This window comes from Rheinheimera texasensis DSM 17496 (genome assembly GCF_000711985.1).
GTDB classification, from domain to species: Bacteria; Pseudomonadota; Gammaproteobacteria; order Enterobacterales; family Alteromonadaceae; genus Pararheinheimera; species Pararheinheimera texasensis.
Window position 1 is genome coordinate 57,672 of sequence record NZ_JONU01000015.1, and the last position, 54,686, is coordinate 112,357.

The window sequence follows — 54,686 nt, forward strand, 5'->3', positions numbered from 1 at the left end:
GTTATCGCTCGATGCCCCCTTTCTGGACGAAGTGGATTTTTATCTGCTGAAGCCCGACGATCAGCTGCAACTGCAGATGCTGACTGGCGACCAGCGACCTTTTGCTAACCGGCTGATCCCGGTCAGCAGCCTGATGTTCCCGGTTGAAGCCAGCTGGCAACAGGACAAAACCGAACTACTACTGCGGCTGAATAATGTCGGCCAGAGTGTGTTGCCACTGCGTTATGTGGCGAAAGACGCAGCGCTGCAACAAGCGTCGCGTCAGCAAATGTTGCATAGTTTTTTCCTCGGTATCTTGTTATTTGCCGCATTGCTCGCGGTATTACTGGCAACTGTGACCCGTCAGCACAGTCTGCATCTGTTTAGTGGTCTGCTGCTGTGTATCACCGCAGTGCAGGCTGAGCTCAACGGCTTGCCTTTTCAGTGGTTGTGGCCAGAGACACCGGGTTGGAACCGTCTGACTGAATGGTGTTTACCGCTTGCAGTATTTAGCTGCAGTGGTTTTGTCCGCAGTTACTTTCAGCTGAAAGCCGGCTGGTTAGCACGGTTGTTTGGCTTGCTGATGGCATCGGCGGTGTTGTTGTTTGCGGCGACGCAAATTAGTGCATTGTTGCAGTCTTATGCCTGGCAGAGTCAGCTGAAACAGCTGGCGGTGTATCTGATGCAGCTGTGTGTGCTTGCGACGTTAATCACGGGGCTGTGGATGCTGAAAACCCAGCGGCGCAAAGCGGTGTTGTTTTTGTTGCCGATGTCGGTGCTGATGCTCAGTGTGGTGCTGGCTGCGTTGCGCGCTTTGGGTTTTATCGCCGAATCGGCACTAACACGCTCAGCACTGGAGCTGGGGACCACTTTGGCTGCTGTGTTGATGACCAGCAGTCTGGTGCTCGGCATTTATCTGGAAAAAGCCTGGCAGGCGCAAGTGCAACAAGCCTTGCTGGAGCGTAACGAGCAGCTCAGTAAACTACAGCAGCTGGAACTGAACCGCTCGAAAATCGCGCCTTTTTATGGCCTGGGGTCGCGGCTGGCGCTGGTGGAACTGCTCAATCATGAGCTGCAGCAGCACAGGTCGCGTTACCGATTGTTATTGCTCGAATTTAAGCAATATAGCCGGATTGAAGCGGTGCTGGGCCGGCGGCAGGCGACTGCGATAGTCAATGCCTACGTCGACTCGTTGCTGGTGTTATGCCAGCGCCACGGCACTGCGGTGGTGAGTCTTGGTGCGGCGCGCCATCAGACCTTATTTTCGTTGGCGACGGACCGTTTCGCGCTGTTAGTCCAGCAAACAGATTTTGTGCCGGTGCTGACCGGCATCCGCAAACTGCTGCATCAGAAATTCACCGTCGATGGCTTTACGCCGGACTTTAAACCGCATTATGCCTCAGTCACAGTCAGCAGCGAGTTTGGTCAGGACGCGGAAGAGCTGATAGCGCATGCAGCGCTGGCAATTACTTTTGTACAAAAGACTGCCGGGCACCTTGGCTATCAACATCAGCTTGGCGCAGACAGCCGGCATCGGCTGGCGTTGGTGGCAGGGCTGGCGCACGCCTGTAATGCCGGCCAGTTCAGTTTGTTGTTTCAGCCGTTGCTGCAGGTGAATACGCAGCAGCCGTTTGGTGCCGAGGCCTTTATCCGCTGGCAACATCCGCAGTTTGGCCCGGTATCGCCGGCCGTGTTTATTCCGCTGGCGGAAGAGGCAGGGTTGATGAGTACTATCACCGCCTGGGTGTATAAAGAAGTGCGTAAAGTGCAGAATCAGTGGCTGGAACTGGGAATCAGATTGCCAATCTCAATGAACCTGTCGGCGCAGGATTTAGAAAATCCGGCGCTGATCAACAGCATCCTGCAGCATGAACAAAAATATCCGCCGGCGCAGCGGGTGAAGTTTGAACTGGCAGAAAGCGCGCTGGCCCCCGATTCCCCCGCCGTGCACAAGTCGCTGCAGTTACTGAAACAGGCTGGCAGCATTCTGGTGATGGACGATTTTGGTGCCGGGCAGTCGATGCTGACCAAACTCGGTAATTTACCGGTCAGCGAACTGAAAATTGATATGGCGCTGCTGACCATGCTGGATACTCACCGCGAGCAGCTGTTGGCTGGTGCTATCAAGCTGGGTAAAGCGCTGGAGATGACAGTGATTTGTGAAGGCGTCGAGCAGCAGCGGCAGCTGGATTTCCTCACCTTAAACGGCATCGACGCCGTACAGGGCTATCTGATTGCCCGGCCAATGCCGGCGGCTGACGTGCCGCGCTGGCTGGCAAAACAGCAAGCCCAGGAAGCTTTGCCGGTGAATCAGACCCAGCAAGCCTTAAGTAACCGGTAGTCCGGGCCGTTGGATCTGTGCCAGCCCTTGAGATGCGCGCTGTGCTGCCCCATTATATGTTTATCTCCGGCCCGGTGTGCGGGCGCTTCGACTTTGCAGGTTCGCTATGAGCAACATCCTTTTAGAATTTACCGGTTTACCTCCTTTTAGTCAGATCACGCCCGATGCGGTCAAGCCGGCGGTTGAACAAGCCTTAGAGCGCTGCCGAGCTGCAGTGGAGCAGGCAGTGGCCACCCGGCCGGTCAGCTGGCAGAGCTTGTGCGCCACTGAAGAAAGCGCTGATCATTTAAGCCGGCTCTGGTCGCCGGTCTCGCATTTAAATTCGGTGCTGTCGTCACCGGAACTGCGGGAAGCGTACGAAAGCTGCCTGCCGCTGTTATCTGATTACAGCACCTGGGTCGGCCAGCATGAAGGCTTGTATCAGGCTTATCAGGAACTGGCACAAAGTGCTGAATACGCCACGCTGACGCCGGCGCAGCAAAAAGTCATTCAGAACGCACTGCGCGATTTCAAATTGTCCGGCATAGGCCTGCCGGAGGCGAAAAAACAACGCTACGGCGAAATTCAGAGCCGCAGTTCGGATTTAGCGTCCACCTTCTCGAATCATTGTCTGGACGCCACCCAAGCCTGGTTTAAGCAAGTCACTGATGTCACAGAATTAACCGGTTTGCCGGAAGATGCCTTGTTGGCAGCACAGGAAGCGGCGCAGGCGCGTGAAGTTGAAGGTTATGTGTTTACGCTGGAATTCCCCAGTTACATTGCGGTGATGACCTATGCCGACAATGCCGCGCTACGGCAGGAAATGTACAGCGCCTACTGCACCCGCGCTTCGGATCAAGGCCCGACCGCCGGTCAGTTTGATAACAGCCCGCTGATTGAAGAAACGCTGGCACTGCGGCACGAACTGGCGCAATTACTTGATTTTAATAACGCCGCGGAAGAATCACTCGCCACCAAAATGGCCGAAAGCCCACAACAAGTGCTGGATTTCCTCGAAGATTTGGCCCGTCGTGCTAAACCGCAGGCGCAGCAGGATTTGGCCGAGCTCACGGCATTTGCCAAAGCTGAATATGGTGTCGGTGAACTGAATGCCTGGGATGTAACCTATTACGCTGAAAAACTGAAAATGGCGAAATATGCCATCAATGACGAACTGCTGCGGCCATATTTCCCACAGCCAAAAGTGCTGGCCGGTTTGTTTACCGTACTGAACAAACTGTTCGGTGTCACAGTCACAGAGCGCGCTGGCGTCGATGTATGGCATCCGGATGTGCAGTTCTTTGATATTCATGATGAAAGCGGTGCGCTGCGCGGTAGTTTTTACCTCGATTTATACGCGCGGGCGAAAAAACGTGGTGGCGCCTGGATGGACGACTGTCAGGGTCGCCGCCATCGCGCCGACGGCAGTCTGCAGCATCCGGTGGCTTATCTGACCTGTAATTTCAACAAACCGGTCGGTGGCAAACCGGCGCTGTTTACCCATGACGAAGTGGTGACGCTGTTCCACGAATTTGGCCATGGTTTGCATCATATGCTGACGCAGGTCGATGCCAGTGCTGTTGCCGGTATTAACGGCGTGCCGTGGGATGCGGTCGAGCTGCCGAGCCAGTTTATGGAAAACTGGTGCTGGTCGCCGGAAGCCTTGGCGATTATTTCCGGTCACTATGAAAGCGGTGAACCGCTGCCACAGGCGCTGTTGGATAAAATGCTGGCGGCAAAGAATTTCCAGAGCGCGATGTTCTTAGTGCGGCAGCTTGAGTTTGCCCTGTTTGATTTCCGTTTACACGCGGAATATGACCCAGCCCAAGGTGGTCGGGTGCAGCAGCTGCTGGACGATGTGCGCAGCCAGGTGTCGGTAATAGTGCCGCCACGCTTTAACCGCTTCCAGCATAGCTTCAGCCATATTTTTGCCGGTGGCTATGGCGCCGGTTATTACAGTTATCTGTGGGCCGAAGTGTTGTCGGCCGATGCGTTCAGCCGTTTTGAAGAAGAGGGTATTTTTAACGCCGCGACCGGCCGGGATTTTCTGCATTGCATTCTGGAGCGTGGCGGCAGCGCCGAGCCTATGGAACTGTTTAAAGCCTTCCGGGGCCGTGAGCCGTCCAATGCCGCCTTATTACGGCATATGGGCATTGCGGCATGACATCGCGCCCGACACTGAGTGCGATGCTGTACGCGGCGGCCTGGCTCAGCAGCGGTTTGTGGCTTGCTGGCTGCAGCCCGGCACCAAACACAGGCGCTGCGGCGCCTGCAACTTCGAAGGAGCCTGTGATGGCGCAACTCCCTCCACAAGAAATTCCACCACAACAAACGCCACCACAAGCAGCGCCGGTCTCGGTGCCGGCCGCAACGGCCAACCATGTCGCCGAATCTGCCGCGTTGTTTGCTGAGATCAAAGCCATGGTCGGCACCGCCGCGGCGAGCGAGCCGGCGCAGTGCAAAAAAGTTGGCTTTGGCCATAAACCCTGCGGCGGGCCGGCGTCTTACCTGATTTATTCCACGCAAGGGCTGGATGAAACGTCATTGCTGCAAAAAGTATCACGTTACAACCAGCTGATGCAGGCTGAACAGCAGCGGCTCGGTCTGGTGTCAGATTGCGCTGTAGTACCTGAGCCTGGCGTGGCTTTAGTCGGTGGTTTTTGTGTGGCGAGCGGCACCGGCGATACTTTTTGAAGGACTGACAGGAACAGAGTCTGATGGTCGAACAATTCAACAGTATTTATCAACGCGCTGCTGAGCGAAAAGGCGGCACAGCGGCGCTGGAAGCCTTATTAGGGCAGCCGCTCAGTCCCGCGCAATTACAGCGTTACAGCAATGCCGACTGGCTTAGCGCCTTTAGCAAAAAAGTATTCCAGAGTGGTTTTGTCTGGCGGGTGGTAGAGCAAAAATGGCCAGGCTTTCGTGAGGTGTTTTTTGACTTTGTGCCGGAAAAAATCCTGCTGTTGTCGGATGAAATGCTGGCAGAAAAAGCCGCAGATCCACGCATTATCCGCAACGCCGGCAAAGTGTTGAGTATTCAGGCCAATGCGCTGATGATCCATGAGCTGGAGCAGGAGCACGGCTCTTTTGTCGAATTGATCGCACAGTGGCCGGGGGAACGCATTATTGAGTTATGGGCGCTGTTGAAAAAACGTGGGGCCCGGCTTGGCGGTAATACCGGCGCTTATAGTTTGAGGGCTATGGGTAAAGACACTTTTTTACTCAGTCAGGATGTGGAAGCTTATCTGCGCGCTTATCAGGTGATTGACGGGGGCCTCAGCAGTCAAAGCAGTCTGAAAAAAATTCAGGCGCAGTTTAACGACTGGCAGCAACAATCCGGCCGGCCTTTGCAGCAAATCAGCCAGATTGTGTCGCTCAGTGTTGGCGACAACCGCGTCGGTTTTAGCCGGGCACAGGCCGACTGATGCAGACTCAGACAACTTTGTATCGAGCCGGGCTCGAAGGCCCGCAGCAAGCAGAACTCGAGGCCTTGCTGGCTCCATTTTTGTTGCCGGAAACAACAGTGCCGCAGGGCTGGTTTCTGACGCTGCAGGACGGTGCTTTGGTGCTAAGAAATGCTGATTTGCCCAAACAAGGCGATATTCTGGTCGATTTTGCCAGCGGTGCCGCGACCTACCGGCGTAAATTCGGCGGCGGCAAAGGTGAGGGCATTGCCAAAGCGGTCGGACTGGGTAAAAAGCCGCAGCTGCACGTCATTGATGCCACCGCCGGCCTTGGCCGCGACGCTTTTGTGCTGGCCAGTTTAGGTGCGCATGTCACGCTGGTAGAACGCAATCCGGCGGTAGCGGCGCTGCTGGCGGATGGCCTGCGCCGGGCGGCACTGGACGCGCAAACGGCCGACTGGTTGCCCGCTCGGATGCAGCTGGTGCATCTGAGTGCGTTACAGGCCCTCAGCACTTTGCCGCCGGCCGATGTGGTGTTTCTTGACCCGATGTTTCCACCACGGGAGAAATCAGCGCTGGTGAAAAAAGAAATGCGGGCCTTTCATGACGTGGTTGGTGCCGACGACGATGCTGATGCGTTGCTGGCACCGGCGCTGGCGCTGGCGACGCACCGGGTGGTCGTGAAAAGGCCGGGTTACGCAGGCTTTCTGGCCGGGCAAAAACCGACCATGAGTATTGAAGGCAAAAACAACAGATTTGATGTGTATGTCAACGCTGGTTTTTAAGGCATGTTGATGTTTGGTGGTTAAGTTTTGTTCGAACTGACGGAGTTTAGATGAGTGACAATCGTATTGAAGTTGGTCAGGCCTTACCTGCGGCCAACTTTCAGCGCCTGACCGATAATGGTTTGGTGACTTTAACCACAGCGCAGCTGTTTGCCGGTGAAACTGTTGCTTTGTTTGCCCTGCCAGGCGCCTTCACACCAACCTGTAGCGCGGCACATTTGCCTGGTTTTATCGCGCTGACTGAACAGTTTTTTCAGGCTGGTGTCGACCGGATCTATTGTACGGCCGTCAATGACGCTTATGTGCTGGACGCCTGGGGCAAACAACAACAGGCCGGCGATGTGCAGTTTATCGCCGATGGCGCCGGAAAATTTGCCAGCGCGATAGGCATGACCACCGACAGTGGTGATTTTGGCGGCATCCGTTCACTGCGCTACAGCATGTTAGTCGTCGATGGAGTGGTGCAATTATTAAATCTGGACGCACCCAAGACTTTTGAAGTCAGCAGCGCTGAAGTACTGTTGGAGCAAATCCGCCAACGCGGGATTTAGCTTTATCACGGGATCTGCAGCCATCAAGGATGTGATCCCGTTCCCTTTTACGCCGGCGTCCACTGTAGCTATACTCGAAGTTTTGACAGCTTCAGCCGGGGATATACTCAGTGCCGTTGTTACCCGCCATGCCTGCTCTATCCTGGTTTAACCAACACCGGTTGCTGACCATGACTTTGGTCTGTGCCTGTCATCTGGCGCTGAGCTGGCTCGGCCTGCAGGTGCCGTTTTTTAATGAACATATCAGCCTGATTTGGCCGGCCACGGGTTTTACTATCGCCGTGATTTGGCGGCTCGGTTACAGCTACAGCATCGCGATTGCCGCGAGCGTCATCATTCTCACATTATTCCAGGGCCTGCCACTGGCCAGCAGTATTGCGCTGGGCCTTGGCAATGCCTTGGGGCCTGCGCTGGCCGTCCGTTGTTTTGCTGCAAAAAAACTGCGTTATCAACTGGATAATGCCCGCGATTTGATTTGGTTTTTACTGTTCTCGATAGGTCTTGGCACACTCATCACCTCGGTCAATGGTGCCAGCCAGCTTTGGATTAGCGGTTATGTCAGCGATGCGCTGTGGTTTTCCACTATGCTGGCCTGGTGGTTTGGTGACAGCTTTGGCGTGCTGGTGTTTGGTATTCCGCTGCTGTGTTTCCAGCGCAGCCAGTGGCAGTTGTTATCCGGCTGGCGGTTCTGGACTGTATTGAGCTGTTCCGCGCTGAGTGCCTTATTAGTGTTCTGGCTGCCGGATGTGGCCGACTGGTCACCGACTTTGTTGTTTGTTCCACTGCTGATGTTGTTATGGACAGTGCTGCGACAGGGGCTGTGGGCAGCCTCAGTGAATGTCGCTGTGATCACCAGCCTTGCGGTGATTGGGACTATTCAGGGCCGTGGGATTTTTGCTGATCCAGAGCCAATGCAGGCTTTGTTCAGCATTAGTAGTTATATCCTGGTGATGAGCCTGTTCAGTTATTTACTGGCGTTTTTACAGCAATCAGGCGCCCGCACCCGCGACCATATCAACAGTGCATTGGAAGGTTCTGGCCTTGGCATCTGGCAGCTGGATTTGCAGCAGAATTCTGTGCAGTTTTTTGGCCAGGCCGAAATGATGCTGGGCTATCAAAGCGCTGAGCTTGGCAAAAATTTCGATAGCTGGGCAGATTTGTTACACCCTGATGATGCTATTGCAGCGCGCACGGCGCTGGTACGGCATTTAAAAGGCGAAGACCCGCTGTATCAGGTTGAGTTTCGCTTAAAACATAAACTTGGGCATTGGCTCTGGGTATTAAGTCAGGGCCGCGTGATCGAACGGGATGCGCAGGGGCGGGCCAGCCGGATGGTGGGTAGTAATACCGATATCAGCGCGCTGAAACAGGCCGATTTGGCGGTCAGCCAGCTGAAGGATTTTTATGCAACTGTGCTCAGCAAAGTCGTCACTGGTGTCTGGGTGGGGGATGCGCGCCATCAGCTGATTTATGTCAATTTGGGCCTGAGCCGGCTGATGTCGATGGCAGAACCTGAGCTGCTGGAAAAAAACATTCTGACCGATTTTCCTGAACAAACGCTGCAGCATTTCCGGCCTTTTTATTACCGCGCTATGCATGGCCTGACGCCGGTGCGGTTTGAAGCTTTACCTATTCAGACGCCAGGTGGCCGCCAACTTTACTTAAGTGGCTGGCTGGTGCCATTGCTTAAAGACGGTCGCTTTGACGGCATGATCGGTACTGTCGACGATATGACCCAGCATCGCCAGTACGAACAACAAATACTGCAGCTGGCCTTTGTCGACCAGCTGACCGGGCTGCCAAACCGGGCGGCTTTGCAGGACAAAGCGCGGGAAATGCTGGCTGGCGCTTTACAGCAACAGCAACAGCTGGCGGTTTATCATATCGATTTGGACCACTTCCAGCATATCAACGATTCTATGGGGCACGACACCGGCGATGCCTTGCTGAAACAAGTGGCCGACCGGCTGAAAATGCTGGCAACGACGCAGGACCTGCTGGGGCGGCCCGGCGGCGATGAATTTATTCTGATAAGACCAAGCCGCACCGAAAACGATGTGCTGCAAACGGCGCATCAACTGATTTTATTAATGGCAGAAGCCTTTGCCGTCGAAGAACGGATGCTGCAGGTCAGCCCCAGTATCGGTATCGCGCTGTTTCCGCAGCATGGCCTCAGTTTTGCTGAGCTGCAGCGGATGGCCGATATTGCCTTGTATGCCGCCAAAGCGTCCGGCCGTAACAGATATAGCCTGTACAATCCGCAGATGTCAGAGTCGTTGCAAGACCGGCTGCAACTGGAGCATGGCATGCGCAGTGGTTTGTATGCCGGCCAGTTCAGCCTGCATTATCAGCCGGTGCAATCACTGGCTGATGAACAAATCATCAGCGTGGAAGCCCTGTTGCGCTGGCAACATCCGCAGCTCGGTTTTGTCAGTCCGGCGCGTTTTATTCCGCTGGCTGAACATTCTGGTTTTATCGTGGAACTGGGTGAGTGGGTGCTGCAACAGGCATTAAAACAACTGGCGCGCTGGCGTCAGCAAGGGCTGGATTTACGGGTTGCGGTGAACATTTCCACGGTTCAGCTGCGCCATCCTGATTTTCTGCGCCAGCTGCAGCAGGCGCTGACACAGCATGGCGTACCACCAGCCTTGCTGGAACTGGAGCTGACTGAATCTGTGCTGGCTGATCAGGTTGAGCAAAGTCGTGTGTTGCTGCAGCAGATCCGCAGTTTAGGTGTCAGTCTGGCACTGGATGATTTTGGCACCGGCTATTCCAGTCTGGCTTATTTAAAAAGCTTTCCGCTGGATAAACTGAAAATCGACCGCTCTTTTGTGCGTGATTTGCTGACTGACCCTGATGACCGCGCCATCGTACATTCGGTGGTGGTGCTCGGCCACAGTCTGGGGTTACGTGTCGTCGCCGAAGGCGTGGAGCTTGCCGGTCAGCTGCATCAGCTGCGTCAGCTTGATGTCGATGATGTGCAGGGTTATTTATTGAGCAAACCGCTACCGGCTGAAGAGCTGGAAAACTGGCTGCGCCGGGTGCATAGCCTTGGGTTGCCGCATTCTCAGCCTGATCCGCTGTGAATGTAGTCGGTCAGCGCCACACGCTCTGGGTATAGTTATGTAAAGCTGCTGCGGCGCCGGGCACCCTTTTCGTTAAAATAGGTCATAGCAGGCAGTTTGCTACAAAAATGGGTGACGATGTGGCGCAATTACTGTTAATCGATGACGACAAAGAACTGACGACTATGCTGGCAACTTACCTGCAACGGGAAGGTTTTCGCGTCGCAGTGGCGAATGACGGTCTGACCGGACTGCAAATGGCGCTGGCACAGCAATATGACTTGCTGGTGCTGGATGTGATGATGCCGCAGTTAGATGGCATCTCGCTATTAAAACGCTTACGGCAGGTCAGTGACAAACCGGTGCTGATGCTGACCGCGCGTGGTGATGATATTGACCGCGTGGTTGGTCTTGAACTCGGCGCCGACGATTATGTGCCCAAACCCTGTCTGCCGCGCGAGCTGGTTGCCCGCATCCGTGCCATCCTACGCCGTGTGCAGTTGCAACAGCAGCCTGATTTGCAGCTGCATGAAGGCCCGTTATTACTGACGCCGGCCAATCGCAGTGCTTCGGTGTATGGCAGAGCGCTGGAATTGACCGGTGCTGAATTCAGCCTACTGTGGCTGCTGGTGAGTCAGGCAGGTCGGATTGTCAGCAAAGCGGATTTGTCGGCACAGGGGCTTGGCAAAACGCTGTCGCAGTATGATCGCAGCATCGACGTACATATCTCCAACATCCGCGCCAAACTTGGGCCGCGGCCAGATCAACAACCCTGGATCGAAGCCGTACGCGGTAAAGGTTACCAGTGGCTCAAATACAGTGCATAAGTACAGTGCATAAGTACGTTTTATAAGGTGTAACTCCGATGGGGCAGTTGTTCTGGAAATTCCTGCTGGCGTTCTGGCTGGCGCTCATCCTGGCTTTTGGTGCTGTGTTCACGCTGAACCAGCTGAGTCAGTCGCCCGAGCAAAACCGGGCGCTATTAAGTCCACAAGGCCGGTTTTTTCTGCAAAATGCCCAGCAACTGATTGATGCCGGCGGTGTGCCGCTATTGCGTACGTTGGTGCAAAACTGGCAGGACGACCCCATGGCGCGGGAACAACTGTTGGTGCTGGATGCGACCGGCGCTGACTTGCTGGGCCGCGAAGTGCCGGCTGATATCGGGCAAAACCCGCGGACCAAACATCTGGTGGTGCAGGCTGCCGGTCAGCCGTTGCAACTGGTGCTGGTGAATAAAGACAATTTCTGGCAGCAGCGCTCTTTTGCCATGAAGGAACGCCTGAGCCCACGAGATACCGGCCCGCGCGAGCGGGGCGCGCCACCGCCGCTGCCGCCGTTCTGGTTTCATCCGTTATTCCTGCTGATGGCGGTGATTGTGACCAGCATCGCGGCAAGTCTGGGCCTTGCCTGGTATTTTGCTGCACCGGTACGGCAGCTTAAAGTGGCACTCAGTGAATTGCCGCAGCGGCAATGGCAGACGCAGCTCAGCAGCGAGATGACCGGCCGGCGCGACGAATTTGGTGCGCTGGCCCGTAGTTTTAACCAGATGGCGCAACAGGTGTATCAGGCCATCGTCTCGCAGCGCCGGCTGCTGCACGATGTGTCGCACGAGCTGCGCTCACCGCTGGCGCGCCTGCAGTTGCTGATTGGTCTGGTACGGCAGCATCCGGCGGATTTGGACAACGCGCTGGACAAAGTCGAAGCGGAGGCGGCGCGACTCGACCAGCTGGTCGGTGAGATCCTGACGTTTTCCCGCTTAGAAAGTGGTGAAGTTCAGCCGCGGCTCGAAGCGGTGCCAGTACATGAACTGCTGGATTCGATTTGCGCCGATGCGACGCTCGAGGCCGAAAACCGGCAGCAACTGCTGGTGTTGGTGCAGAATCCGGTTGCCATAGTACGGGCTGATGCTGAGCTGCTGTATCGTGCGCTAGAAAATGTGGTGCGCAATGCCATTAAGTACGCCGGCACTGGTGCTTTTATCCGGGTCGACAGCCAGTGTCTTGACGGTGAATTGGTGGTGCAGATCAGCGATAACGGCCCCGGTGTTGCGCCTGAATTATTACCGCTGCTGTTTAACCCGTTTTTCCGTGCTGACAAAACGAATGATGGCGTCGGACTTGGTTTGAGTATCGCGTTACGCGCGGTTCATACCTGCGGCGGCCAGATCCGCGCAGAAAATTTGTGGCAACCTAATGGCTCTGCACCGGCCGGATTATTGGTGGAGATCCGCTTGCCTTGTCACGGGGGCAATGAATTGCCGCACTGACGCTGTGCCGGCACTCACTGTCGCTGCCAACGCAGCAGCGAACCGCTATATTGCCGCAAAATGCCTGATGATGGCCATGTTTTGGCTAGGTTTTGGCCGCTGCCGGTCATCGTTGCTGCGTTAACTTTACTTTCGCCTGACACATCTCAACACCTTCCGGCGGCACTATTGCAGGACTTGGCGGCGGACACTGGGTCCGTCGTGACGAAGGAGCAATAAGATGCAAATACAAAGTCAGAGCCTGTGGGCCAACCGGCAGCTGCAGCAGCCGCCGAAGCTCAGTCAGGAACAAATCAAAGCCGATGCCGGCGCTGTGTTTCAAAAACTCGACACGCAGCAAAAAGGTTATTTAGAGCAGGCCGATTTCAGTGCGGCGTTAAGCCAGTTGCAGCAGTCGGCTGACGATGGGCAAAGTGCCGAATGGTTTAGCCAGCTCGATGCCGATCAGGACGGTAAGTTAACCAGTGACGAATTCAGTACTTCAGTCTCTGAGCAGTTGTATAACGCACAGGGTAAATTTGGTATGCCAGGTGGTGGTCCACAAGGGATGCCTCCGATGGGGCCACCGCCGGGCGAAGATGAAGGTAAAACTGTTGATGAACTGAGCGCGATGGTGGAAGAGCTCAGCAGCACCGACAGCAAAGCGGCCGCCGGGTTGCAATCGATCATCGATCAGTTCGACAGCGCTGATGCCAACAAAGATGGCAAAGTGACAATGCAGGAAGCGCAGGCGCTTAAACAACAAAGCCAGTCAAAGACGGATAGCACTACCACCACGGCAAGTACCGAAGACAGCAGTCAGCTGCGCTTGCAACAAACCCTGATGCAGCTGATGAAAACTTATGGCGCAACAGCCAGTCAGTCGGCTGATAACCAGAGTTTATCCTTCAGCGTATGAGGCCGGACAGCAGCAATCAATGTAAATGCGATGTTTGATTGTTGCTGTAAATTTCTGAATTTTGGAGTTTTTTTCTGCAGTCGCACCGGAAAGCACGGAAATAGCAGCGTTCTGACTTGCCAATCGCACGAAAGGGCCAATACTTTGCACAAAGCATTGCTGAAATGCTTCGGTTTGATCCCTGAATGGATTTTGACAAGAGGTTGTTATGCAGAAGAAATTTTTGACCGCCGCAGTTGTTTTATCTGTCGCTGCTTTTACCGCACCACTGACTCAGGCGCAGGAACAATGGGGTGTGTCGTTGTGTGAATACACCAAAGCTGACGATAAAAACCGCATCCGTAAGCTGTTGTCAGATAACAAACTGAATTTACGGAAAATCTATGACGCCGTGCAATGTAACAAAGAGTCGCTGATCAAATTCGCTATGCGCAGCGACGCATACGAAGTGGGTTCATTCTTCGTCAAACAGATGCCAGCCAAGTCGTTACAGGCTGAAGATCTGGAAAACTGGGCCAATGCCAATGGCATGGGCCAGTCCCCGCTGATTAACGATATCAAAGCGCGGATTGGTGCCGATTAACAGACCGGTTCCATCAGTACAATAAAACAACGCCGGCGCATGCCGGCGTTGTTTTATTTGTCGCTATTTTCTTTAATGTCGCTATTGCCGCATGCGGTATTTCCAGCTATGCCTTATAGGTGTCAGAACGAGCCGGAGATTGTGATGCAAGGTGTCGTCTATACCGCATTGGCAGACATGGTGATTGAACAGTTAGGTCTACCTGTCTGGGAGCAAATACTGGATGCGGCAGCATTGCCGAGTCAGGGCGTTTATACCGCAGGGGCACGTTATGACGATGCCGAATTATTACAGTTGGTTAGCTTATTGAGTCAGCACACCGGCATAGCTCCGGCTGATCTGGTGCGAAGTTTCGGCAGCTATTTATTTTCACAACTCTACGCGACTTTGCCACCAGATCTGAAATCCTGCCAAACATTGCGTGAATTTCTGTTAAAAATTGATTCGACTATCCACAAAGAAGTGAAGCGGGTTTATCCGGATTCGTATTTGCCCAGCTTTACTTACGATGACAGTAAACCGGATGAATTAATCATGTATTACCGTTCGCGCCGGAAAATGTGTTTTGCCGCTGAAGGGCTGATTGAGGGCGCTGCCCGCCAGTTCAATACTGATATTCAGCTTAGCCATCCGGTTTGTATGCATCATGGGGCAGATTGCTGTACTTTAATCGTGACCTTTTCGGATAAACCATGAACTCGCCTGTTGATTATTCGCGCGCCTGGCAGCGGGAAAAGCTGGCGCGGCAACAAGCTGAACTGCTGTTACAAGACAAGACCCGTGATCTCTATGACAAAATATTGGAGTTGGAAGCCAGTAAAAAGGAATTGGAACAGGCTCACGAACAATTGCTGCAAACGCAAAAATTGCAGGCAATTGGCCAGTTGATGGCCGGGCTGGCACATGAAATCAATAATCCGTTGGCATTTTGCATTGCAGACATCCGGACTTTAGCCGGATACCAACAGCGTTTGTCTGAGTTGCTGGCGCAGATTGTTCAGCAGTTTCCGGCATCGCAGACTCTACTCCGGCAGGCGAATGCAGATTGGTTACAAGCAGACTCTGCAGATATTGTCGCTCAGTTGGAAACTGGCATGGGACGTATCCAACAGATCGTTGCGCAATTACATCATTACAGTGCACTGGGGCAGTCTGCCACCATGCGCATGCCGATGACACAATTGTTATCTCACGTCGTACACAATTATCAGGTTGGGCAGCTTGCCGGCATTGGGATCGAGCAACGAATCTGTGATGCGGTAGTTGAAGTCCACTGTACTGAAATGGTCACGGCAATCAGCCATATTTTTGATAATGCAGTGAAAGCCCAACCATCAAAAATATCCATTCGCTGCCAGTACCTGAATGAGCAGCAGATTAGCATCGAAATAGAAGATGATGGCCACGGTATGCCAGCAGAAGTATTGTCGCGGGTATTTGACCCATTTTTTACGACCCGGGACGTCGGTGCCGGTTGTGGACTAGGCCTGACGGTCAGTTATGCTGTCATTCGTCAGCATGGCGGTCAGATTGAATTTCAGAGTAAGCCGGATCATGGCACGCTTTGTAAGATCATCCTGCCTTGCCTGACATCCGCTGAAACAGCATAAAAAAACGCCGGTGACTGCCGGCGTTGTTTTGTCTGCCAGGTCAGCCAGCTTAATAACCCGCCGCCTGACCGTCTTTGCGCGATTCGGACGCACCAAAATAAACGCCGCGGATGGGGTCTTTCTTGATCGCCTGATAACCGCCATAGCCGCCGAGACCGTAACGAATGTCATGGCCTTTTTGCATCAGCTGCTGCACGGTTTGCCATGGAATACCGCGCTCAACTTCGGTGTATCCGCCATTCTGCAGATACATATCGGTATTGTCCGTCGGCTCGGTATTACCGAGGTGCTGCCAGCGGGCAGCATCCCCGGCTTCCTGCAGATTCATACCGTAGTCAATCATGTTGACGACTATCTGTACATGTCCTTGCGGCTGCATCGCGCCGCCCATCACGCCAAAACTCATGAAAGGCTTGTTATCTTTGGTGATGAATGCCGGAATAATGGTATTAAATGGCCGTTTGCCCGGTGCATAGGCGTTGTGATGTTTTGGATCAAGCGAGAACATCTGACCGCGGTCCTGGAAGCCAAAACCTAAACCCGGTACTACGACACCCGAACCCATGCCACGATAATTACTCTGAATTAATGACACCATGTTGCCGTCTTTGTCGGCTGTGGTCAGGTAAATGGTATCGCCGGTGTACAGATGCGGATTGCCGGCATCGACGCGCTGCGCTGCTTTGGGCCCAATCAGTTTGGCGCGCTCCTTGCCATAAGCCTCGGAGATCAGCTCTTTGACCGGCACTTTGGCAAAATCCATATCGGCATAAAACTTGGCGCGGTCTTCAAACGCCAGTTTCTTCGCTTCAATCAGCGTATGTAAACTTTCCGGGCTGTTAAAGCCCATGCTTTTCAGGTCGAAGTTTTTCAGAATTTGCAGCATTTGCAGCGCGGCAATACCCTGACCATTCGGCGGCAGTTCCCACACATCATAACCACGGTAATTCACCGATACCGGTTCAACCCAGGTCGAGCTGTGGCTGGCGAAATCTTCATAACGCAGATAGCCGCCTTCTTTTTGCATAAAGGCATCGATTTTTTTCGCGATATCGCCTTTGTAAAACGCGTCGCGACCGCCGCTGGCCAGCTGTTTATAGGTGCCGGCGAGAGCCGGATTTTTAAAGATGTCACCGGTTTGTGGGCCTTTGCCATTGATGGTAAAAGTACCCTTAAAATCACCGGGTTGGCTGGATAATTTCGGCACTGAAGCGTTCCAGTAGTAGGAAATAAGCTCAGTCACCGGAAAGCCGTTTTCGGCATAACTGATGGCCGGCGCCAGCACTTTTTTCATCGGCAGTTTGCCGAATTTATCATGCAGGCTAAACCAGCCATCGACTGCGCCAGGCACGCTGATCGGCAACATGCCCAGTGGCGGAATATCAGTGCGGCCGAGTTTTTTCACTTCAGCCTGCAGTTGCTCCAGCGTCAGGCCCTTCGGCGAGCGGCCAGATGCATTCAGGCCATAGAGTTTTTTATCTTTGGCAGACCAGACGATGGCGTATAAATCGCCGCCGATGCCACAACCGGTCGGTTCCATCAGGCCTAACGCCGCATTCGCTGCAATAGCCGCGTCAATGGCATTTCCACCTTGTTTCATTACATCGAGTGCAATTTGTGTCGCCAGGGGCTGGCTGGTCGCTGCCATCGCCTGAGTGGCAATGACCTCAGAGCGGCTGGCAAATTCCTGGCCGGTAACCCGGTCATAAGCCTGGCTGGAGGCCGCCGGCAACAACAGCAACGGGATCAATACAGATAAAGGGGTTAAACGCATCGACTTGTACTCCGTGAGCGGGGCTGAAGTTAGTTTAGTGTTTTTGAAACTACTGCGAAGCAGTCCGCTTTACCAGACCACCGCGACCAAAGCCCCGGCGCCGGAGACAGGCCGCAGTGCAGTGCATTGGTCATTCCGTCAGCAACTGGCATTATGGAATACAACACGCCCTAAATGTCCCAAAGGAACTGATTTCAATGAAAAAGCTGCGTCGCCCTGATTTTCGTGTTGCCACACTGAGCCTGGCTCTTGCTGGCCTGACTGCCTGTCAGTCAACGGTCACACCACTGGACCCGCTGATTGGCGATACCGGCCAGCCGTTGTCCGCCGTGGCACAGGCCGCCGATGTCAAAACTTATGATTTAACGCTGGAGATTGACCCGGCCAATCAGAGTATCAGTGGTGTTGGCCGTACCGGTTTTATTTTGCTGGCACCGAGTGCGCAAGTGGAACTGAAGCTTGATAGCCGCTTTAGCATCGACAAGATTGAAGTCGGTGGTAAAACCGCCACTTATCAGCGTAATGGCGGCGTGCTGAGCATCGACTTAGGCGGCCAGCAAGCGGCCGGCAGCGCGGTGGATGTGGCAGTGTTTTATGCCGGCAAGCCGCATGTGGCGAAAAACGCGCCTTGGGCTGGTGGTACAGTCTGGGCCAAGACGCCGGATGGCAAACCCTGGATCGCGACCGCAGTGCAAGGCGAGGGCTGTGATTTGTTCTGGCCCTGTAAAGACCATTTTGCCGATAAAGCCGATTCGATGCGCATCCGGCTGACCGTGCCCAATGGCCTGTCGGCGGTTACCAACGGCGTATTGCAGCAAGTCACACCGGTCGGCAAAGACAAGCAGCAGTTTGACTGGTTATTGTCGGTACCGGCCAGCGATTACAATATTGCGCTGAATATCGGGCCTTATCAGCGGATCCAGCATAGTTATACCAGCGTCAATGGCAGTAAAGTTCCGGTGGAGTTCTGGGCCTTGCCAGAAAATGCGCAGAAAGCTGAAGCTTTGTGGCAGCAGGATTTATTACAGCAAGTGCAGTGGTATGAACGCGTACTGGGGCCATATCCCTGGGGCGACCAGAAACTGGGTTTTGTTGAAACGCCGCACCTTGGCATGGAACACCAGACCGTCAACGCTTACGGCAAAGGTTATAAACGGGATGACAACGGCTACGACTGGCTGGCGCAGCATGAACTGGCGCACGAATGGTTTGGCAATTTAGTCACGCATAAAACACTGAACCACGCCTGGATCCACGAAGGTTTTGGCCTGTATATGCAGCCGGCTTATGCCAAAGATAAACTCGGCATCGCCGCTTATCATTATCAGCTGTATAAATCTTACTTAGGGCTGGTGAACTGCGACCCGGTGGTGCGAACCGGCACAGTTACCTCGGATCAGGCTTTTAATTCAGATATTTACGGTAAAGGCGGCTGGACGCTGCACACTTTGCGTTATCTGGTCGGCGATACAGTGTTCTGGCAGGCCACCCGCGAGTTGCTGTACGGCACGGCTGACACCGCGGCTATCCCATATCCGATCACGCCAAAATACCGCACCACCGAAGACTTTATTGCCATCGTGAACCGCTTAACCGGCAAAGATTATCAGTGGTTGTTTGATGTTTATCTGTATCAGGCGGCCTTGCCGGAACTGATTGACAGCACGGCCGGCGATGTCCGCACGCTGAGCTGGAAAGTACCGGCGAATAAACCATTCCCGATGCCGGTGCCGGTGCTGCTGAATGGTCAGCCAACCGTGCTGGATTTCAGCAAAGGTGCGGTGGTGCTCAAAGCGTCTGACCAACTGCAAATCGACCCGGAAATGCAAATCCTGCGGCAATTGCCGTTGATTGGTTTGTGCGAAGAGAACCAGCTGAAAGTAAAAAATAAACGCAAAGACTAAAGTCTGTGCAGAGAAAAAAGACGGCTGCGGCCGTCTTTTGTGTTATTGGGTCAGGATCACCAGAACGCCACTCCAGTCCAGGCCATAGCTGGCACCTTGCAGCGGTGCGATCTCGACGCCGGTATATATGGCTAAAAACGGAATACCGGCGCCCACGCATAAATCGCGGACGATTTCCGCTTCTTCGCCATCACTGCCGCTGATCGCTGACATACGGCCACCGCAGTCAAAATACAGCGCCAGCCGGCCTTGTTGGCCGTTTTCTTTAATTTGCGCCAGTAAACGTGATGTGTTGTCACGGGCTGATTGCATCATCAGCTGCGGATCGCGGCTCATCAGCATCACTTGCTGGCCTTTGAAAAAATCAGCTTCAAATAACATCACAGCTTCGTCGCCAGGCATCACGCCGGTCATCAGCCGGGTCACCAGCTGTTGCTCGTCGCTGTCATCACCAAGCGGCCGCGCTAAGGCCAGCGTGGTCACCGGTAGTGGAGCACCGCTCGGGCTATGTTTTAAATGCCGCCATTCTTTGCTGCCCGTCAGGCGGTCAAGCAGCGGCACTATGGGTTCCTGGTCCAGCTGATACAGATACTGACCAAATACGTCGGTCACGGTAAAACGCCGGTCGGACAAAGGCACACAGCCATGCATAATGCAGCTCGCCACCTGAAATTGCCCGGCCAGTTGCAGCGCACTGGCACTGTGGCGGCTGACACCGTCGCCGCTGAACTGCCAGGTCAGATTAAACTGCGGATCACCAATTAAACCGGCGCCAAATAACGGCAGGTGTTTTAAACGCGGATGGTGGACCCCGGAAATCATCGGGCCGGACGGCACCAACACAGGCGGATTCTGCGCTGTGGCAGCAAAACGGATGGAGTCAAATAACACTAACAGGCAACGGCTGTCGGGCAGGCTTGGTAACTGGCCGGCCAACACTTCGCCGGATAAATGCGGGTCGCGATATATGTCCTGACTGGTCGCCAGCTGCCATTCCCAGTCGTCACCGGCCAGAATCACCACAGCGGCACAAGGGCCTTCGGTAACACATTGCTGCGCCCAGCACAGCCCCATCGCAGAACCGCCAACGACCGGCACCCAGTCGCCGAGCAATTGCCGGATACCGGCATAAAAACCGTGAGCGTCTAGATCTCCACTGCAAAAGGCCAATGCCAGCCTCGGCGTGAGCTGAGTGGGCAGGTCTTTTAACGCGGCGGTGACGGCCTGAACACCGGCCTGAAAGGCCTGTACTGCGGTACTATTCCCGATTACGACGTGCATCTGATCCCTGATGAAAAACAAAATCGCCCCTCATTGTACCGAGTTTTGCTTAGAAATCAGCCTGATTTTTCAGATTTGGGCGTTGAAAGGTTGTAGTTGGACGTTGATTGCTGGATTGAGTCAGTTGAGAATCATAAGCGCTCGGTTTCAATCGGTAGCAAACGGTTCGGACGATTACACAGCAGACACGCCGTAAATACGTTCCCTGTAGGCTCGTCAGCCGCTATCCCTGCGGCTGACGGTCTGCTTTAGTAATCATCCGGCCGTTTTGAGAGCTCGTTTGAATCGTCGCTTTGTGCCAAAAGCAGACATTCCGACGCTGGTCATTGCGATGTCTGCAAAGAGTTAATAGCGGAATATAATGCCGCCGGCACTTTGCTTAAACGTTATGTACACGGTGTGGGCAGTGACGACCCATTGGTCAGCTTTGAAGGCAGCGGCACCACCAGCCCAAGTTACCTGTTAGCCGACGAGCGCGGCAGTATTATTGCCGAAACCAAAAGCGCCGGCACAGTTACCACTAAACACCAATACGGCCCTTACGGCGAGCCGATTAACCAAAGCGCCTCACGCTTTCGCTACACCGGCCAAATCCTGTTGCCCGGCACCGCGCTTTATCACTACAAGGCCCGGGTGTACCATCCGAAGTTAGGTCGCTTTCTGCAAACCGACCCCATAGGCTACAAAGACGGCATGAACTGGTACGCCTATGTCGGTAATGATCCGATGAATAAGGTGGATCCGGATGGGACTTGTGGGTTGTTTAGAGGAAAACTCATGGGGCGCGGTTGTACTTATGTTGTGGCTGAAGGTGCATATGCGAAACCACACGCATTACAGGCTTCAAAAAACCCAGTTGGTAACGTTAATCCTAGTTCCGGATTAGGAGCAAGAAAAGTTAAAGGGGCTTCAGCAAATCATAAAGGTACCGACTACGCAGTTAGCATTGGGACGCCGGTTTCTGCAACCGCTGACGGGAAAGTTGTATTTGCTGGACAACATCCGCAATTTGGGAATCATATATTAATTGGGCATAAATCTTTAAGTGGCGCACTTATTTACACAAGGTATGCGCATGGCTCGAAGATTAATATTTCGCAAGGGAACGAAGTGCAGCTCGGAGAAAACATTATGTTCTCAGGCAACTCAGGAAGAAGTACAGGTCCACACCTTCATTATGAAGTAATAAAATCATCAGGAAACCCCACGGAAAATGGGCATTTTACAAGCGACAGAACATACCACAGGCCAGATGAATTAGAAGGATTACTCAATGACATATAAATTAATTTTAATATTCGCTATGGCTGCGTCCGTAATACATAACAATTTGTTTGCGCACGAGAATCCATACATCAACAAACCATGTGTAAACACTGAAATTGACAGTGAATACATAATTAAATTTGATGATGCAATTTTGGCCCATGTAGACCTTAATGAAACAGTGAAATTCCTTGAAAAGAATTACAAGGAATCAGTAATTCTTATTGATAACGAATATGTTAATGGCAAAGACTCTTTACACACATTCGCGAGTTCAAAAATATCAGCCTCCGCCTATAAAAGAACAGGCGACAATGAAGTAGTATCTCTTTGTGTGAAAATTGATGAAAATATTCCTGAAATAATAAAAAAACTAGTGCCACCGAAATACTTAATGGGTAACGGTGATGAGAGTATGTTAATAATTGACGAATCATCGACAGTTAAGGCTTACATATCATATAAATCAGGAAGAATAGTGAAGTTAAAATTATTTCATATTTCCACTTGAATAATATTTCAACAGTTCCATAGCTCTATTTGATTGAGTTATGGAAAATTCGCAAAAGCAGTTCAATACAACACTACATGAAAGGAGTAATCCGAGACACCCATAGATTCATCCGAACTATGGGTGTTCGTTTTTTAAACACCAACGGCCGATTTCAGCAATGTCCGCAACAGCAGCAAAGCGGACATTTAGTTTTTCCAAAAATCAGGCATTTTTAGATCTGCTTTTTGCTCATAGCAGTCTTCTGCAATCCCCAACAAAGCCAGCACCGGCAGCCGCGGAGTGAGCGATCAAGAGTGAGCGCGGGAGGCGCGAACGGGCGAACGCAGTGGTGGCGGTGTTGGCTTTGCCGCGATCACACCGCTTGTCGCTCTTAGCTGTCTTCTCAAACTCCAACAAATCCAGCACCGTCAGCAGCCGAATGAGCGATTAGAGTGGGAATAGCCGAACTAACAGGTGGCTGGCAATGCCGGCTTTGCCGCGATATCGGACAAGCTGCTGTACTTAAAGCACCCCTGCACTGCGGTGGTTATAGATACGGATGGTCATGATGATAAGGATTGTCGCGATCAGCGCCGATACGGCGTGGTGCAACACCAGATGACCGAGGAAAAAAGCCGGAACATCCTGCCAGCCCTCAATCAGTGTGAGCTTTAGTAATAACAGTGCATAAGTCGCCAGATGCAGATATAAACCGGTGCGGAAGATTTGGCGAAAACGCTGTTGCAGCGGCTGGCTTAAGCCGTTGCCAAACCAGCGCAGCGCCAGTAACGCGGCAATACAACAAGCTAAAGTGACTAACCCCAAACCCAACAAAGAGGTTTTTGCGACTACTGCACTGGCCAGATACCAAGGTAACATCTCTGACAAGCCCTCAGATTATTCAGTGATTTGTTTTACGTCAGCCAAAGAAGCCCAGACCATATCCGCGCTTTGTAAATCTTCGTCGGACAATGCCTGACCACTTTGCACCAGAATTTTCCGGCCCACGCCAGCGGCAGCGGCCGCCTGCATATCGGCGGCTTTGTCGCCGACCATCAGGCTTAACGCCGGGTCGATGCCGAATTCGCGGATCGCCTGAGTCAACATGCCGGGATTAGGTTTGCGACAGTCACAGTCAATGTTGTACGGCACCTGGCCTTTTTCCAGATGGTGCGGGCAATAATAGACGCCGTCGATTTTGACGCCGTGCGCGGCAAATTGCTGTTTCATCCAGCTGGTTAGCACGGCGAAATCCTGCTCAGTGTAATAACCACGGGCGATGCCGGATTGGTTCGTGACGACAATCAGCAAATAACCGAGGTTTTGCAGATGGCGGCAGGCGTCAAAGACGCCATCGATAAAATCAAAATGCCCGGGTTTAAAGGTGTAGCCGTGGTCGATATTAATCACGCCGTCGCGGTCGAGAAACGCAGCTTTACGCAATGTCGTTACTGTATTCGGGTTCATCAGAGTCCTTCCTGGCGGATCAGTTTATCCAGCATCTTTTTCACAGCGTCCACGCTGATCTTTTCCATAATATGGCCACCTTTGACCCGAATACCCCAGGGTAAGTCGGCGGCAGTTTTGCCAGTTTGTGCTTTAAGTTCAGCGTGATACGCATCCACCACATAATGGCGATACAAATAAGGTCCGGTGCGGCCCGGGTTGCTGTGGCCGTACAAACCAATCACCGGCGTACCGACAGTGACCGCCATATGTGCCGGGCCGGTATCCGGTGCCAGCACCACTGAGGCTTGCTCCAGCAGCGCCAGCAGTTGTTTCAGATTGGTTTTGCCAACTAAATCAATGATATCGGTTTGCGCCTGCGCTTTGATGTCGCTGGCTAATTGCTGTTCCATCGCGGTTGGCCCACCGCAGAGATAAACCGTAAAGCCCTGCGTCGCAGCATAATCGGCAATCGCAGCGTAACGCACCGGCAGCCAATTGCGTTCGGCTTTGGACGCGGCCGGGCAAATCACCAGATGGCGCGCAGTGGCGCTGCTGAGCTGAGCTTTGGCCCAGTCTCGGTGCTCATCGGTAATAGGCATCTGCCACTGCGGTTTGTCTTGTGGATTTTGTAAAAACGGCACGCCCAGATGACGGGCAAAACCGGCAAAACCATCCAGCACATGCGGCTGTTGCTGCGGGGCTATACGCTCACGCATAAAGAGTGCATGCAGTTCTTTGGCACGCGACCAGTCAAAGCCGATTTTACGCCGCGCCGGAATAAACAAAGACGCGATATTGGCACGCAGGGCAACCTGCATATGCAGCAGCACGTCAAAATGCTTGCCTTTCAGTTTGCGGCTTAAATCGCTGTAAGCGCTAAGGCCGAGCTTTTTATCAAATACAATCAGCTCAACACCCGGCAGGTCTTTCAGCAACATGGCTTCGACTTTACCGATGATCCAGCTGATTTTCGCCTGGGGATAATAACGCTGAATCGCCTGTACTGCGGCCACGGCATGGCAGACATCGCCAATGGCCGACAACCGCAGAATACAGATGGAGTTCAGCGTTGCCGCCGCCATGTTTTGCCCGGACATCAGCGCTTACCCTTTGATTTTTTTGATGATAGCGCTGGTTGAACAGCCGTCGACAAACTGCAGCACTTTGACTTCACCGCCGGCAGCCAGCACTTCACGCGCGCCGACGATAGTGTCGATAGTGTAATCACCGCCTTTGACCAGTACATCCGGTTTCACTTTCAGGATAAGCTGCAGCGGTGTGTCCTGCTCGCTTGGGTCGTCGCCAAACGGCAGCACCCAGTCGACCGAGGCTAAACTTGCCAGCACTGTGGCGCGCTCATCCAGCGGATTGACCGGCCGGCTTTCACCTTTGAGGCGTTTAATTGACGCGTCTGAATTTAACCCGACTACTAAACGGTCGCCCTGCGCTTTGGCCTGCGCCAGATAACGCACGTGGCCAGCATGCAGAATATCAAAGCAGCCGTTGGTAAAGACGATGCGCTCGCCATTTTGTTTGGCAAATTCAATGTGTTGCAGCGCTTTATCAAAAGGCGTCAGATAGACATCGCCTTGTGAGAACAAATGCGAATTCAGTTTCGCTGCCAGCTCCTGTGGCGACACAGTGGCTGCGCCTAATTTCGCCACGACGAGGCCTGCCGCCAGATTGGCCATCTCCACCGCCTGCGGTAACGCCATACCCGCGCCGAGCATCACGGCGAGTGTCGCGATCACAGTGTCACCGGCACCGGTGACGTCACTGACTTCCAGTACCTGCGCCGGGAAATGGTGATGTTCATCTGCGGTGATCAGCGTCATCCCCTGTTCAGAGCGCGTCAGCAGCATGGCCGCGATACCACAACGTTCCAGCATGGCACGGGCTGAGCTGAACATCGCGTCTTCTGAGCCGGTATCACCACCGGCTAAACGGAATTCAGACAGATTCGGCGTGATGATATCGGCGCCGCGATAGACAGCTAAATCGGCTTGTTTCGGGTCGACCAGCACATATTTACCGGCGGCTTTGGCGCTGGCGATAATGCGGCCGACTGCTGCCAGCGAGCCTTTGGCATAGTCTGACACCAGCACATAATCATAATCCGGCAACAGGGCTGTGACTTGGTCAGCCAGTGCTTCGGCCTGCTGGCGGCTGAAGTTTTGTTCGATATCGAGCCGCACCACTTGCTGATGGCGCGAGATCACCCGCATTTTGGCAATCGTCGGTTGTTCGTCCTGCGCCAGTAATTCAGAGCGGATGCCGTCGGCGGCCAGAATTTGTTTCAGGCTGTCGCCGTTGTCATCACGGCCAATCAGGCCGAGTAAGCCAACATGCGCGTCGAGGTGGGCAATGTTGCGCGCCACGTTGGCAGCGCCACCGGCTTTGTCTTCAATTTTGCTGACGCGAACCACAGGCACTGGCGCTTCCGGTGAAATACGCTGCGTGTCGCCCTGATAATAACGGTCCAGCATCACATCGCCGACCACCAGAATGCGCGCTTGTGACAAATGATTTAAACGGCTGATATCAATCATCTTTGTTCTTCTTAGTTTGCCAGCACCAGGTCCAGCGCTTCACAGAGCCAGTGACCGATAAACATATGCATTTCCTGAATACGTGCGGTTTCGTCGTAATTGACGATGATTGGCAGCTGCGCGATATCTTTGACTTTACCACCATCGCGGCCGGTCAGCGCGACAGTAAAAGCGCCCAGTTCATTGGCCGCAGCCAGTGCCAGATTGATATTCGGGCTTTTGCCTGAAGTGGTGAGGCCAATCACCACGTCGCCGGCGCGGACAATGCCACGCACCTGACGTTCAAACACAGTATCAAAGTGATAGTCGTTGGCGTGCGCGGTCAGGATCGAGGTATCTGTCGTTAATGCAATCGACGCCAGCGGGCCGCGTTCGGCTTTATAACGCACCATAAATTCCGCGGCCAGATGCTGGCTGTCAGCCGCGCTGCCGCCGTTGCCCATCCACACGACTTTACCACCGGCCTTGAGGCAGGTGACGACTGCGTCCAGCAATTGCTGGCTTTGTGCCGCATATTGTTCGGCCACAGCAAAAACTTCGCGGTGGCGGGTGAGGGCAGCGAGAAAACTGGCAGTCTGATTCATGCGGTTTGTCCTTTCGAAAATGCTTCGGAGCGGCCTAACAGGCGGAAAATGTCTTTGAGTACCAACTGCAGGCCTGGTTCAAACAGCTGCTCCGGTTGCAGCGGTTTTTGCGTGGCTTTTTGGCATTGTGCCACGATGTCGGCTTTGGCTAAAGTCGCCGGATAAATCAGACCAGCGGCAGCACACGCCAGCACTCGGTCCGGCTGGTCGCCGGCAACCGGCACTGCGACGATGTTTTTACCAAGCACTATGGCCTGACCCATCATATCGCCGCCGCCACTGACTATCAGCGCGGCCTGATTTAACAAAGTCATCAGTTGCTGGTTTGGCAGCGATTTCACCACTATGACGCTGTCAGTCGAGGGTAATTCACCGGTGAAATTGCCGCCGGCGACCAGCAGTGCTGGTTGCTCTGGCGTGGCAACTGCCAACGCGGCCTGATAAAACTCTTCAGTCGCGCTTCTGCCTTGCACCTGATGGCCACCGCCACCGGCGGCCCAAACGCTGTAATTTTTGCCGCTGAACTGGCTGTAGTCAGCCGGCAATTCGGCTTGCGGCGCGCTGAACACCGGGCCGGTGAAAATTGGTTCGTCTTTGTTCAGCAGGCGTAATTTAAAGCGCTCCAGTGCGGTCAGGTCACCGTCGACAAACTTAAACTGAACAATCCAGTGCGCGTCGAGCGCACTTAACCGGCGCAGCGCAAAGCCTTTGGCGCGTTTTTTCTTGTGCTGCGACACAAACACCACTTTGGCGCCGGCTTTTTTCGCCGCCCGCGCCTGGGAAGCGCGGCCGGAGCAATCGAAAATCACTAAATCCGGTTTCAGTTCGGCAAGTAGTTTGTTGACGACGGCTTTTTCTTTGGTGGCTGAGTTATTCAGCAGATGGGTTTTAAACGGGCAGCTGGCCGCTGCCGGCGCATGCCGGTTCAGCACAAACTGGATATCCAGTGTCGGATCGGCCTGGATTAACGCCTCAGCGATGATCAGCGAACGCATATATTCGCCGATGCCTTTGGGGCTGGAGACTGGCAAAAACACAATTCGGCGAGCAGCAGTTGTCATACTTGTCTGACCTTAGGCAAAAGTGTGGCCAGTATAACGGAAAGCCGATGCCGATGCATGACCTCAGAACAGCAGCAGATGGCCGTCGCGTTGCACGTTAATGCGCATTTCCTGCTGGATACGTTGTTGCCACTGTACGGCAATTTGCTCCAGCTCGCCGTGTTGTTGCAGTGCTTTAGCGGCTTGTTGCCAGCGCGCCACCAAGCTGGCGTCCGCGTTTTTAGGCATGATGAGATACACATTGCTGCTGCGCAGCGTCAGCGCCAGTTTGGGGGCTGTTTGCCGATCAGCTTGCTGACGCAGAACATATGCCAGTTCTAAACTGTCACTGACAATGGCTTGTACCCGGTTACTGTTGAGCATTTGCAGGTTCTGCTGATGGCTGGTGACTGCCACCAGGTTGGTAAAACCCAGCTGGATCAGGTAACTTTCGCGCACATCACCCCGAACTACGCCGACTGCGCTGAGCTTTCGTAAATCGGCCAGGCTATGTATTTCCAACTGGCTATGCGTCGGCAGGTAGACTTGCCAGCGTTTTTGCAACACTGGCAAAACCCAATGGAACTGGTGTTCCCGTTCAGCCGTACGGGAAAAACTGAACAACAGTACGTTATCTTCCTGTTGCGCCGTTAAGATCGCCCGTCCCTCGGGCATCAGCTCCAGCGGTGTTTGATCATTTAGCTGGCGTTGTAATGCTTTAACGATATCAACAACAAAGCCGTCAGGTATACCAGCAGGCCCGGCAAAGCTGGCCGGTGGTTCTTCGACAGTGATGATCCGCAGCGCTGACGTCTCTGCACTGCGCAGCTGCCATGACCAAACGAAACACAGACAAAGCAGACAATAACGCAACAACATCCAGTCTTCCGTTCTCAATTTAGCTACGTCACCGCAGTCTAGTCAGCGTTTAGAACTTCGGCAAAGTCAGTGGGTACCGTTGGCGACTGCTTTTTGTTGCCTTGCAACAAAATCCAACACTGTGGCGTTGATACAATAACGGGGTTGGCCGCCAGGGCCGTCCGGAAAAACGTGACCTAAATGAATACCGCTGACTTTGGCGCGAATTTCCACCCTTTGCATGCCATAGCTGTTATCCGGTAATTCCACCACACTGCCGGCTACAGGTTTGGTGAACGACAACCAGCCAGTACCGGAATCAAAGCGGTCGCGGGTGTCAAACAACGGCAAGCCGCTCAGTTTGTCGATAAACACGCCGTCCGGTGTGTTTTTGAAAATTTCATATTGTTTGCAAAACCGGCTGTCGGTGCCCTTATCAAATGCCACATTAAAGGCCTCTGAATCACCCAGCTGAAAAGCACCAAGCGCCTGATAGAACTCTTTTGGTGTTAAATAACCCTGGTGACCAAACACTTCTTTGCCGTCTTGCAGGAAATACAAAGTCGGGGTGGCAAAAGTCGGGGTTTTAAGCGTCAAGCCCTGTAGCTGAGCGCTGGTGCGGGTGGTGACCGGGATGGTGCCGCGATACTGTTCTAACACGTCCTTGCGGAATTTTTCGCAATAGGGGCAATAACCTTCAGCCTCCAGTACTAACAGCTGCTTGCCTTTTACTAACGCGCTGTTGTCTGTCGCTGTGACCGCTGTCGGTGCAAAGCGCACACCAGTACTGTGGTCCGGACAATAACCATCCGGGTTTTTTACTAAATAATCCTGGTGATAATCCTCAGCCGGGAAAAACTCGCGAAGCAGCTTAATCTGTGTGGTGATTGCGCCGTACCCTGCCGCACTCAGCAACTGCTGATATTGCGCTTTGACCGTTTCGGCCAGCGCCTGCTGACTGGCATTTTGTACCAAGATGATTGAGCGGTATTGAGTGCCGATATCATTGCCCTGACGGTTGAGCTGCGTCGGGTCGTGGTTTTCAAAATAGACTTGCAGGATGTGGCGCAGCGACACTTTCGCCGGGTCAAAACTGACCTTGACCACTTCGGCATGGTTATTCGGGTCGTGCCGCCGCGCTGTAGCGGTAATGGCGCGGTAAGTGGGTTCCACGCCATTGCCGTCGGCATAACCGGATACAGCGTTCAGCACGCCCGGAATAGCGGCATAACGTTTTTCAGCGCCCCAGAAGCAACCGGCACCCAGCACTATGCTGTCAGACTGACGGGTCGCAGCCAGCTCTGCGGAGCCTGCTACTGTGGTGGCCCGGCTGACACCCGGCAATAACGTCAGCAACAGCAGGGCGGCCTGCATTGATAATTGAATAACACCACAACATGCCAAACGGGGATTCGTCATCTTCGTTCTCTCCGGATCTTGCTGATCTGTACGTAAAGACCCGCCGGATGGATGTTTTTGTTCAGCCGCAAAAAAATAAAGCCCGTCGCGGACGGGCTTCATAGTCTGGCGTCTGATCGTCAGTAGCGATAACGCGCGCCTAATTCAAATGAGCGCTCAGGGCCAACATAAATCCCTTCACGTAAACCAGTGATATAACGTTTATCAGTCAGGTTTTTCGCTGCAGCAAAGACTTCTAACTGTGTATTCACCTTATATTGGGTCATCAGGTCCAGCACCGTATAAGACGGTAATAAACCGCCCCAAATCCCGGCTGCGGCATTCGTTGGGATCGCCACCAGATTGGTTGGGTCGCCAAATTGTTCGCCACGGTGGTGCAGGTTCAGCGCCAGATTCCAGTCGGCTAAATCATAAGTCAGGCCCAGGTTGGCGATAACTTTTGGTGCATAAGGAATGCGGTTGCCAGCGGTAGTGCCGGTTTTGAATTCAGACTCTGGTACCCAGGTCAGGTTCGAATCCAGCGCCAGGTTGGCTGCGAGTTGATAGCCGAAGCTGAATTCCATCCCATAATGACGGGTTTCACCGGCATTGGAACGGGACAGATTCGGATCACTGTTCCCGGTTACCACCTGATTGCTGAAATCCATCAGGAACAGCGCAACGTCATAACGCATCGCATCAGCAGTGCCGCGCAGCCCCATCTCATAGTTGACGGAGCGCTCACCATCCAGCTGCTGATCTTTCAGCCCATCCAGCGCTACGTTGTTGGCCGCCGGTGAAAAAGCCCGGTACAGGCCGCCGTACCACTGATGTTCGCCTTGATCAAAAGTGAAACCCAGGCCTGGTAATACTTCGGTATTGCGGGTGCTGGCTTCACTGTTGTTCTGCGTCAGATTCAGCCGGGTCTGCTCATAAGATTCGATGCGCACACCCGGTGTAACCGCTAGGTTCTCGCTGAGCTGGATGCGGCTTTGTGCATAAGCGGCCACGCTGTCTGCTGAATCTTTTAAATGAGCCGCCAGAGTGCCAGTGCGGTCCGACGCGCGGGTCGCGGCGATACGCTGGTCGTCCGATTCTTCGCTCATCAGGCGCAGGCCAAATTCTGAAGTACTGCTGTAGTCAGCGATTTGATGCTCGAGGCGCAGGCGGGATTCAATACCAACCCGTTCAAAGGCGCGGTTGTTGCCATTGAGGTTATTGGTGTAGACCCAACGGCCCGCCGCGTTTGATGCTGCAGTGTTGACGCCATAACGCCAGTAATCGCGAGCCATATCGCTCCAGTACGCCACTGTATTCAGTGTCATGCTGTTATTAATTTGCCACTCGTGGTTCAGGTCAAACGCAGTGCGGTCGACCAGCAGATAATCGTCCGGCGCCGGATTTCTGCTTTCGCCGGCGTTGTATTCGCCGAGCAGCAGACCGCGGTAAGAGATGTTAGCGTCGTTTTCATGGCGGGAGACTTTAATGCCGACTTTTTGATTGTTGGCCAGCTGCACACCGGCTTTGGCCATGACGTCGGTCATGTCATAGCCTTTGCCCATAAAGCCGTCGCTTTTGGCATGACTGGCGACGATACCGGCAAAGGCATCCCCTGACGCATTGGTGTTGCCGGCTTCAATGTTCAGCTCGCGGCTATTAAAAGAGCCGACCCGGCCTGACAGTTCCACGCCGTCATCCGGCGTTTTGGTCTGATAGTTGACGACGCCGCCGATAGTGGACGGGCCGTAGCGTAAAGAGGCCGAGCCTTTTAATACTTCGACCGACGCCACGCGCTGGATCCGTGGGTTGAAATAACGTTCATTACCGATAAACAGGCCTGGCGCCACCGGCACACCGTCTTCCAGCAACAAAGATTTTGACTCGCTGGCGGATAAACCACGGATACCAAAATTGGCTACCACCGCGGTTTCGTCTTCGGTTTTGATATTGATGCCGGGGATGCGGCGTAACACATCTTCAGTCGACAGCGGCTGAATTTGTTCAATCCTGGTCAAATCAACCAGATTCACTGTGCCGGTTTCGACATAATGCGCGTCTGTGCTGTTACCGGTGATAGTGATGACTTCCAGCGCCGGCATGGTTTTTTTCTTCGCGGCGGCTTTTTCAATCACCGAAATTTGCTCGGCAGTGGTTTCGGCGGCCTGAGCCGGCAGCGCCAGGCACAATAAGCCGATAGCATGAGCCAGTCTGGAATAACGCAGTGCAGTGATGGACATAAATTTAACTCATCATTACTTAACTTTATATATGCTAACACAAATGGTTCGCATTAATAAATGCATCTGTTATCCGCCAAGAGAGATACCTCCTGTGACACCGTGGCGGCATCCGGCTGGCAAAGCCGGCACGCAGCCAGTATGATCTGGACTTTGCCTTGTGACTGAACGGAAGTTGCACTTGTCTGACCTTTTGTCCCGACTGGCTTTATTGGGTTACAGCCTGCTGATTTATTTGCTGCGGCCACTGCTGTTGCTGCTGTTTGTCTGGCGTAGTCGGGCCGACGCTGCTTACCGTCAGCGTTTTGCCGAACGTTTTGCGCTGCAGCCTGTTGCGCCGGCCCAACAAGGTGGTTTGGTGGTGCATGCGGTGTCGATGGGGGAAGTGGTTGCGGCGATTCCGCTGATTGAAGCTTTGCTGCGCGATTATCCGGCGCTGCCGATGACGATTACCTGCACCACGCCCACCGGCTCTGCCCGGATCCGCCAGCATTTTGCTGCCCAGATTGACGCGGGCCGGGTTTATCACTGTTATTTACCCTTTGATACGCCGGGTGCCAACCGCCGCTTGCTGCACAAGCTGGCGCCGCAGCTTGTTTTACTGCTCGAAACCGAACTCTGGCCTAACTTGCTGCATACCGCTACAGCGCATCAGGTGCCGGTGTTATTGGTCAATGCGCGGTTGTCACGGCGTTCAGCCCGCGGTTATCGGCGTTTTGCCTGGCTGGTCAAACCGATGTTGCAACAACTTGCAGGCATTCTGGCGCAGGATGAGGCCACAGTCCGGCGTTTTAATACGCTGGCTGGCCTAAATAACGCCTCACCGCTGGCCGTGCGCGCCGGAAATCTGAAATATGATATGCGCATAGCGCCGGATTTAGCGTTGCGCGCGTTGGCGCTGCGTGCTGAATGGGGGCCGCGCCCGGTACTGGTGGCCGGCAGCACTCATGCCGGTGAAGATGAATTCATTCTTTCAGCGCTACAGATACTGCGACAACAGCAGCCAGATATATTGCTGATATTGGTGCCCCGTCATCCGGATCGCTTTGACAGCGTGGCGCGGCTGATAGAAGCCGAAGATCTGAAGTTTGTCAGGCGCAGCCGGGATCAGGCCGTAACGGCCGACACCGCAGTACTGCTGGGTGATAGCATGGGCGAGCTGATGTTGTGGTATCAGGCGGCTGATTTGGTGTTTATCGGTGGTTCATTAATCCCGCGTGGCGGCCATAATCCACTCGAAGCCATGTGTCTGGCGAAACCGCTGCTATCTGGGCCGCATGTGTTTAATTTTGCTCATGCTTATCAATTACTTGAGCAGCATGCTGCGGTAAGCTGGGTGTCGGATGCGACAACCCTGGCTGAGCAGGTACAAACACTGCTGAGCGAACCGGCGGAGCGACAGCGCCTGGCTGCGGCAGGACTAGCGCTGTACGAGCAACAAGGCGGTGCCACAGCGCGCATTCTCAACAGCATCAGTCAACAGACGCTTGCTATGCCGGTGGTGCTGCCGGGTGAATTGCGCTGGTGCGCGCCATCGCTGGCGCCTGAACTGCAGGATGCGCCTTTGTTTGACCCGGCCTGGTGGCAGGCGCAGCAGGCGGTGACCGGTTATTCCAGCGGGCGTAATACCGTGTATTTTGTCCGCGTGGCTGGCGTTGAGACCGACTGGGTGCTGCGGCATTATTATCGCGGCGGGCTGATTGGCAACCTGAACAAGGACTGGTTTGCCGCTGAACCTGTCGCCCGCAGCCGCGCGCTGGCTGAATTCAGTTTATTGCTCTGGATGCGTCATGCCGGACTGCCGGTGCCGGCACCGGTGGCGGCACGTTATCAGCGGCGTGGTGTTGGCTATAGTGCTGACATACTGCTTGAACGGATCCCTCATAGTCAGGACTTGTTTCATTATCTGCAGCAGCAGGCACTGACGCAGGTGCAGTGGCAACAGCTCGGCACTTTGGTAGCACAGTTGCATCAGGCCGGGGTTTACCACTCCGATTTAAACTGTCACAACATTCTGCTGGATGCCAAGGGGCAGTTCTGGCTGATTGATTTTGATAAGTGCGCCAGATGCGAAGGCACACATTGGTGGCCGGAGCCGGTGGCCCGGCTGCACAGAAGTCTGCAGAAAGAACTGGGGCTGCGTGCTGCTTTCTTTTTCACGGCAGCAGACTGGCAGGCATTCAGCAGTGGTTATCAGCAACAGATGGCTGCCGTCGCTGGTTTTCACGGATGATCAGAGGGTGCAAAGCTGATAAAAAAAGCCGCAGCAGCGGCTTTTTTAGTTCTATATCAGTCTGTTACTGATGGCTGGTGCTCAGTGTCAGGCCAGTCACTGCGGCATAGCCGTAAATACCGATGTGGTAAGTGCCAGCTGTCGGGTTAGTGAAACTACAACTTTCTGTATTTCCGGTTTTATATGGCCGGCAGCTGTAGCTGCTCAGAGTTGGGTTTGAGCCTAAACGCACATATAAATCGGCATCACCGGTACCACCGGCTGTGCTGATGGTCAGGTTGGTGCGACCGGCAGGAACCGTCAGGGTGTAATATTTCCAGCTACTTTTTGCCACTGAAATATTCGATGTGGTTGAGGTCACCGGCGTAGTACCACCACTGCTGCCACCTGCAGCCTTGGTGACTGCCGCAGCGGCATCAACGATACCGGTACCGCAGTTGCTGCAAGTTGCCGGGAAGGCGCGGGTGGTGGTTTTCAGGATAGATTCCACTTCATCCGGCGTTGCCGTTGGTTTTTTCTGCATGATCAGCGCTGCAACACCTGCCACATGCGGGGCTGCCATTGAGGTGCCTTGCATATAGGTGTAGATGTCTGAGCCCGGTGTTGTGGTACCACTGTTGTGGGTCGACAACACACCGTTGGAGTCATTGGCTGAGTTCTGTGCGCCACCAGGTGCAGCAACGTCAACTGAAGTGCCGTAGTTGGAGTAATAAGCGCGTCCGCCATTGCGGTTAGTCGATGCCACGTTCACGACGCCGGCACAGTTACCCGGGTTAAAGTTATTGGCGTTACTGTTGTCATTACCTGCAGCGATCACCACCACAGTGCCACGTGAACGGGCAGAGTTGATTGCCGCCTGAGTGGTAGAATCACAGGCACCGGAGCCACCTAAGCTCATATTGATGACTTTCGCCGGGTTGGCGTTGGCCGGCACGCCGGACACGGTGCCGCCCGATGCCCAGATAATGCCGTCTGCGATATCAGAGGTGTAACCGCCACATTTACCTAATACCCGTACTGGCACCACTTTGGCTTTGTAAGCCACACCGGCAACGCCGCTGTTATTATTAGTGACAGCAGCGATAGTGCCGGCTACATGAGTGCCATGCCAGCTGGAATCCTGTGCCTGGGTTGGTTGACCGCCGCCACAAGCGCCGACTGCGACCCAGTCACCCGGATCTTTGGCGTCGTTGTCGCGACCATTGCCGTCGTTGCCGATGAATGAATCAGCAATCATGTCGTAGCCAGGCAGAATGTTGGCATTCAGATCGGCGTGTGGGCGGTAACCGGTATCCAGTACTGCAACCACAACGCCGGTACCATCAGCCTGGTCCCAGGCGGCCGGTGCGCGCAGACCACCGGTATTTTCATAATAATGCCATTGGTTATTGTATTGCGTGTCGTTTGGCGTCGCGGCGATTTGTAACAGCCGGTCTTCTTCAATCTCGCCGACATTTGGATCGTTTTTCAACGCCTTGATCATGTCAGCTTTTTCTTTTTCGCTGAGGCGACGTTCTGCCCGCACGATATGACGGCCATTGACTGCACTGGCGCGGACATAATCCAGCTCAGAACCTGCCAACACTGACAGCGTTTCTTCGACATGCTGTTGCACGTTGATTTGTTCGTCGACGAAGTTTTGTGTGCTGACATCCGCATCAGACAGCATGTCGCCGGCAGCGTTGCCGCTTTGTTTGTAGGTCAGAATAAACTGGGTGTTGGCTTCTGTAGCCTGCTTTGTATCCGCCAGGGTTACTTCCTGCGCGGCGACTGGGGTCAGCATCAATGCTGTAAGGGTTCCAAGGGCGATTTTATGTAATTTGAATTGTTGCATTGTAATTTCTCAATAATGAGTTGTTGTAATTGCCTGGACAGTACCCGCTGTTATTTTTGCTGCTGCCATTGGAGTTCAGCGCTCTGGTGCGGGTAACGCAATATTTCATCAATGCTTTAATGCTGTAAAGATAACTAAATTAACATTTGGTTATATAAGCGGGACTGTTCAAAAATCAGACTGCACTGAAATGGTGCATGTTGCGTAGAAAGATCATGCTGGAGCAGGCATTATTGCTACGAATTATTACAAATAGTTACAGGTATGAATTTATTACTATAAGAGATAAGTTAGATTTAAAAGATATAAAAAATACGAATTTTTTCGCACTATTTGTCATTCAGGGCTGTTAAAGCGGGCTGATATTTGCCTTTCTGCCAGATCCGCCGGACAATAGCCGGTTTTCGGCCTGCCATTGCTTGGGGTATGGCCTGAGCTGAAACTCAGAGGTGTAAATTCCAGATGCAGCAGTGGGATGTCATTGTGATTGGCGCAGGCGCCGCCGGTTTATTTTGTGCGATTGAAGCCGGTAAACGTGGCCGGCGCGTGCTGGTGCTGGATAACGGCAAAAAAATCGGCCGGAAAATTCTGATGTCTGGTGGTGGGCGTTGTAATTTTACCAACATCTATGCCAGTCATCAGAACTACCTGTCGCAAAACCCGCATTTCTGCAAGTCGGCGTTAAGCCGCTACACGCAATGGGATTTCATCAGCCTGGTACAGCAGTACCAAATCCCCTATCACGAAAAAACCTTAGGCCAGCTGTTTTGCGATGACAGCGCCAAAGATATTGTTGAACTGCTGAGCAGTGAGTGCCGCAAAGCCGGCGTGCAGATTGCGTTGCAGCAACAAATCAGCAGCGTCACTCATGCAGATGGCCTGTATCAGGTGGTGACGCCGGAACTGACACGCAGTTGCCAGAGCCTGGTGGTAGCCTGCGGCGGCCTCAGTCTGCCAAATTTAGGTGCTACTGCTTTGGGTTATCAGCTGGCGGAACAGTTTGGCCTGAACGTCTTACCGGTGCGGGCTGCATTAGTACCGCTGACCTGGCAGCCAGCCGACAAAGCGGTTTTTGAAGAAATCAGTGGCGTAGCACTGCCGGTCACCGCTGAAGCCAATGATGTGGTGTTCCCGGAGGATATGCTGTTTACCCACCGTGGTCTCAGTGGCCCGGCTATTTTGCAAATCTCGTCATTCTGGCAGCCCGGCGATGATTTGTTGATCAACTTACTACCTCAACTGGATGTCGCCGAGTTTTTACGTGAACAACAGCAAAAACACCCGGAGCAGGAGCTGAAGACGGCATTAGGTAAAGTATTGCCGAAACGGCTGGTAGAAAAGCTGATAGAAATCAAAGTAATAAATAATCAGCCACTGAAAGCGCTGCAACATAAAACCATCAGCCATATCAGTCAGGCGCTGCATCACTATGTATTTAAACCCAATGGCACTGAAGGTTATCGCACCGCCGAAGTGACCTTGGGCGGCGTTGATACTAACGAGTTGTCGTCCAAAACCATGGAAGCAAAAAAACAGCCGGGCCTGTATTTTGTCGGAGAAGTGATGGATGTCACCGGCTGGCTCGGCGGTTATAACTTCCAGTGGGCCTGGAGCTCGGGCTGGGTTGCCGGGCAGTACTGCTGATGGCCAGCGTCAAACCCGGCCCAGACTGGCTGAGCCGCAAACTGTCGGCGCGTTGCCAGCAGCAGGAGCAAAAACTGCGTGAGGTGCTGCAAAAGTTATGGCCTGATTGGCAACAACAGGGCGGCTTGGGCCTCGCGTATCAGCTGCAGTTTGAACATTTTCCACAAAGTTTATTGGTTTATGTGCAGGCACCAGCTGACAGGCGCGAGCTGTTGCTCAAGGCATTGCCGGGCTGGCAGCTGCAACTGCAACAGGCGTTATTTAAAAAAGGTATTGTGCTGAAGCCGCCGCTGCGGCATATCAGCGTTTGTAGCGAATTTCCGCAGCTGGACCCCAGAAGCTTCTGTTTACTGGTTGATTCGTAGCACCCTCGGGTTAATACGGCAGCACAGTACCATCCCAATGCAGCAAGGCTCCATTTTGTGCCGGCGTTAAATCTGCCACCGTTGCGGCCAGCCGCCGTGCAGTCGCCGCAGGGCTTTGTAACTGGCCAGCTGGCAAATTGCGCTGGAAGGGTTTTGACATCGCAGTGTCTGTAGTACCCGGATGCAACGCAACCAGGGTCGCTTGCGGCAGCTGACGTTTCAGTTCTATTGCTGCGCCGCGGACCAGCATATTCAGCGCTGCCTTGCTGGCACGATAACTATGCCAGCCACCAGCCTGATTGTCGCCAATACTGCCGACTTTCGCCGACAACCAACATAATTTGACTTGGGGTGATTTGGTCAGCCATGGCCAGAGGGCCTGCAGCCACAACGACGGCAAAATCGTATTGACTTCAAAGGCCTGGCGTAAGTTGTCAGCGCTGAGTTGCCGCAGGCTTTTTTCCGGTTGTAGCTCTGCCTGATGCAGCAGACCGAGGCAACAAAACACCAGATCAACCGGCTGAGCGAACACAGTGGCCAGCGCGTCCTGCAGCGGCGCAGAACTTTGTTCCAGCTGTTCCGGCTGATACAGATATTGACGGTGATCTGCACGTTGTTGAGGTGACCAAGCCGGCTGACCGGCTTGCTCTACTGGCATTGCGGTGCGGCTAAACACTGACACCATAGCCCCGCAACTCAAATAGTGAGTAGTTAACGCCGCGCCAATGCCACTATTTCCGCCCAAAATCACTACATGCATCTGCTGTCTCCACCGCTTATCTGACAACAGTTACGTCGCAGCGCTTACTTCGATCAGGGTTTTGGCGTCAGTAAAAACTGCAGCGGTAGGTCGAGGCGTTTCGCCCAGGCTTGCTCGGAGTGATCCTCGCCCGGGAAAAAGCGGCTTTGCCATAATGCCGGCGGATACTTCAGCTGTTGCATCACTTGGTCTGCCTGACGTTGTAATGGCGGGTACAAGGCATCCAGCGTCTGGTCGCCATAGTCAAAATACAGTTTATGCTGGCCGGTTTTGGGTAAGTGCTGTTGCATGTAGCGAAAAAATGCAGCAGGCACCGGATTGTCTTTGTCCGGGAAGATCCCCGGCCAGTGCGTGGATAAACATGCTGCGCCGCCAAACACTTGCGGGTATTCACTGATGGCATACATCGAGATTAAACCACCCATGCTGGAACCCAGCACAAAAGTATTGGCGGGGTCGGTCAGCACCGGGAAATGGCTGTCGATGTAGGGTTTTAATTCTGTCACCAGAAACTTCAGGTACGCATCGGAATAAACTTCACGCTGAAATAGTTTCTGACCTGGTTGCCGGTCCAGCTGATAAAGGCTCTGCTGAGTGGTTGCTGGCAGACTTAAAAAAGGCTGTTGCGGAAAGTATTCAGCATGGCGGTTCAAATCGGCGTTATGCACACCCACCACAATAAAAGGCCGCACTTTGCCGCTGCTGATTAGCGCCTGTGCCGTTTCATCCACCCGCCATTCCTGTTTGTTCCAGGTGCTATTGGCGTCATACAGCATTTGGCCGTCATGCATGTATAACACGGCGTATTTGTGCGTCGGGTTAAAACCAACCGGCAGCCAGATATCGATATGCCGGGGCGGCACCAGTTTTGACGGGAAATTTTCCAGTCGTTGCAGGCTGCCCTGGCTGACCTGTGGCAATGCCAGTGAAAAAAAACTCCAGAAGGTACAAAGCACCAACAACGACAGACGCATACCGGCGAACTCCAATAAAACTGAATATTGTCAGCAATATAGGACATCTGGCTGCCAAGCTGTGCTGCATACGAATGCAGCGCCTGTAAAGCTGACGTGGCGGGCCCTACAGCGATTTGTGGTGACGCGCTTGGCGAATTAGCAGCCTTGGCTATAGTAAAAAGGTTCAGGCAAACACCGCAGGAGGGATGCTATGGCAACAATCTCGGAAAATGCATATCGGATGATTCGTTCACATGCGATTGATCCGGTGGAAGCAGAACAGTTTTATCAGCAAGGACTGGCCTATTTTGGCTCTGACGCGTTGTTTGCGCAGTGGCTGACCAACGCAAATGCTTACACCATGGGGCAGGCACCAATTAATGCCCTATCCGCGGAAAATGGCATTGCTTATCTGACCAGTCTGATGAATCGGATGCAGGACGATTACTGAGCGCTGGTAACTGCTTTCTAAGCAAAAACAATAAAGGCGGCCTAAGCCGCCTTTTTGTCCCAACCAGTCCGGCCCCAACAGCCGGTCCCAACCTGATTTGTGTAACCCGACGCTTTATGCGTACAACCGGTCGAAGATATTCAGGAAGGTCGGTTGCCGTTCAATTTCGAGCGGCGGTAAATGCAGACGGCTGGCGATATCACGGGCACTAATCACACCGCGGATTTGGTGGTTTTCCAAATCAATCACCACACAAAAGGATTCGCCATTGTGCTGCAGTGTGTTCAACACATCACCAACAGTGCAGTACTGAATTTGCTGGTAGGACAGGGCGATCAGATTGTCGCGGTGACGCATCAGGTCAACCACTTGCAGCTCGCTGGCTTTTAAGTCTTTGCTGACATGCTGCATGATGTTCTGCGATGACAGCTGCTCAGTACTAATCAGGCCAATCATTTCTTTATGTGCATCCACCACCAGCTTAAAGCTGCAGTGTTCATGCGTCATCATATCCAGCGCTTCTAACGCATTGGTTTCCGCATCCAGGATGGCGGGAGCGCTGTGGCGGAAATCGTTAAAAATCTGCAATGCAGGCGATTTTAACGTGGTATCAGCAAATTCAGTGGGTTGGATCAAATGGTCAATGTGATCAACGGTATAAACGTTTAACTTTCTCATATATGCCTCACAGGAGCCTGTCAGAGCAGGCCCGATCTAATCTGGGAAAAATAGAATGCAATGCTGTTTTCACAGCGGGACAACAGATTAGGCGATGGCAGGTGGTGCGCGCGGCGCAGCGAGCAGCTGATTCTGCTGGCGTGGCGGCAAGCCATTAAAGGTGTGAGCAATAACATCCGGGAAATAAGCAGTAACAACTGATGTGCTCTGTAACAGCACCGGGTGTTTTGTTTCGGGGTCTTTTGGCGTTTCTGCGTCAGTAACTTTCAGCGTTTGCTGACTGAGCAGTACCTGACTGTGGCTGAACTGTGCTTCTGTATTATCAACCCATGCCTGAGAGGCAGAGCGGGTTTCACCCGACAGCTGGACGCTCATGTAGAGGATGACTAAAAACAGTTTCAGCAGACGCATAGAATCAAATCTCTGACAGGTTCAACAGCAGAACCACGAATTGACTATAGCAGCGGCCGTTTTAAAAAGGCAATGAAAAAAAACGCACAGCCTGAGCGAAAAAGTCAATCAGGCTGTGCTTAAAAACTCTGATCCAAGTCAAAATTTGCTGCAGTTTTTCTGGCTAGATCTTGTTTGAAAACCTCGTGGTTACAGCAATTTTGTGCCAAATTTCAATAAGCTGGCGATCGCAAAGATCGCTGCCAGTCCTCCCAGATACAACAAGAAAAACCAGTGATTGCCCGGGCGTTGTAACCGCTGCCATTTGCGACGAATGGCAGTGGTAAGAGAAAAAATTTCAGCTGTCCGGGTTTTGTTTTCCATCTTAATAGCCCTCGCTAAAGTCTTCGACCTTGCCGGCGAAGATACGGTAACCCCAGCAGGTATAGGCCAGGATCAACGGGACAAAAATCAACACGCCCGGCAGCATAAACTGCAAACTGGCTTGCGGTGCTGCAGCCTCAACATAACTCAGTTTGCCAGGCACAATTGCCGGAAACAGACTAACCAACAGGCCAGCAAAGCCCAGCGCAAACAGACTAACAGCTAGCCAGAAAGGCCGGTCCTCGTGGCGGCTATGCGGGATGGCACCGGCTTTTAACTGACGTTGCACCCGGCCCAAATCGCGGTAGAGCAAGCGTGCAGCCAGCACAGACAATAACGGCAGTGGCCATAACCAGAGGAAGTGCCAGCCACCAAACCAGCGCTGCCAAATCTCGTCGCTACCCATGGCCGTGGCAATACTGACCACCAGCATAGCGCCCATCAAAACCCAGACTAAACGCCGGCCATAGCGCGCCGCACGTTGTTGCCTGCCGTCCCGGCATTTCATCACCAGATAAGTGCAGCCGAGCAGGGCATAACCGGCCAGCAGGGCAAAACCAGTAAACAAGGTAAATGGCGTTAGTAAATCCAGCGGCGACGCCGATACCAGCGGTGTCCCGCCAATCAATACGCCAAGCATCAGGCCCTGACAAAAGGCCGCGACGGTCGACCCTATGGCAAAAGCACGGTTCCACCAGCGTTTGGATGTAGTTGATTTAAAACGGTATTCAAAAGCGACGCCGCGAAAAATCAGCCCAATCAACATCAGCATAATGGGTGCATACAAGGCCGAAGTCAGGCCAGCGTAAGCCGCCGGAAAAGCGCCGAACAGAATCACGCCGCCAAACACCAGCCAGGTTTCGTTGCCGTCCCAGACGTGGGAGATAGACCGCATCAGCTGGTCTTTGTCGGCTTCGTCGCGAAACCAGGGGTATAAAATACCGATGCCCAAATCAAAGCCATCCAGCAATACATACATCAGGATGGCAAAGCCCAGCAGCAGGAAATAAAACAGGGGTAAATCCATTATTTGGCTCCTTCGGTCTGAGTGTCATTGCCTTGCAGAGTTTTGGTCAGGGCCAGCGCATATCCTGAGGCTTCGACGCCAATCAGATGATGTTGTAAATCCTCTAGTGGTGGTGGGCCTTTTTTAATCAGCTTGCGGAAAAAATACAGATAGACGCCAAACAGCAGGCTGTATGTCAGCACAAATAAGGTCAGCGACAAGGCGACCCGCTCTGCCGGCAGCGGCGACACCACTTCACTGGTGCGGACCAGTCCATAGACAATCCAGGGCTGACGGCCGACTTCGACCACATACCAGCCGGCCAGCACTGAAATCACCCCGGTGGGCGCCATCAGACTGCACAGCCATAAAAACAGCGGTTGTTGGTACAGCGCGTCACGCCGGCGCAGCCACAGGCCCCAAAGTGCCAGCATTATCATCAGGACACCGAGGCCAACCATGACGCGAAACGAGAAAAACACCAGCGGCACATTGGGTCTGTCGGCTTTTGGCACCGATTGCAGACCGGTCAGTTCACCATGCCAGTCGTGGGTCAGGATCAAACTGGCCATGCCCGGAATGGCGACCTCAAAATGGTTTTTCTCTTGCACCGGGTCCGGAATGGCAAACAACAACAGCGGCACATTTTGCTCGCGCGCCGGCCAAATGCCTTCCATTGCTGCCAGCTTCACCGGTTGATGTTCTTTCACGTTCAGACCATGCAGATCACCGACAAAAGCCTGTAGAGGTGCAAAAATTAACAACCACCACAACGAAAACGACAGGCCCTTCCGCGCAAAAGCGATATGTTCCTTACGACGTAAATACCAGGCCGAAGTAGCGAGTACCACCAGGCCGGCAGTCAGCATAGTCGCAAGCAGCATATGCACCAGCCGGTAAGGCATCGAGGGGTTAAAAATCACTTCCAGCCAGCTTTCGACGACAAACTTACCGTCGACGATGGCGTGACCAGCCGGGGTCTGCATCCAGCTGTTGGCGGCGATGATCCAGAACGCTGAGATCCAGGTGCCCACGGCGACAGTGCAAGTGGCGAAGAAATGCAGCCGTGCGCTGACGCGTTGCCAGCCAAACAACATCACACCGAGGAAACCGGCTTCGAGGAAAAACGCCGTCAGTACTTCGTAAGCCATCAAAGGCCCGAGTACAGCGCCGGTCAGCTCAGAAAACTTCGAGAAGTTAGTGCCAAATTCGTACGACAACACAATGCCGGATACCACGCCCATGCCAAAAGTAATGGCAAAAGGTTTGATCCAGAATTTGGCCAGTTGCAGGTACAGCGGGTTGCGGGTTTTCAGCCACAGACCTTCCCAGATGGCAATCAGCGTCGCGAGGCCGATAGTGATAGATGGGAAAATAATGTGAAAGCTGACAGTAAAAGCAAACTGCAGCCGGGACAGAAGCGCGGAATCCAGTTCCATCATGCTGCTCCCCGGCCGCGTTCGGCCCAGAACCATAACGGCGCCAGTACGGCGACGATACCAACCAGAAAAGCCAATTCAGTGAGAAAGACTGACCACAGCATGCATCTACTCCTGCCACTAAGGACCTAAAAATCAACATCGATGCCAGTTCAATGCGATTGTTGGGCCATGCCAGCGCAATTTAGCAAAACATTGATCTGTATCAATAAATGCCAAGCTGCTTGAGCAGGCTGACAAGCTGGTTTACGCTATGCCCACAATAAATCGTCAACACCGTTGACACATGGTGTCTGAAATGCGGGGAGACCTGATGGATTTAGCGCTGTTATTTGAAACCATGCTGGGGCTGACCAGCCTCAGTGCTTTGTGGACAGGGCTATGGCTCTGGTGGCACGCACGTTTTCAACCGGTGTTAAAACCGCTGGCTGGTTTTTGCGCCATGATGGCGGCCTGGTGCGGTGGCCATCTGGCGCTGCAACATGACTTGTTGTTGCCCGGTAAAGTGTTGATTTTGGCCAATCCGCTAATGCCGGCGTTTTTTCTGCAATTTGCGCTGCGTTATGTCACGACACAGCCACAACAGCCGCAGCTGCGCTGGATTGAATGGTTACGCCAGTATCAGGCCTGGGTGTTGCTGGGTTCAGTGCTGGTGGTGCTGCTGAGTTGGTCACAACCGTCGGCGCGGGTGCAGGCCTTGTATGGCATGCCGGTGTTTTTCCTGTTTGATGGTTTTGGCTGGTTTAATCTGGGGTACACCGTGCTGCTCGGTATGCTGGCGCACTGGGTGCTGTGGCGTGGCCGCCATGCTTATCAGGGCAATAAACGTCATTCAGTAGTGGCCATTTCAATGACCGCCGGCATTGGCTTGTTACTGGCGACCAGCTTTGTCTTTCCGTCGCTTGGCCTTAACTGGTATCCCTGGCCAATGCTGGTATTGCCGCTGTATCTGGTGTTGCTGGTGTACAGCGTGGTCCGTTATCAGTTGCTGGCGGTCAATGCCTTTGCCAGCCGGGCGCTGGTCTATCTGGTGATGGGCTTATTGCTGTTGTTGTTGATGGCGCTGATCAGTTCGTTATTTGGCCAGTTTGGCATGCCGGCTTTGGCTGAAGTACCGGGTTGGCAGCTCTGGCTCTATTCCAGTCTGTTGCTATTATTCGCCGCTGCGGCCTACCGGCCGGCCAGCCGGTTAGCCGAGCGGCTGATTTTCCCTGGCGTGCAGCTGAGTGAAGCCATGGTCAGTCGCTGGCAGCAACAGCTGGCTCTTGCCGCCGACTGGCAGCAGCTCGCCGAGCAGGCGGCAGTGCTCATTCGTCAGCCGCTAAAACAACCGGTACAGATTGGGCTGTGGCAGGGCACTGAACTGCTGGCACAGAGCACTGAATCGTCGTCGCTGAAATTGCAGGTTATTGCAGTGAAAAGTAGTGAAGCAGCAGCTAACAGCTGGCAATTTTCTATTGAAGGTGAACAAGGTCTGACGCCGACCTTAAAACTGACGGCCGAAGTGTTTGGCTCCTTGCTGGTCAGCAGCTGCGCCCGTCTGCAGTCGGCCTTAGCGCTGGCGGAGGCCGAAAAACAGCAGCTGGCGCAGCAACATCTGGTCGAACTCGGCGCTTTGGCCGCCGCGATGGCGCATGAATTGCGTAACCCGCTGAATATCATTTCGATGGCATCTGCCGCGGTCGATGCTGAACTGCGTGGTCATATTCAGACTCAGCTGAAACGGGCGGACCGGCTCATCGCCGACATGCTGGTGTATGCCGGCCGGCTGCAGCTGCAACCGGTTGTATTTGAGCTGCAGCCGCTGGTGCAGTCTTTGCTACAGCAGGCGCCGGATGGGGTGCGCACGGAGCTGGAGATGCCGGCCGGTTTACAGTTGCAGGCCGACCCATACCGCATTCAGCAAGTGTTGCAGAACCTGTTTGACAACGCCTTTGCGTTTTTACGCAATCAGCCCGGCGCATGTCTGCGCGTAGAAGCTAACCCTGTGGGCGGTGACGTGCAGATCCGGGTGCTGAACAATGGTCCGGCACTCGACGCATCGCTGCTGGACGGTCAGCTGTTCCGGCCTTTTGTCAGTAAAAGGGCCGGTGGTAGTGGCCTGGGTCTTGCCATCGTTGCCCGTATTATTGAGGCCCATCAGGGCCGTATTCAACATCAGAGCGACCCGGTCTGGCCGGTCTGCTTCGTGGTACATTTGCCTGCGATTTCCGGAGAGATACGCTGATGAGCGCTGCTTTTTCGTTAGATAATTTCCGCACTGCCCGCATCTTGCTGGTCGACGACGAACCGGCGTTTCGCCTGCTGGCCGAACGTTTTTTGCAGCAGCAGGGCCATCAGGTGCTGCTGGCGGCCGATCTGGCACAGGCCAAAACAGTGCTGGCACAACAACCAGTGGATTTAATCCTGCTCGACCTGTCTTTGCCGCCAGCTTTTGACCCGCAGGCCACCTTGCAGGCGCTGCCCGAGCTGGCGGGCCAGCCGGTGATCATTCTGACCGGTCACGCCGAACGGGAACTGGCGCTGCAGGCAATTAGCCTTGGCGCATGGGATTTCCTCGCTAAACCAATAGATCCGGATTTACTGGCCGTCGTGGTGAAGCGGGCGGTCAGTAAACATCTGTTGGAACAGGAACTCAACAGCTTCAAACGCGGTGCTGAGGCGCAACAAGGGGTGCAGCAGCTGGTCGGAGTTTCGCCGGCGCTGCGCAATATCCGCACGCTGATTGAGCGTATTGCGCCTACTGATGTGCGGGTACTGGTGACAGGCCCGTCCGGTACCGGCAAAGAAGTGGTATCCAGAGCACTGCATCAGCTTAGTTTGCGCGCCGCCGGGCCTTTTGTCTCGGTGCATTGCGGCGCTATTCCGGCTGAATTGCTGGAAAGTGAACTGTTTGGTTATGTACGCGGTGCTTTTACCGGTGCCGACAAAGACCGGCAGGGCCTGCTCAGTATGGCCGACGGCGGCACGCTGTTTCTCGATGAAATTGGCGAGATGCCGCTACCAATGCAAGTGAAGCTGCTGCGTGTGTTGCAGGAAGGCACTTTTTATCCGGTCGGTGGCCGTGAGCAGAAAAAAATCGATATCCGGCTGGTTTCAGCGACCAATGCGCAGTTGCCTGAACTGGTGAAACAAGGCCGTTTTCGCGAAGACTTGTATTACCGCATCAAAGGCATCACGCTGGAAACACCGGCGCTGGACGAGAGGCGCGAAGACATTCCGCTGCTCATTCAGCATTTTTTGCAGCAAATCGCTGCAAAGTCGTCACAAAATGTCCAATTAGCCGCGCCGGCGCTGCAGTGGTTTTTGCAAAGGCCCTGGCCGGGCAATGTGCGGGAACTACGCAATACGCTGGAAAGTGTGGTTGCTATTGCCCGTCATGGCGTGGTGCAGCTGGCCGATATTCAGCTGCTGCATCTGGATGCGGTGGAGTCCGTTTTTGTGGATGTGCAGTTACCGCCCGGCAGTTCACTGGAAGAGCAGGTACGTCAGCTGGAAATTCGTTTATTAAGTGAAGCACTGACCACCCATCAGGGCAACCGCAGTCAGGCGGCGCGCCAGCTCGGTTTGTCGCGCCAGGGCTTACTGAAAAAAATTGAACGGTATGGTTTGCAACAGATGGGGCTGACCGATTGATGTCGCAGAATTAGCCGGCAAATACCGGCTCAAGCAGTTGCAGGGTGCCGGCCCCCGCATCAAGCCTTACTGTAGCGCCAACGGGTAAAATGAACTGACGTTTCAGATGACCAATCATGGCGCCGCGATAGGCCGGGATCTTCAGTGGCAAGACATAGTCTTGCAGAATTTGGTCCAGCGTCAGGTTGCCGTAGCCATGTTCCGGTTCACAGTCTGTACATTCGCCAAAAACGAGGCCTTTGATGTGCTGCAGTGTGCCGTTTAGCGCCAGGGTGCTGAGCATACGGTCAATACGGTATGGTGCTTCGGCAATATCCTCGATAAACAGGATTTTGTCGCGGCAATCCGGAAAATAAGGCGTGCCGGATAAAGCAGTCAGCACCGTCAGATTGCCGCCGACCAGCCGGCCTTCAGCAACGCCACTACGGATCGTCAGTGTCTGGCTGTTGCGAGGCACCAGTTCGTCTTTGATTTCCGCCTGGTTTTGGTAAAGCGGCAAAGTTTTGGCAAAAAACAGCTGCTGAAATTGCTGCACATTAAAAGCCGGCCAGCCATCGGCACCATTCGGGCCGTGAAAACTAATCAGACCGGTTTTTGCCTGCAGCGCACAATGCAGCGCCGTGATATCAGAGTAACCCAGCAGCGCCTTTGGGTTCGCCGCAATCATTGCATAGTCCAGTAACGGCAGAATACGTGCAGCACCGGAGCCGCCTCGCAGACAAATCACTGCTTTCACTTCGCGGTCGGCAAACATTGTATTCAGATCCGCCGCGCGCTCTGCATCAGTGCCAGCCAGGTGACCCCGCCGGTTGGCAATAAAGTTGCCATTTTTGACCTTAAATCCTAATGCCTGCATCGCCTGCTGTACCAGCTGAAAATCCAGCGCGTCCGCTGTTGCCGCAGAAGGGCTGACCAGTCCGACAGTGTCACCGGGTTGCAATGGCCGCGGTTTGATTACCGGGCGTTGCGGCGCCGCCAGCGCGGTCGGTGCGGCAAGGCTGAATAAAGTCCCCGTTGCCGCCAGACCGAGTAAGTTTTTAGCGAGCTGGCGACGGGGTAAGTTGGCTTTTGACATCTGCGGCTCCAACGAAGTGGCGATAGGTGCATTACAGTTATATCGCGTTGGCGTCGCAGCGGCCAGAGGGTGTTGATAATTTATTCCTTAAGTGGATGCTGGTAGGAATAAATCACGGTAATTGCGTTAAATCCAGCGCTGGTGCAGCGGTGGCTTCGCGGCTGAATTTGCTGGCATAAGTGGTGAATTCATCGAAAAAACCACCATTTTTCAGGTAAAACCGACCATTTTTCATACCGCCCTGATAGTCCCAGCGTGATTGCCGTTTGGCGGTATCGTCATAGCTGAAACTGGCTTGTAGTAGCGGCAACCATTCGCCGGTGGCAGTTCTGACCCAGCCGTTGCCATATTGCGCTTCGCGGCTGAACTGGCCGGCTTCCGGTATAAAGTTTTCCAGAAAAGCATGATGATGGGTTAACCAGGTTTGGGTCTTGGGCCGGCGGAAACTGGCAATGAGGCGCCAGCTGGCCTGCTCAGGTGCATAAAACCAGGCGCTGTAGTCAGTGCTGTTATTGTCGCCAGGTTTGGCTTTGAGCAGAAATTTGTAGGTATTATCGGCACGCCACGGATAGACCAGATAACTCTGACCACCGGAGCCTTCATTGCCAAATTCACCGATCTGCACTTCAGGGCCTTTGCGCAGCAGCTGTACACGGTCTTCCGGCGGGATTTTACTCGGGTCGTCTGTTTCATAAGGGCTCCAGACCGAAAACAACACGCGGCGTTCGCTGGCGGAATTGACCTGAATACCAAAATAACCCTGACCAAAACCATTGGCCATGTAATAAGAGCCGATCACATCCTGGCCGGCCGGCACTGTCAGTTCCGAATAAAAGTATTCCACTGCAGCGTCGGTCGGGCTTGGGTAATTCAGGTGTACCGAAGGTCCGCGCCGGCCCCAGTAGAACTCATCTTTAATAAAATAGCTGTCGCTGCCGACCGCACTGCCGCCAATCAGAAGGTCGTCAATATCGGCAAACACCTCGGCACTGGCACTGATGCCACGCAGCACGATCTTCTGATAACCAGGCTTGATGACATTAAATTTGCCGACGTATACCTGCTGCAAAACCGTGTTGCTCAGTTCAACTTTTTTGCTGACGCCGCCAAGGCTGACTTCCAGCGCCGAAGTGCCGGACAACACTTTGGCATTTAACGCCAGTTCCAGCTCGCCAGTTTTGCCAAGGCGCAGGTAAGTGACAATCGTATCCGAACTGCGGCGCCAGTTGCGGATGCCATCTGTCTGAATGATGCTTTCGGTTTCTTTCGGATTGCCTTCCACCCAACTATTGGCAGCCGTGGGTACCTTGATGGTCAATTGTGGTGTTTGCGGTTGCGACGGGGTTTGCTGTACCGGCGCGGTGACTGGAGCAGTAACATTGCCGCCGCTGCTGCCACAGCCCGCTTGCAGTAAAGATAAAAATAACAGGGCCGGTCCGGCCAGTAATTTCTGCATCATGAAAACACTCCTGCGCGCTTGTTAAAGCAAAGCTTTTAAAATAAAGCGAAATATTTGTGAATGGTTCTGCAGGATGCTAACCACAGCGTGGAAAGAAATCAAATGAAAGTTTCGATGGCTTTATTGTTGCGGAAAGTACCGCATCAGATCGGCATGGATCAGCGCATAGTCAGCTTCGCCAAAAAACTCGCGGTGATAACGGACTAAGTCGGCCTGATACTGCCGGTCCTGCATTTTCTGGTCGAGCAGGCGAATGAGTTGCAAACCCAGCGGGCTTTTGTTGCAGACGATATAGCCACGCGACAATGACACACCCTGCAGCGTTTGGCCGAACACTGGTTGGCTGATGCCTTGTTTTTTTAAGCTGGCCCGCACTATTGCGGCGAATTCAATCACCGCATCCAGTCGCTGTTTGCCGAGCATCAGTGCCAGGTTTTCGGCGGCGTCGTCGCCACTGCGAACAAAAAACTGCTGTGGATACTGTTTAATTAAGGCGTCAATTTCCGCGTTGTAACTGCGGCCCGCTGCTACACCGATTTTTAGCTCCGGGCGTTGTTTCAGCAATGCTGTCAGGTTTATCGGCTGATCAGAGAATGGCCGGGTACTGAGCAGTTGTAGCGGCGGGTAGACACTGGTTGGCAGTTTGGCGAAATACAAAAACTGCTCGCGCTCCGGCGTGTGGACTTTATTCAGCGCACAATAATTGCTGTTTTGCCGCAGCAGCTCCCAGGCGCGGGCATTGCTGAGCAGCTTGGGTTCTATTTGCAGGTCGGGCAGGGCAATTTGTTGAAGCTTGGGCAGGATGCGGGTTTCGACATTAATCCTTTTGTCGTCACTGAGCGGCATGTGATTTTCCAGCAACACCATCCGCAGCGGCGCAGCCAAAGCGGCAGTGCCAGTGAGAACACTCATCGCAAACAAAAAGTGTCGTATCAATGTTGTTCCCACCAAATCGGGCTTTGATAAAACTCTAACCTACAAACCGGTATTTTCGACTGGTTCCAATCGAAAATACCGGGGATTCGGCGCAATTGACCGGATATTGTCGTTATTTGCTGCGGATCAAATGTAGTTGCTGTTGGCGGCCATTGAGATAGTGGAACTGCTGACCGTCAAAATAACCGTCCTCTTCCAGCATAATGCGAATTTCGTTGCCCCAGGCCGGAATATCGACCGCGACATTCAGCTCAATCGAGTATGCCGTGTTAGGGTAAAGCGGATAATCGCCGCTGCCCGGTGTGCCATGCTGGTTGTCCCACATCCCGATAGTCGGGCCGGCGGCATGACCATGATGACCAATCGGATGGCTGTAAATAGTCGCTTTCAGGCCTTTTGCTTTGGCGTCTTGCAGACTTTTTGCCAGCAGCGCGTTGCCGCTGAGGCCGGTTTGAAAGTTGCCAGTCAGGATGTCCTGCGCCTGATTGCCGTGTTTCAGCGCTTGTTTTAGATAGTCAGGCGCATCGGTTTCACCCGGCCGCAGCACATAGGCATGTTGTTGCTGGTCAGAATTTAACCGCAGATAAGTCAGGCCAAAATCGACGTGTAGTAGGTCGCCGGGTTGAATGATGTTGTCGGCTTTGGCAGCACTGAAAGCTTTGATTTGGTCAAACTTGCCCGAGCTGGGCCGCTGGATAGAGACTGTTGGGTGAAACCAGACCGGCAGGCCAAGCCGGGTGCTTTCCTGACGCAGCCACCAGACCACATCTTCAGTGCTGGTTTTACCGGGTGTCACCACTTCGTTGGAAAAAGCCCGGGCAATCAGCTTGTGGCCGATGGCGGTCAGGTTTTTATATTGCTCGATTTCCCCCGGCAACCGAGTTTCCAGCCAGCCGACCGCCAGTTTTTCGGCACTGACTAACTTGCCGGATAAGTCTGTGCCGAGGCTTTTTTTCAACAAATCCAGCTCGGTTGCGACCATACCATCAGCGTGACCATAACTACTTGACTGGTTAATGCCAATGCGTTTGGGGTTTTTACTGCGGATAAGGTCGGCGAGCGCCTGCCATTGGTCCGGCTGTTTTTCCACGTCCCAGGCTTTTTTAAACGCAGTACCGACGTCATACCGCGCCACGGCATACAGTTCCGGAGCCTTGCCTGTGCCCGGATTGACTATCACCAACATGGTACGGCGGCGCGCTGACAGCCAGGTCGCCGGTAACATGGTTTTCAATACCGGGTCTTCATTGTATTCCCGTGAAATCAGCAGCCACATATCGATGTTTTCGCGCTGCATCAGCGGCGGCAAAATTTGTGTCAGCCGTTGCTGCAGCAGATCATCCATCAGCCGGGCTTGTTCGCGTTCCGGCAACACTTCAGGCGCGGCAGTGGTGGCAAATACGGCCGGGCAGAACAGCAGCGCGAGCGCCAGATAATGTGATTTCATCATGGATTTCCTTTTAGATAGAGCCTGCTAAGCTGGCAACTATTGGCTGAAATTTATCCTAAAAGAAAACAATAGCCTGCAACAGGTCATTGGACCGGATTTAGCGGGAGTTGGTCTTGTCGGTGCTGGTTGAAGAGATTCGCTGAGCCTGCGTCAGAGTCTTCGGGGGCTGCTGCAGGCGGTGATTGCTGGCCGGCGTTACGAGCAATGAATATCCTTGATTTTCCTCTGGCCGGCCTGCAAATGCAGCACGATAGTTTCCATGCTCTGATGATCGCGATCCTTACCCTTGTAGTTGCCTTTGGTATGGCTGCGGGCAATTGAAATGGCGAAATAAACGTTGATGCTGCTGATATTCATCAGCACTGCGCTCTACACTGCCGCCTTCATAGATAGTGACATCATCAGCTAACAGCGCTTGCTTGTTGTTTGTCGCCGCTATTCAGCGCCTGGTGAAAGCTCGGCACAACCTTGGCGGCGGCTGCGTCGGTGCCTTTGATGATGGCCGGCGTATGCGGCTGATTACCGTGGGCGAAAAGGTTAAAACTTAAAACGCTGAGCAGCAATAAAGTGCAGTAGCTGCGAAGTAGCATAGAGACGTTCCGTATCGTTGCAGAAGTCGAACGACTACAGTACGGGCAAAATAGTGATTAGAGAATCTATTGCGCAGCTGACAGCGTTGTGTCCGCTGGTGGCAGAAATAAGGAATTGGTATGACTTCAGAGCGCATTTTCAATATGGCTTTTGCCAAAGTCTATTCGCTTTATGTACAGAAAGCGCAGCGTAAAAACCGGAGCCAGGCTGAAGTTGACCAGATTGTTTGCTGGTAGACCGGCTATGACGCCGCTGGGTTGGAGAAACAGTTGTGCAACGAAGTGAGTTTTCAGCAATTTTTTGCCGATGCGCCAGCGTTTCAGCTTAAAGCCGCTTTGTTCACCGGCGTGGTCTGTGGTGTTCGGGTAGGAGAGGTTGTGGGCCCTCTAATGCAAAAAAATCCGCTATCTCGACAAGCTAATTGATGAATTGGCAAAAGTGAAAGCGCTGGAGAAGATTTTGCGGCAGTAAGCGATTAGGTATTTGGCTAAATTCCTGAGCTCGTGATATCGATTTGTTGGGGGTTGGTTGAATATTTCCATGGCAAACGCTTTAAATAAATGTATAATTTAAATTAATTGTTTATATTAATTGCCCGTGCCAAATGAGCCCCACGATAGAATAAACGCGTTTTTATATACGTCGTATGTACCAGTGGAATGTTTTGATAAGGATTTTTAGATTGTACACAAATTTACTGAAGAAGCTTTTCATATTGCTACTGAGTTGCTTTATTATTGGTTGTGGTGGCTCTGCTTCAGATAACCAAGACCTCCCAAAAGAACCTGCCAAACTCAGCTATGAAGTTTTAGCAATATCTTCAGTAGGTGGCAATGTCACCCCAAAAAGCCAAATAATCTTTTCTGGTGGCACAGCTACTTTAAATGTTGCTGCTGACAACGAATATGAAATTGAGAGTATACTTGGCTGCAATGGACAACTCAGTGGAAATCTCTACACAACCGGTATTATTACTTCTGCATGTGAAGTATCAGCAAAGTTCAAATTAAAATCCTATGCAGTGACAGCGACGGCTTCGGAAGGCGGCACCATCACTCCGGGCAGTCAATTGGTCCAACATGGTCGTACGGCGGTTGTAAATATT

49 protein-coding genes and 1 pseudogene (1 of these 50 only partly in view) are annotated in these 54,686 nt (G+C 53.4%); 25 read left to right on the forward strand and 25 right to left on the reverse strand.

From position 1 onward, the window contains the following. From Q399_RS0109830 to Q399_RS0109895, 13 genes are all read left to right on the forward strand, one after another. Nucleotides 1–2,320, forward strand: partial view of an EAL domain-containing protein gene (locus Q399_RS0109830; protein WP_157836267.1) — the 3' portion only. It extends 287 nt beyond the left edge of the window; only the last 2,320 of its 2,607 coding nucleotides appear in the window; its start codon lies beyond the left edge, outside the window; its stop codon occupies nucleotides 2,318–2,320. A 106-nt stretch (nucleotides 2,321–2,426) separates the two neighbouring features. Beyond that, nucleotides 2,427–4,463: an oligopeptidase A gene (prlC, locus tag Q399_RS0109835; protein WP_031568184.1), complete on the forward strand. Its 2,037-nt coding sequence runs from the start codon at nucleotides 2,427–2,429 to the stop codon at nucleotides 4,461–4,463. Between the two features lie 128 nt (nucleotides 4,464–4,591). Further along, a complete protein-coding gene (locus Q399_RS0109840) occupies nucleotides 4,592–4,993 on the forward strand; it encodes a hypothetical protein (RefSeq protein ID WP_157836268.1) in 402 nt (133 codons plus the stop codon). A gap of 23 nt (nucleotides 4,994–5,016) precedes the next feature. Next, nucleotides 5,017–5,724: a DNA-3-methyladenine glycosylase I gene (locus tag Q399_RS0109845; RefSeq protein ID WP_031568186.1), complete on the forward strand. Its 708-nt coding sequence runs from the start codon at nucleotides 5,017–5,019 to the stop codon at nucleotides 5,722–5,724. Further along, nucleotides 5,724–6,488: a class I SAM-dependent methyltransferase gene (locus Q399_RS0109850; RefSeq protein ID WP_084164250.1), complete on the forward strand. Its 765-nt coding sequence runs from the start codon at nucleotides 5,724–5,726 to the stop codon at nucleotides 6,486–6,488. Before Q399_RS0109845 ends, Q399_RS0109850 begins: the two co-directional genes overlap by 1 nt. Nucleotides 6,489–6,538: 50 nt before the next feature. Continuing rightward, a complete protein-coding gene (locus tag Q399_RS0109855; protein ID WP_031568188.1) occupies nucleotides 6,539–7,039 on the forward strand; it encodes a peroxiredoxin in 501 nt (166 codons plus the stop codon). A 170-nt stretch (nucleotides 7,040–7,209) separates the two neighbouring features. Further along, nucleotides 7,210–10,125, forward strand: a complete 2,916-nt coding sequence (locus tag Q399_RS21510) for a bifunctional diguanylate cyclase/phosphodiesterase (RefSeq protein ID WP_169739311.1) — start codon at nucleotides 7,210–7,212, stop codon at nucleotides 10,123–10,125. A gap of 119 nt (nucleotides 10,126–10,244) precedes the next feature. After that, nucleotides 10,245–10,931, forward strand: coding sequence for a response regulator (locus Q399_RS0109865; RefSeq protein ID WP_106388979.1), 687 nt, complete (start codon nucleotides 10,245–10,247; stop codon nucleotides 10,929–10,931). A gap of 38 nt (nucleotides 10,932–10,969) precedes the next feature. Then, nucleotides 10,970–12,370, forward strand: coding sequence for a sensor histidine kinase (locus Q399_RS0109870; protein WP_031568192.1), 1,401 nt, complete (start codon nucleotides 10,970–10,972; stop codon nucleotides 12,368–12,370). Between the two features lie 220 nt (nucleotides 12,371–12,590). Beyond that, nucleotides 12,591–13,268 (forward strand): EF-hand domain-containing protein, encoded by a 678-nt coding sequence (locus tag Q399_RS0109880; protein WP_051685891.1) that lies wholly within the window; start codon nucleotides 12,591–12,593, stop codon nucleotides 13,266–13,268. Nucleotides 13,269–13,476: 208 nt separating this feature from the next. Next, nucleotides 13,477–13,851, forward strand: a complete 375-nt coding sequence (locus Q399_RS0109885; protein WP_031568195.1) for a DUF3718 domain-containing protein — start codon at nucleotides 13,477–13,479, stop codon at nucleotides 13,849–13,851. A 144-nt stretch (nucleotides 13,852–13,995) separates the two neighbouring features. After that, entirely contained in the window at nucleotides 13,996–14,547 is a 552-nt protein-coding gene (locus tag Q399_RS0109890; RefSeq protein WP_031568196.1) for a heme NO-binding domain-containing protein, read from the forward strand. Beyond that, nucleotides 14,544–15,461, forward strand: coding sequence for a sensor histidine kinase (locus Q399_RS0109895; protein ID WP_031568197.1), 918 nt, complete (start codon nucleotides 14,544–14,546; stop codon nucleotides 15,459–15,461). Before Q399_RS0109890 ends, Q399_RS0109895 begins: the two co-directional genes overlap by 4 nt. A 49-nt stretch (nucleotides 15,462–15,510) precedes the next feature. On the opposite strand, the gene ggt is transcribed toward Q399_RS0109895, so the two are convergent. Next, a complete protein-coding gene (gene ggt / locus Q399_RS0109900) occupies nucleotides 15,511–17,235 on the reverse strand; it encodes a gamma-glutamyltransferase (RefSeq protein ID WP_031568198.1) in 1,725 nt (574 codons plus the stop codon). A gap of 197 nt (nucleotides 17,236–17,432) precedes the next feature. Here ggt and Q399_RS0109905 point away from each other — a divergent pair, with 197 nt between their 5' ends. After that, nucleotides 17,433–19,139, forward strand: coding sequence for a M1 family metallopeptidase (locus Q399_RS0109905; protein WP_031568200.1), 1,707 nt, complete (start codon nucleotides 17,433–17,435; stop codon nucleotides 19,137–19,139). A 42-nt stretch (nucleotides 19,140–19,181) separates the two neighbouring features. Here the strand turns inward: Q399_RS0109905 and Q399_RS0109910 are convergent, their stop codons facing one another. Then, entirely contained in the window at nucleotides 19,182–20,420 is a 1,239-nt protein-coding gene (locus tag Q399_RS0109910; RefSeq protein WP_031568201.1) for an FIST N-terminal domain-containing protein, read from the reverse strand. A 375-nt stretch (nucleotides 20,421–20,795) separates the two neighbouring features. Here Q399_RS0109910 and Q399_RS22230 point away from each other — a divergent pair, with 375 nt between their 5' ends. After that, nucleotides 20,796–21,704 (forward strand): peptidoglycan DD-metalloendopeptidase family protein, encoded by a 909-nt coding sequence (locus Q399_RS22230; protein ID WP_211253275.1) that lies wholly within the window; start codon nucleotides 20,796–20,798, stop codon nucleotides 21,702–21,704. Further along, on the forward strand, nucleotides 21,694–22,197 hold the full coding sequence (locus tag Q399_RS0109920) for a hypothetical protein (protein ID WP_031568203.1): 504 nt from the start codon (nucleotides 21,694–21,696) through the stop codon (nucleotides 22,195–22,197). Before Q399_RS22230 ends, Q399_RS0109920 begins: the two co-directional genes overlap by 11 nt. Before the next feature lie 504 nt (nucleotides 22,198–22,701). Here the strand turns inward: Q399_RS0109920 and Q399_RS0109930 are convergent. The 9 genes from Q399_RS0109930 to Q399_RS0109970 form a co-directional block, all read right to left on the reverse strand. Next, nucleotides 22,702–23,058, reverse strand: coding sequence for a hypothetical protein (locus tag Q399_RS0109930; RefSeq protein ID WP_031568204.1), 357 nt, complete (start codon nucleotides 23,056–23,058; stop codon nucleotides 22,702–22,704). A gap of 18 nt (nucleotides 23,059–23,076) precedes the next feature. Beyond that, complete coding sequence (gmhB, locus tag Q399_RS0109935) at nucleotides 23,077–23,646, reverse strand: D-glycero-beta-D-manno-heptose 1,7-bisphosphate 7-phosphatase (protein ID WP_031568205.1); 570 nt, start codon at nucleotides 23,644–23,646, stop codon at nucleotides 23,077–23,079. After that, nucleotides 23,646–24,725 carry a glycosyltransferase family 9 protein gene (locus Q399_RS0109940; protein WP_051685893.1) on the reverse strand — a complete coding sequence of 360 codons (1,080 nt, stop codon included), beginning with the start codon at nucleotides 24,723–24,725 and terminating at the stop codon, nucleotides 23,646–23,648. Before Q399_RS0109940 ends, gmhB begins: the two co-directional genes overlap by 1 nt. Nucleotides 24,726–24,731: 6 nt before the next feature. Next, complete coding sequence (gene hldE / locus Q399_RS0109945; RefSeq protein WP_211253278.1) at nucleotides 24,732–26,177, reverse strand: bifunctional D-glycero-beta-D-manno-heptose-7-phosphate kinase/D-glycero-beta-D-manno-heptose 1-phosphate adenylyltransferase HldE; 1,446 nt, start codon at nucleotides 26,175–26,177, stop codon at nucleotides 24,732–24,734. Nucleotides 26,178–26,188: 11 nt separating this feature from the next. Further along, nucleotides 26,189–26,761: a D-sedoheptulose-7-phosphate isomerase gene (locus Q399_RS0109950; protein WP_031568209.1), complete on the reverse strand. Its 573-nt coding sequence runs from the start codon at nucleotides 26,759–26,761 to the stop codon at nucleotides 26,189–26,191. Beyond that, nucleotides 26,758–27,822 carry a glycosyltransferase gene (locus Q399_RS0109955; protein WP_051685894.1) on the reverse strand — a complete coding sequence of 355 codons (1,065 nt, stop codon included), beginning with the start codon at nucleotides 27,820–27,822 and terminating at the stop codon, nucleotides 26,758–26,760. Before Q399_RS0109955 ends, Q399_RS0109950 begins: the two co-directional genes overlap by 4 nt. A gap of 63 nt (nucleotides 27,823–27,885) precedes the next feature. Next, nucleotides 27,886–28,680 (reverse strand): substrate-binding periplasmic protein, encoded by a 795-nt coding sequence (locus Q399_RS0109960; RefSeq protein WP_031568211.1) that lies wholly within the window; start codon nucleotides 28,678–28,680, stop codon nucleotides 27,886–27,888. Nucleotides 28,681–28,746: 66 nt separating this feature from the next. Next, nucleotides 28,747–30,078, reverse strand: coding sequence for a peptide-methionine (S)-S-oxide reductase MsrA (gene msrA / locus Q399_RS0109965; RefSeq protein ID WP_245612869.1), 1,332 nt, complete (start codon nucleotides 30,076–30,078; stop codon nucleotides 28,747–28,749). 119 nt (nucleotides 30,079–30,197) lie between these two features. Next, entirely contained in the window at nucleotides 30,198–32,294 is a 2,097-nt protein-coding gene (locus tag Q399_RS0109970) for a TonB-dependent receptor family protein (protein ID WP_031568213.1), read from the reverse strand. 181 nt (nucleotides 32,295–32,475) lie between these two features. On the opposite strand from Q399_RS0109970, the gene waaA reads away from it, so the two are divergent. After that, on the forward strand, nucleotides 32,476–34,527 hold the full coding sequence (gene waaA / locus Q399_RS0109975; protein WP_245612870.1) for a lipid IV(A) 3-deoxy-D-manno-octulosonic acid transferase: 2,052 nt from the start codon (nucleotides 32,476–32,478) through the stop codon (nucleotides 34,525–34,527). A gap of 64 nt (nucleotides 34,528–34,591) precedes the next feature. Here the strand turns inward: waaA and Q399_RS0109980 are convergent, their stop codons facing one another. After that, complete coding sequence (locus Q399_RS0109980; RefSeq protein WP_031568216.1) at nucleotides 34,592–36,361, reverse strand: S8 family peptidase; 1,770 nt, start codon at nucleotides 36,359–36,361, stop codon at nucleotides 34,592–34,594. A 462-nt stretch (nucleotides 36,362–36,823) separates the two neighbouring features. On the opposite strand from Q399_RS0109980, the gene Q399_RS0109990 reads away from it, so the two are divergent. Beyond that, nucleotides 36,824–38,005 (forward strand): BaiN/RdsA family NAD(P)/FAD-dependent oxidoreductase, encoded by a 1,182-nt coding sequence (locus Q399_RS0109990; protein ID WP_031568217.1) that lies wholly within the window; start codon nucleotides 36,824–36,826, stop codon nucleotides 38,003–38,005. Then, nucleotides 38,005–38,370, forward strand: coding sequence for a hypothetical protein (locus Q399_RS0109995; RefSeq protein ID WP_031568218.1), 366 nt, complete (start codon nucleotides 38,005–38,007; stop codon nucleotides 38,368–38,370). Before Q399_RS0109990 ends, Q399_RS0109995 begins: the two co-directional genes overlap by 1 nt. A 10-nt stretch (nucleotides 38,371–38,380) precedes the next feature. On the opposite strand, the gene Q399_RS0110000 is transcribed toward Q399_RS0109995, so the two are convergent. Both Q399_RS0110000 and Q399_RS0110005 read right to left on the reverse strand, forming a co-directional pair. After that, nucleotides 38,381–39,130 carry an SDR family NAD(P)-dependent oxidoreductase gene (locus tag Q399_RS0110000; protein ID WP_031568219.1) on the reverse strand — a complete coding sequence of 250 codons (750 nt, stop codon included), beginning with the start codon at nucleotides 39,128–39,130 and terminating at the stop codon, nucleotides 38,381–38,383. Nucleotides 39,131–39,183: 53 nt separating this feature from the next. Continuing rightward, nucleotides 39,184–40,104 (reverse strand): alpha/beta hydrolase, encoded by a 921-nt coding sequence (locus Q399_RS0110005; RefSeq protein ID WP_031568220.1) that lies wholly within the window; start codon nucleotides 40,102–40,104, stop codon nucleotides 39,184–39,186. A 193-nt stretch (nucleotides 40,105–40,297) separates the two neighbouring features. Between Q399_RS0110005 and Q399_RS0110010 the strand changes: the two genes are divergently transcribed. Then, the gene (locus Q399_RS0110010; protein WP_031568221.1) at nucleotides 40,298–40,537 is read left to right on the forward strand and encodes an antitoxin Xre/MbcA/ParS toxin-binding domain-containing protein; all 240 of its coding nucleotides are present in this window, start codon (nucleotides 40,298–40,300) and stop codon (nucleotides 40,535–40,537) included. 114 nt (nucleotides 40,538–40,651) lie between these two features. On the opposite strand, the gene Q399_RS0110015 is transcribed toward Q399_RS0110010, so the two are convergent. From Q399_RS0110015 to Q399_RS0110035, 5 genes are all read right to left on the reverse strand, one after another. Beyond that, nucleotides 40,652–41,215, reverse strand: coding sequence for a CBS domain-containing protein (locus Q399_RS0110015; RefSeq protein ID WP_031568222.1), 564 nt, complete (start codon nucleotides 41,213–41,215; stop codon nucleotides 40,652–40,654). An 87-nt stretch (nucleotides 41,216–41,302) separates the two neighbouring features. Beyond that, complete coding sequence (locus Q399_RS0110020; protein ID WP_031568223.1) at nucleotides 41,303–41,626, reverse strand: hypothetical protein; 324 nt, start codon at nucleotides 41,624–41,626, stop codon at nucleotides 41,303–41,305. Nucleotides 41,627–41,815: 189 nt separating this feature from the next. Continuing rightward, nucleotides 41,816–41,989 carry a hypothetical protein gene (locus tag Q399_RS22095; protein ID WP_157836270.1) on the reverse strand — a complete coding sequence of 58 codons (174 nt, stop codon included), beginning with the start codon at nucleotides 41,987–41,989 and terminating at the stop codon, nucleotides 41,816–41,818. A gap of 1 nt (nucleotide 41,990) precedes the next feature. Next, complete coding sequence (gene cydB / locus Q399_RS0110030; protein WP_031568224.1) at nucleotides 41,991–43,016, reverse strand: cytochrome d ubiquinol oxidase subunit II; 1,026 nt, start codon at nucleotides 43,014–43,016, stop codon at nucleotides 41,991–41,993. Next, entirely contained in the window at nucleotides 43,016–44,437 is a 1,422-nt protein-coding gene (locus Q399_RS0110035; protein WP_245612871.1) for a cytochrome ubiquinol oxidase subunit I, read from the reverse strand. The genes cydB and Q399_RS0110035 overlap by 1 nt, the downstream gene beginning before the upstream one ends. Nucleotides 44,438–44,747: 310 nt before the next feature. On the opposite strand from Q399_RS0110035, the gene Q399_RS0110045 reads away from it, so the two are divergent. Next, on the forward strand, nucleotides 44,748–46,661 hold the full coding sequence (locus Q399_RS0110045; protein WP_031568226.1) for a sensor histidine kinase: 1,914 nt from the start codon (nucleotides 44,748–44,750) through the stop codon (nucleotides 46,659–46,661). Further along, complete coding sequence (locus Q399_RS0110050) at nucleotides 46,661–48,070, forward strand: sigma-54-dependent transcriptional regulator (RefSeq protein ID WP_031568227.1); 1,410 nt, start codon at nucleotides 46,661–46,663, stop codon at nucleotides 48,068–48,070. The genes Q399_RS0110045 and Q399_RS0110050 overlap by 1 nt, the downstream gene beginning before the upstream one ends. 10 nt (nucleotides 48,071–48,080) lie before the next feature. On the opposite strand, the gene Q399_RS0110055 is transcribed toward Q399_RS0110050, so the two are convergent. From Q399_RS0110055 to Q399_RS22330, 6 genes are all read right to left on the reverse strand, one after another. Further along, entirely contained in the window at nucleotides 48,081–49,145 is a 1,065-nt protein-coding gene (locus Q399_RS0110055; protein ID WP_031568228.1) for a S66 peptidase family protein, read from the reverse strand. 112 nt (nucleotides 49,146–49,257) lie between these two features. Next, nucleotides 49,258–50,604, reverse strand: a complete 1,347-nt coding sequence (locus Q399_RS0110060) for a DUF3472 domain-containing protein (protein ID WP_051685895.1) — start codon at nucleotides 50,602–50,604, stop codon at nucleotides 49,258–49,260. A gap of 120 nt (nucleotides 50,605–50,724) precedes the next feature. Continuing rightward, the gene (locus tag Q399_RS0110065) at nucleotides 50,725–51,516 is read right to left on the reverse strand and encodes a hypothetical protein (protein WP_031568230.1); all 792 of its coding nucleotides are present in this window, start codon (nucleotides 51,514–51,516) and stop codon (nucleotides 50,725–50,727) included. A 136-nt stretch (nucleotides 51,517–51,652) separates the two neighbouring features. Further along, entirely contained in the window at nucleotides 51,653–52,990 is a 1,338-nt protein-coding gene (locus Q399_RS0110070) for a M24 family metallopeptidase (protein WP_031568231.1), read from the reverse strand. Nucleotides 52,991–53,185: 195 nt separating this feature from the next. Continuing rightward, nucleotides 53,186–53,347 carry a hypothetical protein gene (locus Q399_RS22325; protein WP_245612872.1) on the reverse strand — a complete coding sequence of 54 codons (162 nt, stop codon included), beginning with the start codon at nucleotides 53,345–53,347 and terminating at the stop codon, nucleotides 53,186–53,188. A 44-nt stretch (nucleotides 53,348–53,391) separates the two neighbouring features. Continuing rightward, entirely contained in the window at nucleotides 53,392–53,580 is a 189-nt protein-coding gene (locus Q399_RS22330) for a hypothetical protein (protein WP_051685896.1), read from the reverse strand. Between the two features lie 144 nt (nucleotides 53,581–53,724). On the opposite strand from Q399_RS22330, the pseudogene Q399_RS22335 reads away from it, so the two are divergent. From Q399_RS22335 to Q399_RS22100, 3 genes and pseudogenes are all read left to right on the forward strand, one after another. Next, nucleotides 53,725–54,006, forward strand: a pseudogene (locus Q399_RS22335) (DUF2200 family protein). Beyond that, a complete protein-coding gene (locus Q399_RS22520; protein WP_422784846.1) occupies nucleotides 54,002–54,052 on the forward strand; it encodes a hypothetical protein in 51 nt (16 codons plus the stop codon). Before Q399_RS22335 ends, Q399_RS22520 begins: the two are co-directional and overlap by 5 nt. 211 nt (nucleotides 54,053–54,263) lie before the next feature. After that, on the forward strand, nucleotides 54,264–54,686 hold a 423-nt coding region (locus Q399_RS22100; RefSeq protein WP_211253284.1), incomplete at its 3' end, for an InlB B-repeat-containing protein.

Coding starts and splice junctions, on each gene's coding strand:
- Q399_RS0109980 (WP_031568216.1), bottom strand. CDS start 36,361: ATGCAACAATTCAAATTACATAAAATCGCCCTTGGAACCCTTACAGCA.
- Q399_RS0109870 (WP_031568192.1), top strand. CDS start 10,970: ATGGGGCAGTTGTTCTGGAAATTCCTGCTGGCGTTCTGGCTGGCGCTC.
- gmhB (WP_031568205.1), bottom strand. CDS start 23,646: ATGAACCCGAATACAGTAACGACATTGCGTAAAGCTGCGTTTCTCGAC.
- Q399_RS0109950 (WP_031568209.1), bottom strand. CDS start 26,761: ATGAATCAGACTGCCAGTTTTCTCGCTGCCCTCACCCGCCACCGCGAA.
- Q399_RS0109905 (WP_031568200.1), top strand. CDS start 17,433: ATGAAAAAGCTGCGTCGCCCTGATTTTCGTGTTGCCACACTGAGCCTG.
- Q399_RS0109955 (WP_051685894.1), bottom strand. CDS start 27,822: ATGACAACTGCTGCTCGCCGAATTGTGTTTTTGCCAGTCTCCAGCCCC.
- Q399_RS0109930 (WP_031568204.1), bottom strand. CDS start 23,058: ATGTTACCTTGGTATCTGGCCAGTGCAGTAGTCGCAAAAACCTCTTTG.
- hldE (WP_211253278.1), bottom strand. CDS start 26,177: ATGATTGATATCAGCCGTTTAAATCATTTGTCACAAGCGCGCATTCTG.
- Q399_RS21510 (WP_169739311.1), top strand. CDS start 7,210: ATGACTTTGGTCTGTGCCTGTCATCTGGCGCTGAGCTGGCTCGGCCTG.
- Q399_RS0110035 (WP_245612871.1), bottom strand. CDS start 44,437: ATGATGGAACTGGATTCCGCGCTTCTGTCCCGGCTGCAGTTTGCTTTT.
- ggt (WP_031568198.1), bottom strand. CDS start 17,235: ATGCGTTTAACCCCTTTATCTGTATTGATCCCGTTGCTGTTGTTGCCG.
- Q399_RS0109895 (WP_031568197.1), top strand. CDS start 14,544: ATGAACTCGCCTGTTGATTATTCGCGCGCCTGGCAGCGGGAAAAGCTG.
- Q399_RS0110020 (WP_031568223.1), bottom strand. CDS start 41,626: ATGCGTCTGCTGAAACTGTTTTTAGTCATCCTCTACATGAGCGTCCAG.
- Q399_RS0109995 (WP_031568218.1), top strand. CDS start 38,005: ATGGCCAGCGTCAAACCCGGCCCAGACTGGCTGAGCCGCAAACTGTCG.
- Q399_RS0109890 (WP_031568196.1), top strand. CDS start 13,996: ATGCAAGGTGTCGTCTATACCGCATTGGCAGACATGGTGATTGAACAG.
- Q399_RS0110065 (WP_031568230.1), bottom strand. CDS start 51,516: ATGAGTGTTCTCACTGGCACTGCCGCTTTGGCTGCGCCGCTGCGGATG.
- Q399_RS0109840 (WP_157836268.1), top strand. CDS start 4,592: ATGGCGCAACTCCCTCCACAAGAAATTCCACCACAACAAACGCCACCA.
- Q399_RS22330 (WP_051685896.1), bottom strand. CDS start 53,580: ATGCTACTTCGCAGCTACTGCACTTTATTGCTGCTCAGCGTTTTAAGT.
- Q399_RS0110045 (WP_031568226.1), top strand. CDS start 44,748: ATGGATTTAGCGCTGTTATTTGAAACCATGCTGGGGCTGACCAGCCTC.
- Q399_RS0109960 (WP_031568211.1), bottom strand. CDS start 28,680: ATGTTGTTGCGTTATTGTCTGCTTTGTCTGTGTTTCGTTTGGTCATGG.
- prlC (WP_031568184.1), top strand. CDS start 2,427: ATGAGCAACATCCTTTTAGAATTTACCGGTTTACCTCCTTTTAGTCAG.
- Q399_RS0110060 (WP_051685895.1), bottom strand. CDS start 50,604: ATGATGCAGAAATTACTGGCCGGACCGGCCCTGTTATTTTTATCTTTA.
- msrA (WP_245612869.1), bottom strand. CDS start 30,078: ATGACGAATCCCCGTTTGGCATGTTGTGGTGTTATTCAATTATCAATG.
- Q399_RS0109940 (WP_051685893.1), bottom strand. CDS start 24,725: ATGTCCGGGCAAAACATGGCGGCGGCAACGCTGAACTCCATCTGTATT.
- Q399_RS0109920 (WP_031568203.1), top strand. CDS start 21,694: ATGACATATAAATTAATTTTAATATTCGCTATGGCTGCGTCCGTAATA.
- cydB (WP_031568224.1), bottom strand. CDS start 43,016: ATGGATTTACCCCTGTTTTATTTCCTGCTGCTGGGCTTTGCCATCCTG.
- Q399_RS0110015 (WP_031568222.1), bottom strand. CDS start 41,215: ATGAGAAAGTTAAACGTTTATACCGTTGATCACATTGACCATTTGATC.
- Q399_RS22325 (WP_245612872.1), bottom strand. CDS start 53,347: ATGAATATCAGCAGCATCAACGTTTATTTCGCCATTTCAATTGCCCGC.
- Q399_RS0109885 (WP_031568195.1), top strand. CDS start 13,477: ATGCAGAAGAAATTTTTGACCGCCGCAGTTGTTTTATCTGTCGCTGCT.
- Q399_RS0110055 (WP_031568228.1), bottom strand. CDS start 49,145: ATGTCAAAAGCCAACTTACCCCGTCGCCAGCTCGCTAAAAACTTACTC.
- Q399_RS0109850 (WP_084164250.1), top strand. CDS start 5,724: ATGCAGACTCAGACAACTTTGTATCGAGCCGGGCTCGAAGGCCCGCAG.
- Q399_RS0109970 (WP_031568213.1), bottom strand. CDS start 32,294: ATGTCCATCACTGCACTGCGTTATTCCAGACTGGCTCATGCTATCGGC.
- Q399_RS0110000 (WP_031568219.1), bottom strand. CDS start 39,130: ATGCATGTAGTGATTTTGGGCGGAAATAGTGGCATTGGCGCGGCGTTA.
- Q399_RS0109990 (WP_031568217.1), top strand. CDS start 36,824: ATGCAGCAGTGGGATGTCATTGTGATTGGCGCAGGCGCCGCCGGTTTA.
- Q399_RS0109880 (WP_051685891.1), top strand. CDS start 12,591: ATGCAAATACAAAGTCAGAGCCTGTGGGCCAACCGGCAGCTGCAGCAG.
- Q399_RS0110005 (WP_031568220.1), bottom strand. CDS start 40,104: ATGCGTCTGTCGTTGTTGGTGCTTTGTACCTTCTGGAGTTTTTTTTCA.
- Q399_RS0109855 (WP_031568188.1), top strand. CDS start 6,539: ATGAGTGACAATCGTATTGAAGTTGGTCAGGCCTTACCTGCGGCCAAC.
- Q399_RS0110070 (WP_031568231.1), bottom strand. CDS start 52,990: ATGATGAAATCACATTATCTGGCGCTCGCGCTGCTGTTCTGCCCGGCC.
- Q399_RS22095 (WP_157836270.1), bottom strand. CDS start 41,989: ATGGAAAACAAAACCCGGACAGCTGAAATTTTTTCTCTTACCACTGCC.
- Q399_RS0110010 (WP_031568221.1), top strand. CDS start 40,298: ATGGCAACAATCTCGGAAAATGCATATCGGATGATTCGTTCACATGCG.
- Q399_RS0109910 (WP_031568201.1), bottom strand. CDS start 20,420: ATGCACGTCGTAATCGGGAATAGTACCGCAGTACAGGCCTTTCAGGCC.
- Q399_RS0110050 (WP_031568227.1), top strand. CDS start 46,661: ATGAGCGCTGCTTTTTCGTTAGATAATTTCCGCACTGCCCGCATCTTG.
- Q399_RS0109845 (WP_031568186.1), top strand. CDS start 5,017: ATGGTCGAACAATTCAACAGTATTTATCAACGCGCTGCTGAGCGAAAA.